The sequence below is a fragment of the Streptomyces sp. NPDC001941 genome, assembly GCF_040296945.1.
Taxonomy (GTDB): Bacteria; Actinomycetota; Actinomycetes; order Streptomycetales; family Streptomycetaceae; genus Streptomyces.
Genome location: NZ_JBEOYE010000053.1, coordinates 1 through 57,671, shown reverse-complemented (window position 1 = coordinate 57,671; position 57,671 = coordinate 1). Strand labels below are relative to the sequence as shown.

Sequence of the window (57,671 nt, the reverse complement as noted above, 5' to 3'; positions counted from 1 at the left end):
CGTGCCGAACCGCCGTCCCTCCCCGACCTGGGCGTCACATGGGCCAACTGGGACGTACAGCTGGCCCCGCTGGTCGAGGCCATGCCCCCGGCCCGTCGGGTCGCGTACCTCACGGAGGTCGTCGCCAGGGGCACCTCTCGCGACCCGTTCGCCGCCGTGTACGAGTCGCTGCCGCGCGAGAGCCGGTGGGACTGGGTGCGAAGGGCCGTGGCGGAGGAGTCAGACGACGCGCTGGACTGGTATCACGACCTCAGCGTGCTCGCCCACGGGTCCTTCGCCGAGGCGCGCGGGAGGCTGTACGAGGGGATCGCGCGATCCGACGCGGACGACCGGGGCTACGCCTGGCGCCAGCTGGTCGCGTGCGTGGCACGCGACGGCAGTCCGGAGGCGGGCGATGAACTCCTGGGTCTGGTAGGGCGGTTGCGCAACGACCGGGACACCGTTCGTGCCCAGGCCCTGGGCGCGATGGCGGACTCCCGTCCGGGGCTGTTCCGCGCCGGTGGGGGCGGAGCGGCAGACGCCCCCGTCGCCGAAGTCCTCGACGCTCTGGCCGCCGGTGTCCTGGACGCGCGGGACTGTTCGGCCGCCACCCGCCTCGCTCTGCGCAGGCTCGCCGAACGCGTCCTGATCGACCACGCCGGGGCCGAAGCGCCGGCCGGGACCAGGACCGACAGCACGGCCGCGCCGCTCGCCCAGTGGGCCCTGCGCACGCTCGGCCGGATCACCGGACGGGTCGGCGTCCCGGACTTCGGCCCCCTGCACCGCGTGCTGCCGCAGGGCCAGGAGTACCAGGTCCTGCGGGCCCTGAAGCCGTGGCTCGACGCGGCGGCCGCGCGCAGCGACTTCCGGCTGCTGCTGGGCCTCACCCGCGCGCTGGGCGCCCGGGCTGACCGGATGTCCGAGCTCCAGGACATGCTGGTCACCGCCCTGGATCGGGGCGACGACGCCGCCTTCGAAGAGGCTGCCGAGCTGTGGCTGGCGGCGCCCGCCACCCGGGACGCGCGCGTGGCCCGCATCCTGGAGCGCGAGCCGTCCGCCGCCGTCCTCGCGCCGGTACGGGACGTGCTCGCCCGTCGCCGTACCGACCTGCTGGACGTCCTGCTCGCCGCGTCGCCCCCGTACGGCCGCTTCCTCGTCGAAGGCGCCCGGCGCCCGCTGCCCGACTTCGCCCACAGCGCACGCTGGCTGCCCCGCCAGCAGCGGGCCGCCGCGCGGCTGGCCGCCGAGGCGGCCGCCGACACGGGGCTGCCGCTGGACGAGCGGGCCGCCGTGATCCGCGAGGCCGCGGCCGTGCCGGATTACGGTCACGCGCTGGCGCTCGCCTTCAAGGACGACGGGTCCACCGTCGTCGCGGAGGCCGCCCTCGCCGCGCTCTCCCGGACGGATCGCCCCCAGGAGGCCGTCCCGGTCCTCCTGGCCGAAGCGGGCGGCGACCGCGCACGCGTCGCGGTGTACGCGGCCTCGCGGGCGGCCTCGTCCACCGCACCGTCCCGACTCGGGACGGCGCTCGGCGCGTTGCTCACCGACACCACGCCGGTCAAGGTCACCTCCCGCAAGGAGGCGGTGCGCCTGGCCGCCCGGTACCTCCCGCGCGGCCGGGCCGCCGCCCTGCTGAACGGTGCCTTCCACGCGCCCGACGCCCACCCCGACGTACGACTCGCCGTGATCGAGGCGGCCCTGCCGCTGCTCGAAGAGCCCGCGATCCTGCGCCTGTTCGAGGAAGCCGCCCGCGGCACCGACCGTCCCACGCTGCGAGCGGTCCTGTGCACCGACCCGGCGCGGATGGCAGCGGCCCAGCGCACGCGCTTCGCGCGCGTGGTCGCCGACGGGTATCCGCGCTGGGCCTCCCGAGACGACGGTGTCTTCGTCTACGCGGCCTACCACGGTTTGCGGGCCTGGTTCCCGTACGGTCCCGAACTGGTCTCCCGCATGGCCGACGTCGTCTGCGTCCCGGAGGCCCACGACCACTGGAGCAACGCGGCCAGTGCCATCCGTGACCTGGGCGTCTCCGGACTGCCCCATCCCCTCGGGGGCACCCTGCCCGGCAGTGCCTACCACTCGACGCTGACCCGTCTGCTGGCCGCGAGCCACGACTACGACCCGCTGCACGAGACGGGAACCGACCAGGACCTGCCGGCGCTGCAACGCCTGCGCACCCTGGTCGAAGTGACCTGGTCCGGTCGCGGTAGCGGCGCGCTGGTCGAGACGGCGACCGAGGCCGTGGCCCGGCTCCTGGCCGACGAGCCGCTCCTGGCCACCGAACGGGCCGGGCTGCTCCACTCGCTCCTGGTCCGCAACACCGTCGGAACCCGGTTCGCCCACTGCCTGGGAGACTTCGCCGACGCGCTGGAGGCGGCGGGCGTGGTCGTCGCGGCCCGTCTGACCAGAGACATGCCACGCCAATGGGAGCCGTGGCACGTGCTGTTCGGGACGGGCGATGTGCGCGACGCGGTCGAGCGGCAGATCGACGACGGCACACTCGTGCGCGGCCTGCTCGCGACGGGAGTGGTCGCCGCCGCGGGAGGCTTCCTGGAGTGGCCCGAGGAGTGGCGCGCGCTGCTGCGCCGCCTGCGCGGGCACGGGTGCCCGGAGGTGCGGGCGGAAGCCAGGACGGTGCTGACCGCGACGGGGTGAGGGGACCGACGGAACCCGATGGCGGCGAACCGGGTGATAGCGCTTTCCGGTCTCGTGTCCGGCGTCGTCGAGTGCCCGCGTCCCCGCGACGTACGTACCCGTGGCCCCAACCACCCGTCACGCCAGTCCACTTGACGCCCTCCCGCATCGGCGGCCCGGCGCGTCGTCCGGCCGATGCCGTCGTGGGGTCGCCGCACGGGTCGGGGAAACGTACAGGAGCGCGAAAGGGACAACGACCTGAAGTCTGCTGGCAACGGCCCCGAGGAGACGACACAGTTACTGGCGTCTACTGACGTCCGAATGCGGCTGTTGCCCGAATCAGCACGACCACACCGCCGTGTGACACCACGGCCGACGCCGCGTGTCACCGGCATGCTCGGAATCCGCGCGGCTCCTGGTCCCCTCGTGGCGACGACCGCAGCTGATGCAGCCAGCGGAGGGCAGGAAAATGCAGCTCACGACACGTTGGATCCTGGCGTTCGACTCGTCCTGCGGGACGTGCACGGCGGTGTCGTCCGCCGTCGCCGAGGCCAGTGGCGGCACGTTGGAGGTGTTGCCACTGACCGACGCGGACGTACGGCGGTGGCGCGAGGAGGCCATGGGCGCCGACCCCGCGTGGGCGCCGACCCTGCTGCGGGTGACCGACGGCTCGGCACGTGCCTGGACGGGGCCCCGCATGGCGCCCCCGCTGGTGCGGCGGCTCGGGCCGCGCGCGACCGGTCGCGTACTCGTCGCCCTGGGCACGCTGCGCCACGCGGCCCGCACCGGGCAGCCGTTGACCGCCGCCGAGGGGGCCGCGGAGCGGGACCGCCCGGGCGTGAGCCGCAAGCGCTTCCTGCTGCTCGCGGGCGGTGTCAGCACCGCGGTCGGCATGACGCTCGCGGGGCAGTCGCCCGCCTTCGCCCGTTCGGCGCAGACCGAGGCCCGGTCCTGGGTCGCCGCGCACCGCGCCGGTCTGCCGCGTACCTACACGGACATCGCACCCCTGCCCTCGGCCCTCCGCCAGGCCGTGCTGGTCGAGCTGTCCCCGGCCGAGCGCAGCCGGGTGTGGGTCGACCACCTGGAGCACTTCCAGGCCGCGCAGCCGACGCTGACCGCGCGCCAACAGCGCGTCGTCCACGAGGCGTTGGCCCTGGCGCACTCCGAGGCCACCTTCGCCGGGGGCGAGCCGCGGCCGGGGTCGCAACTCCAGCGCCGCATCTCCGGCGTGGAAGCGGCGGCCAAGGAGGCGTTCGGCCTCGCGGACAGCGCCGCGCTCCTGGTGACCCTCGGCCCCGCCGACAGCGCGCCGTCGTCGCGCGGCAGGACGGCGGCCGGCCCGCAGGCGACGTGCAACTGCAGCACCACCTCGCAGTGGTGCACGGTGTGGGAGGGCCCGCGCTGCCAGTGCTGCTTCTGCACCACGACCTCGGGGTGCGGCTTCCTGGGCCTCTACCAGTGCAACGGGACCTGTACGAACTGACGGACGCGGTGGGCGACAGCGGGCCGCGTCAACTCCCCCTTGACCGAAGCCTACTTTGCAACGCAGAGTGTATTTACTTTGTGATGCAAAGTCCGGGACGGCCCAGCACCGCGCCCGGATCCCACGACCATCGGGAGCCAGGGGGAACCATGGGAGAACCGAAGCTCAGCGGTACGACTCCGACCACTCCGCGAGAAGCGGCGGGCCTGCTCGCCGCCACCGCGGACCTGCGCACCGGGGCCCGGCGGCACATGGACGGTGCGCGGGTGGCCCTGTTCGGTTGCGGGCTGCTCGCGCTCGCCGCCGTACCGATCGGCCGCTACGCCTACAACTTCGGTGCCCACGGCCGGTACCTGGGCTCGTACCCGGCCTTCGCCTACTCCGAGCTGATCGGGCTGTGCGTCGAGCACACGCCCGGACAGCCTTGCCTGGAGGGCGAGTTCGACGGTGCGGTCCTGCGGTGCCTGGCGTGGGGCAGCTGGTTCCTCGTGCTCCCGCTGGCATGGTTCCTGTTCGCCCGCTGGTACCGCAGGCGCGGTGAGGAGCGCGGCATCGTTCCCCGCCGACGTGCCTGGACCGTCGTCACCGCGGTCCTCTCGGGCATGTTCGGTTTCGTCGTGCTGTGGATCGCCTTCGGTGCCGACCTCGGATTCACCAGTTCGCCTTCCCTGGTCGACAGGATCCTGGACTACGCCAGCTCGCCCTGGTACCTCATGGGCGCCGGACTGCTCGTGCTCGGTGTCGTCGAGCGCAGCCGTACCGCCGTCCTGACCGGACTGGTCCACACCCTGCTGCTGACCGCTTACCTCGCCGCCGACTGGGGGACCGGCCTGGTTCCCTGGACCCGCCCGGAGCACCCCGAGTGGCTCGACGGGCCCCAGGCCAAGGCCCTGCTGCTCGCCCTGGTCCTGCTGGCCGGCGCCGCGGTGGCGTGGGCGGCCCCGGTGCGCGGCGGCGGCCGTGCCGCTCGGGGTGCGGATAGGCTCGACCCATGAGCGGTGCCGAGGAACGGACCAGTACGTCGGACGCCCCGGCCGAGCCCCATCCGGTCCAGGCCCTGGACGACACCGTCCACCAGCGCGTCCGCCTCGGGATCCTGACCATCGCCCGTGAGGCGGACCGCGTCGACTTCGGCTTCCTGAAGAAGGAGCTCGCCGTCACCGACGGCAACCTCTCCCGCCACTTGAAAGTCCTCGAGGAGTCCGGGCTGATCGCCATCGAGAAGGGCTACGCGGGGAAGCGGCCGCGTACCTGGGTCTCCCTCACCCGCGAGGGCGCGCACGCGCTGGAGGAAGAACTCCGGGCGTTGCGCGCCCTGGTGCGGCGCTTGGAGGCGCCGCGCCCTCCGCTCACTCCCTGAATCCGGAGGGGAAAGCCCGGAAGAAGCTCGAAAGTGTACTCACGGACACTGTGGGACCCGACGGAGAAGTGAAATCTTCATAAGGTCAACACCAACCACAGGGGAGAAATTCCGTGACTGCGTCAATTCTGGTGCGCGAGAGCGAATTCGGTACCGATTCCGTGGCGGCCGCTGCCGCCATGGGCCCCACCTCCGCGTCGATCGGTGCGTACGTGGCGGCCACCAACGCGCCGGCGCGCGCCGTGGAGGCCGTCCGGGCCAAGGTGGACGAGGGCCTCGTCCGCTACGACGCCTGGTTCCTGGTCTTCACCGCCGTCGTGCTCGGCCTCGGTGCCACGATCTTCGCCGGTCTCGTCATCTGGTGCGTGGTGGTGCAGGGGAAGAGCTTCTCCGGCAACTGGTCGTTCGAGAACTACGGCCTGAAGGTCCACGCCGAATGCGTCTGACCGTCTGACGGTCCGTCCGGCTGACCGGCTGTCCGTCCGACCGGACTTTCGACGGGTGCCCGGGAATTGCATCCCCGTATGCACGATTCCCGGGCCCCGCCCCGCACCTTGACGGAAACAGGCAAAGGAAACACACCGCTGTGCCCCTCCTGAAAGTCAGCGATGTCACCTATTCCTACGACGGCATCGTCAACGTCCTCCTGAACGTGTCCCTCAGCGTGGAAGAGGGCACGATCGTCGGGCTCGTGGGTGCCAACGGCTCCGGCAAGTCCACCCTCATCCGGAACGTCCTCGACCTCGTGCGCCTCCAGTCGGGGAGCATCACCGTCGACGGGCACCCGCACGACCGGCCCGAGGCCAAGCAGGCGTGCGTCTACCTGTCCAGCAACGACTACCTGCCCGAGTTCCTCACCGCCCGCGAGTACCTGACCATGGTGGGACGGCTGTACGGGGTCGAGGTCGACCACGACGAAGCCGTCGCCCTGTTCCGCAGGTTCTCCATGGAGGGCCGCTACGACCACCTCGTCGAGGACTACTCGCACGGCATGCGGAAGAAGACCCAGCTGGTGTCCGCGCTCGTGGTGCGCCGCCCGCTGACCGTCATCGACGAGACGCTCAACGGCATCGACCTGGAAGCCCTCCACCTCGCCGAGGAGGAGTTCCGGCGGGTGCGCGAGGAAGGGCGCTCCATCCTGCTGTGCACCCATGACTTCGGTGTCCTGGAGCGGCTCTCCGACAAGATCGTCTTCCTCGACCTGGGCCAGCTGGTGTCCGAGGAGCCGACCGCCGAACTGGTCGCCGAGCACGGCTCGGTGTCCGCCATGGTCTTCGAGCACCTCGAAGCGGCCCGGCGGTGAGGGCCGTGGGTGGAGCACCGCCGCGCGGAGCGCGCACCGTGGCGGGCGTGCGCCTCGGGCACTCCGCCGTCCTGGCCCGGATGCTGCTCGTCTTCTTCCGCCGCCGGGTGCTGCGCGCCGGGGTCCTCACGTCCACGCCGGTACGGGTGTTCGCCGCGGCCGGTGTCGTCCTGCTCCTGGCCGCCATGTGCACCGCCTCGTACCTCTTCCTGAAGCCGCTCGCCCAGGAGGCGGCGGTGTGGCGGCTGTTGTTCGACACGGCCACCGTGTCGCTCCTGCTGTGGGTGCAGATCGCCTTCCTGCTCGTGAAGGTGCTGTTCCTGAACGCGCAGGGGATGCTCCAGCTCAGCCACCAGCTCCCCGTCACCAACCGCGAGCGCGCCGCCGCCTTCCTGCTGTACGAGGCTGTGATGACGGCCGTCGTGGCCGCCGCCGGGCTCCTCTCGCTCGTCGTCAGCGCGCTCGTCCTGCTCGGACCGTCCTCGGCCGGCCCCGTCACGGCGTCCGTCGTCATCCCCGCCGTCCTGGCCTACCTGGCCCTCTCCGTGGTGTACCAACTGCTCACCCGGCTGTGGATCCTGGTCGGCCTCGGGCGGATGGCCGGTGTCCTCAACGCCCTCGCCCTCTTCGCGCTCCTCGCGTACTACTCCACGCTCATGACCCCGATGGTCCAGGACGTCGCGGGCGCCTACCTGGACGAGCGGCCCGCGCGCACCTGGGCCACCACGGTGTCCCGGGCGTGGGACGCGTACGGGCCCTGGGCGGTGCTGGCCGGGACGGTGGCGGTCGCGGCGGCCCTGACGGCGCTCGCGTTCGTACTCGCCCCCAACCAGCACGTGCGCCAGGCCCGTTACCTGCGGCTGCCCGGGAGCGTGCGGCTGCGCCGGGTCCTCGGGCCGTACGACTGGTGCCTGCTGCGCAGCGCGCAGACCGTCGCGGCGGCGGCGCTGACGGTCGCCGTCCTCGTCCACCTGCTGCTGGCCGAGCGGTCGGTGAACCCCCTGTGGGCCCTGACCGCCCTGTCGTTCGGCGGGCTCTACCAGTTCACCGCCACCGCGCCGCTGCGCGCGCTGCCCGGCGCGCGGGAGCCCGCGTGGCGGGTGTACGTACGGCTGGTCCGGGCGCAGTTGGTGCTGCTGGCGGTCTTCGCCGGGCCGGCGTTCGCGATCACCCTCGCGCTGGACGCCGGGCGGCTGGCCTCCAGCGGCGTGGTGGTGCTGTCCTGCGTCGGCGGCGCCGTGCTGACCACGTGCGTCAGCGTGGTCTTCCCCGCGGAGAAGGACAACCCGTTCTCCGTGTTCCTGGGCCTGTCCCTCGTCCTGACGGCCACGGCCGTCTCGACCATCGGACTCGGACTGCTCAGCCTGCCGCCCTGGGCGGTGATCTGCTGCCTCGTCGGGGCGGTGTCCGCGTTCGTCTGGTACGCGGTGCAAGGAATCCACATCAGTGAGTCGAGGAGAAGGAATGCTGAAGGCGAAGTCGGTCGTGACGTCCGTCGTCGGGGCCGTGCTGCTGACGATGGCGACGGCTGTGGTGGCGGTGCTCGCCCTGATGTTCTCGACGGGCACCGATGAGGTCGTCGCACGGCACGCGCTGTTCGGTGCGGTGGTCTTCGAGACGGTGAAGAAGGACGGCGGCGCCCTGGGGATCACCACCGGGGTCGCCGACCCGGTGCCCCTGGTCGTGCTGTTCCTGGTCCTCACCGTCGCCCTGCTCATGATCCAGGTCGTCCACCGGGGGTTGAAGCGGCGCCGTGAGCAGCTCCTCGACGCGGCCGGACGCTGAACCCGGCTCGGGAGGAGGCCGGTGCCTCCCCGGTGGCGCTGACTCCTGCCCGGGAGGCACGGCACCCCTCCCGGGTGCCGTGGTTCTTGGCCCCGCTGCCGTGGCCCGGGCGGTGGCCGTCCAGGTGTGGCCGCTCCTGCTGCTCGCCGGGGTGCTGCTGGGCTCCGCACTGGCCTGGTGGGCCCGGTCCGGCGACCCCGTACCGGCCGCGATGGCGTGGAAGCTGCTGGCCGAACCGGGGGTCCTGGGCCTGGTGGCGTCCTTCGCCCTGCACGAGTCGGCGCACGCGTGGGCGCTCGGGCGGATGCCCGGGATCACCGGCATCACGCTCGAACGGACCGCGTGGCGCACCTCGGTGGTCCCGCACGGGACGATGAGCGCCCGCCAGAGCGCCGCCGTGGCCCTGGCGGGACCCGTCGCCTGCGCGGCGGTGGGCGCGGCCCTCTGGCTCCCGGACCTCGACCGCCCCCTGTCCTGGTGGTACCTGGCCCACCTCGCCTTCCTGCTCCCGTGCTTCGGCGACGGCCGCGCGCTGTGGCGCGCGGTCGCGTCCCGGCGATGTGACCCACCCGGCAGTGAAGCGACCCCGGAGAGCGGGAGCGGGACCAGGCCCTCTGCGTCGTAACGCCCGTCACCCGATCGTGTGTTGGGCGGAAATGGCGCCCGGTCTCCGGGCTTCCGGCCCGGTGCGCGGCGGGGCGGTGGACGATGCTCCTCCGCCCTGACGAAACACCGGAGCATCCGGGAGGCCAGATGGACCGTCCTGCCGAACAGTTACCCCCATTACCCCCGTCAGCGCGCCCGTTCCCCTCCCCCCGGGAGGAGTTCGCCGCCGAGCTGACCAGGCTGCGCGAGAAGAACGACCTGACCGTACGGGCCGTTGCCGCCCGGGTCGCGGCGCCCGGGGCCCACACCACCATCGGCGGCTGGTTCGCCGGCCAGAGCCTGCCCTCCATCGGCTCGCTGCCCCTCTTCCGCAAACTCCTCGTCGAGCTGGGCGTACGCGACGCCGCCGACGTCGACCGCTGGCTGGAGCGCCTCACCGAGTTGCGCAGGGACCGTACCCGGCGCAGTGCCGGGGGCGTGATGCCGTACCGGGGCCTCGCCGGCTTCGAGGAACACCACGCCGATTGGTTCTTCGGCCGGGACAGCCTGCGCGACAACGTCGTGGAGCGTCTGACCGGTGGCCCGGCAACCGTGCCCCACCTGCTCGTGGGGCCCTCCGGCTCCGGCAAGTCCTCGCTCCTGCGTGCCGGGGTGCTGCCCGTCCTGCGCACCGGCCACGGCTTCCTGCCCGTCCTCCTCGTGCCGGGCCCCGACCCGCTCGAGGCCCTCGCCACGGCGCTGCGGGCGGCCACCGGTGATGACGACGGGGTGCCCGGACCCGCGGACCCGGAGGCTCTCGTGGCGTACGCGCACGGGCGGGCCGAGGACGGCGGGGCGCCGCTCCTCGTGGCCGTCGACCAGTTCGAGGAGGTGTTCACCGCCTGCCGCCGCGCCGACGACCGCCGGGCCTTCCTCGCCTGCCTGGCCGCCCTGACCTCTCCCGCGGTACGCGTACTGGGCGCGCTGCGGGCCGACTTCTACCCGCACGCGCTCCAGGAGCCCCTCCTCGGACCCGCCCTCCAGGACGGCCAGATCGTGGTGGGGGCGCTCACCGACGAGGAGATCCGCAGCGCCGTCCACGGCCCCGCCCGCAAGGCGGGCCTCGCCGTGGACCCCGGCTTCGCCGACCTGCTGCTGGCGGACCTGCGGCACTCGGGGGCCGGTGGGCTGCCCCTGCTGTCGCACGCCCTGCTGGCCACCTGGGAACGCGGGCGCGGTACCGCCCTCACCATCGCCGACTACCGCGAGGGCGGCGGCATCGCGGGCGCCGTGGCCGCCAGCGCGGAGGAGGCCCACTCAGGACTGACGCAGGTCCAGCGCCTGAGGGCACGGTCGCTGTTCCTGCGCATGGTGGCGGTGGGGGACGGCGAGCCCGACGCCCGGCGACTGCTCCCGCTGCCCGGCCCCGACGTGCCGCCGCCCCACGGCGACGGGGCCCCGCCCCAGGACGCGCAGGCGCAGGCGCACGCCGTGCTCCAGTGGTTCGTGGACCGACGCCTGGTCACCCTGGACGGCGACGGGGCGCGCATCGCCCACGAGGCCCTGCTCACCGCCTGGCCCCGCCTGCACGGGTGGATCGAGGCCGACCGCGCCGGGCTCCTGGTGCGGCAGGAGCTCACCCGGGACGCGGAACGCTGGCGGTCCAGGGGGCGGGAGCCGTCACTGCTCTACCGGGGCACCCCGCTCGCCCTCGCCGACCGCTGGGCGGGAACCAGCGGACGCGGCGACGAACTGACCCGAACCGAGCGGGAGTTCCTCGCGGAGGGCCGCGCCGCGGAGCGGTCGAGGGAAGCTCGTGAACGCCGCCGCACCCGGCGGCTGCGCCAGCTCCTCGCCCTGCTCACCGCACTCGTCGCAGTGGCGGGCACCCTCGCCGGGGTCGCCGTCGTCCAACGCCGCGACGCCGAACGCGACCGCAAGGTGGCCCTGTCCCGGTTGGTCGCCGCCCGCTCCGAACGGCTGCGCGGCAGTGACCTGGCCCTCGCCGCGCAGCTCAGCCTCGCCGCGTACCGGACCGCGCCGACGCCCGAGGCGCGGGCCGCCCTCCTCGACACGTCCTCCCGCCCCGAGGCCACCCGCCTGCTCGCCTTCCGGGGCGTCGTGCAGGCCGTCGCCCTCAGCCCCGACGGCCGCACCCTGGCCGCCGCGGGACTCGACCGCGCGGTCGCCCTCTGGGACCTGGCCGACCCCGGGCGGCCCCGGCGCCTGCCCGACGCGGAGCCCCGCTTCACCGACACCGTCTACGCCCTCGCCTTCAGCCCGGACGGCAGGAGCCTCGCGGCGGGCGCGGGTGACGGGACCGTACGGGTGTGGCAGCCCGCGCGGCCCGGTGCCTCGGCCACCCTGCGCGGCCCCGCGTCCGCCGTGTACGGGCTGGCCTTCGCGCCCGACGGGCGCCGCCTGGCCGCCGCCTCCGCCGACGGCGGCGTCCACCTGTGGGCCGACGCGACCGGAGGCGTACGCGACCCGGGCGCCGCCCCGGCGGCCCCCGCCGAACACCTCGCGGGCTTCGCCGTCCCGGTGCACGCCGTGGCCTTCCGGCCGGGCGGGGCCATGCTGGCCGCCGGTGGCGACGACGGGGCGGTCCGCCTCTGGGACACCTCCGCCGCCGCGCCGCCCGTGCCGCACGCCCGCCCCCTCACCGGGGCGGCGGGGCCCGTCCTCGCGCTGGCCTTCACGCCCGACGGCGAGCGTCTGGCCGCGGGCAGCCAGGACCGCTCCACCCGGATCTGGACGGTGCCGGGGCGGGGCGGGGAACCGGGCGCGCCCCAGGTCGTCGGGGGCGCGCCGGCCGCGGCCGACGGCCCCGCCAGCTACGTCAACACCGTGGCGTACGACCGTGGTGGCCGGTGGCTGGCCACGGGCAGTGCCGACAACCAGGTGCGCCTCCTCGACGCGGGGACGCGTACGGTCACCGCCGTGTTCCCGCACCCCGGACCCGTCACCGGACAGGCCTTCCTGCCCGACGGATCGGGACTCGTCACCGGCTGCGCCGACGGCACGGTACGGATCTGGCGGCTGCCGCCCAGGCCGCTGCGGGGCGTGCAGGGCACCGTCAACGCGCTCGCGTACAGCCCCGACGGCAGGCTGCTCGCCGTCGCCGGGCGCGAGGTGCGGCTGTGGGACGTGCGCGACCCGTGGCGGCCCCGCCCCGTCGGCGTCCCCCTCACCAACCCCACCGGCTACTCGGGCACCCTGTCCTTCACCCCCGACGGGCGGATCCTGGCCGTCGGGGGCCGCGAGGGCAAGGTGTGGCTGTGGGACCTGGCCCGGGCCGGGGCACCGGCACCGCTCGGCGAACCCCTCGCGGGCGGCGCCGGAAGCATCCAGTCCGCCGTGTTCTCGCCGGACGGATCCACGCTGGCCGTCGGCAGCGAGGGCCGCACGGTCCGGCTGTGGGACGTGCGCGAACCGGCTCGGCCCCGCCGGACGGCCGAGCTGACCGAGCCGACCAACTACGTCTACTCCGTGGCCTTCAGCCGCGACGGGCGCAGGCTCGCCGCCGGAACCGTCGACAAGCAGGTGCTGCTGTGGCGGATCCCGCGGGACGGGACGGCGCCCCGGCACGAGGCCACGCTGCGCGGGCCGGAGAGCTACGTCCTGTCCGTGACGTTCAGCCCCGACGGGCGCACCCTCGCCGCCGGGACCGGCGACCGTGACGTGTGGCGCTGGCGGGTGGACGGCCCCCGGCCCGCCTCCGTAGGCACCCCGCTCACCGGGCCCAGCAGCTACGTCTACGCACTCTCCTACGCCCCCGACGGCCGCACCCTCGCCGCCGCGAGCACCGACGGCACCGTGTGGCTCTGGGACCCCGGGGTGACCGACGGGCCGCGGGCGCCGTCGCGGCCCCAGCCGCGCGCGGTCCTCGGCGGCATCGGGGGCAAGGGGTACGCCGTCGCGTTCGCACCCGACGGACGCCGCCTCGCCGCCGGAGGGGCCGGACCCGCCGCCGTCGTGTGGGACACCGACGAGGAGGAGGCGGCCCGGCGGATCTGCGCGCGGGCCGGCACGCCCGTCACCCGGGCCGAGTGGACCAGCCTCCTCCCGGGCCTGTCGTACGCACCGCCCTGCTCCTGAACTGCCCTTCTGGTGTACGGAGTTGTACGGAGCCGCGTCCGGGCCCGTCCGGCCCGCGGCCGAGCCCTTCCGCCGGCCGTCGCCCGCCGGGCTTTCTGGTGGAGCGCCGCCGGACCCGGTGGCGCTCCACTCAGCGGGACCCGGAGGAGAGCACCATGCGACGGATGACGAACGGACTGCGTGCCAGGGCGGCGCTCACGGTGGCGGCGGGCGTGGCGGCGACGGCCCTGCTCGCCGGGGCCGGTACGGCGGAGGCGGCCGGCAGCTACATCTCGTCCAACAGCGGCGGGGCGAACGTGCGGTCCTGCTCCAACACCAGCTGCACCTCGTACGGCTACCTCGGCAACGGCTCGGGCGTCGGCATGCAGTGCTGGGTGGACAGCCAGTGGGTCTACCCGCCCAGCTCCAACTACGCCTCGGCACGCTGGTTCAGGGTCTCCAGCGCGGTCGGCACGGGCTGGGTGCACTCCTCGCTCGTCGCCAACCAGACGTCGGTGGGCCACTGCTGACACACCGTTCGCCCACGGGCCCGGATCCCGCGCCAGGGGGTCCGGGCCCTCGGCGCGCGGCCCGGCCCTGAAGCGCCGGGGCCCGGCCGGGCCTTGTCCGCCTCAGGATCCGCCGCCCTCCGGGACGATCGCGAAGGCCTCGACCTCCATGAGCAGTTCGGGCCGGAAGAGCGCGGAGACCTGGACGGCCGAGGAGGCCGGGAGGCGGTCCGGGGCGATCACCGCGTTCCGGGCCGTACGCACGGCTGACAGGTCGGCGATGTCCGTGAGGAAGTAGGTCAGCTTGACCACGTCGTCGAAGGTCGCCCCGGCCGCCGCCAGGCAGTGCCGCAGGTTCTCGAAGACCTGGCGCGCCTGGGCCTCGGCGTCCCCCTCGCCGACCACCTTGCCGTGCTCGTCGAGGGCGCACTGTCCGGACACGGCGACGAACCGCCCGGTGCCCCAGACGACGTGGGTGTAGCCGGTGCCCGGGGCGACGCCCTCGGGGGCGGCGACGCGGGTGAGATGGTCGTGGTGCGCGTGCTCGTCGTGTGAAGTGCTCATGCGGACGATCTTGCCTCACCCGGCGGACAGGACCATCCTCGTGATCTCCACCCGGGACTTGGCGCCCAGCTTGCGGTAGGCGCGGGTGAGCGCCGCCTCCACCGTCTTGACGCTCAGGACCAGGCCCGCCGCGATCTCGCGGTTCGTGGCGCCCTCGGCCACCCGCGCGACGACGCTGCGCTCGGTCGAGGTGAGGTGCTCGGCCCAGGACCCGTCGCCGGGGGTGCGGGGCGCGGGGTCGTGCCGCGCCAGGTCGCGTTCGGCGCAGGTGAGGGAGACCCAGGCGCGGGCGCCGGCCGTGCCGAAGAGCCGCAGCGCGCTCGCGAAGGCCGCGCGGGCCGCCGTCTCGTCCCCGGCGAGCCGCCGCACCCGGCCCAGCGACAGCTGGGCGCGGGCCTCCTCCAGGGGGTAGCCGGTCGCCCGCAGCCGGACTGCCGACCGCTCCAGTTCACGTACGGAACGGGCGAGTTCGCCCCGGGCCGCGCTGACCACCCCGGCCGCGCGGTCGATCGTGGCGAGGACGCCGGGGCGGCCGAGCCGTTCGCCCTGGCGGCGGGCCCGGACGATCACGTCCTCCGCCTCGTCCGTCTCCCCGCACCCGGCCAGGGCTTCCGCGAGATCGGCGTGCCACCGCCGGGCCGCCGGATCCCGCTGGCCCTGCGCCGTCTCCAACTCGGCCGTACGCCGCAGGAGTTCGGCCGCCCTTTCGTACTGGCCGCCGAAGAGCCCGACCCGCCCCTCGGCGTGCAGCGCCCGGGGCAGGAACAGCCGGTCGTCGTCGTCCTCGCTGTGGCGCCTGGCCGTCCGCGCCGCGGTCAGGGCCTGGCCGAGGCTGCCGTACGCGGTCTCCGCGAGCGAGACCGTGTACCAGGCGGGCCCCTGGCTCAGCCCCGACTCCTCGGTGATGCGCAGGCTCTGGCGGGCGACGGTCAGGGCGGGCAGGCAGCGGCCCCGGTGGATCTCGACCTGGGCGAGGCCGATGAGGCACTGGCTGAGGCTGTCGGCCGAGCCGCGCTGGCGCAACCGGTAGGCCAGGGTGCGCAGTTCGGCCCGGGCCTCGTCCAGCTCGTCGTGCACCAGGTGGAAGCGGTGCTTGAGGTAGAGCGGGCCGTTGTGGTGGACCGTGGCGTACGGGTCGTGCGGTGCGGCGAGCGCCTCGGCCAGCGTGGCCCGGGCCGCGGGCAGGCCCAGGAAGAGCTCCAGGGACGCCTGCTGGGTCAGCGCCATCAGCTCGGTGCGCCGGTCCCCGCCGCGCGCCGCGAGCCGGGCCGCGCGCACCGCGTGGTCGTGGGCGCGCGCCGCCGAACCGCCGACCACCCACTCGCGCCAGCTCATCCGGTAGTGCAGCGGCGCGAGGAGGGCGGGGTCACCGGCGGCGTCGCGCACCGCCTCGGGGAAGACGTCGGCGATCTCGGCGATCGCCTGGCCGCACGAGTCGATGATCACGTTCCACGCGCGCACCCGCTCGGACGGCCGCCGCGCGTCGCGCAGCACCTCGTGCGCGAGCTGCCGGGCGAAGTCGAGGTCACCGGCGTCGATGCCGTCCTCGGCGGCCGTCAGCCGGTGGGCGATGTCGGCGTGACCCTGCCCCGGGGGCGTGTACTCGGCGGCCAGCCGGCCGAGCCGGGCCGCGATGCCGGGGACGCCCCGGCGGCGCGCGGTGGAGGCCGCAGCCGCGAGCCGGGCCGCGACCACGGGGTCCGGGCCCGCCGTCAGGTGCGCGAGGTGGTGGGCGCGCTCGACCGGGTCGTCGGAGGCGTCGGCCAGCGCGCGGTGCGCGGCCACCAGGCGCGCGTACGGCGTCTCGGCCCGCAGCACCATGGGCGTCAGCGGGTCCAGGAACCGTACGGTGCCGTGGTCCGTGCCCGACAGGGCGTCGAGGATGCCGTGCCGCACGCAGGTGTCCAGGTCGGCCGCGGCGTCGCGACGGCCCGCCCGCCGCAGCAGCTCCACGGTCGGGCGCGCGGCGGCCCCGGCGACGACCAGGGTCCGGCGGGCGCCGGAGGGCAGGGCGGCGATGCGGTCGAGGATGGGCCGGCGCAGGGAGTCGGGGACGGGGAGCGGGTCGGTGGAGTCGGGCAGGGCGTGTTCCTGGCCCCTGACGCGCTCGTCGAGGGCGGCGCTGAGCTCGAGGGCGGTACGGGGATTGCCCCCGCTCGCCTGGTGCAGGCGTGCCACGAGCGGCGGGGGCCAGTCCGGGTGGTCGTGCCGCGCGAACAGCTCGGCGGTCTCGTGCGCCGTCATGGGCGGCACGCGCAGGCGCCGTACCGGCCCGGGACACAGCTCCAGCGCGACCGCGGGCGCCTCCGGACACTCGGCCGCCGGCCCGTGGCCGTCGCCCGTGGGCAGCGTGACGAGCGTCCGCAGGCCGGGGTCGGCGCGCCGGGCGACGTGGGCGAGGATCTCCGCGGTGGGCCGGTCGAGCCATTGCGCGTCGTCGACGAGCACCAGGACCGGGGTCTGGGCGCCGAGCAGGGAGAGGACCTTGCCGACGGCGATCCGCAGGACGAGCGCGTCGCGTCCGGCGGGCGGGGCGAGCGGGTCCGCCGCGCGCGCCCGGGGGCCGCGCAGCAGGGCGGCTTCGGCGACGGCGCGTTCATGGGGCGCCAGCGCGGCGAGGACGTCGTCCCCGACGCCGGAAAGCAGGTCGATGAGGCCGAGGTAGGGGCTCTCGCGCTCGGCCGGGGAGGGCGAGCAGCGCAGCACCCGGTGGCCGCGGTCGACGAGTTCCGCGACCACCTGGGCGACCACGGAGGTCCTGCCGATGCCGACGGGCCCGCGCAGGAGCACGCCGCCGCAGCGGTCGAGGCCGGACCGCACGGTGTCGCAGAAGGCGTCGCGCTCGACGGCGGCGGGCCGGGAGCGTCCTGGTCCGGTGGTGGACAGGGTGACCGGCTCGATCATCGCAAGCCCCTCCGGACACGTCCTTGTTCATGCTTCGGCGAAGAACATGAACCTGCCATCCATTGTGCCGCGCCGAACGTAGGGCCGACCCCGAGAAAAGGTCAAGACCAATTGAAGCTTCCGCCGGGCGGGCGCGCACACGCGGAACGGGCCGCTGGTCACGTGACCAACGACCCGTCCACGTACAGCAGTTGACGTCAGCCGCCGAGGTGGTTCAGTAGGGCGTCAGCAGGCGCCGGCGTCCTTCCAGACGGCCCAGGAGCCGGGGGCGCCGGGCTCGGCCCCGGTCGAGTACCACTGGGAGGACCACTTGTGGCCGTTGTACGAGACCTGGTCGCCCGGCGCGTAGCTGGTGGCCGCGTTCCAGGCCGGCAGGTTGCCGCAGCCCTGCGGCGGGGTGCCGTTGGTGACGGTCCAGGTGAAGGTGGCGGTGCCGGTCGCGTTGTCCGTGTTCTTCGCCGTGACGGTCACCGACGAGGTGCCCGCGGTGGTCGGCGTACCACTGATCACGCCGGTGGAGGCGTTGATCGTGAGGCCCGCGGGCAGGCCCGTCGCGCTGTAGGTGAGCGTCTTGCCCGCCGGGTCGCTGGCCTGGACGCGCAGGGACACCGCGGTGCCGACGGCGGTGCTCTGGTTGCCCGGGTTGGTCACCGAGGGCGTGCCGGGCTGGCCGTTGCAGCTGCCGGGCACCGGGTCGGCGCCGGTGACGCTGACCGCCGCCCAGGCCGCGTCGACGGTGTTGTACTCGGCGCAGTGCGTCCCGTAGAGGTCGGCGGCGGCCTTCAGCGAGTCGATGCGCGCCTGGTGGTAGTTCTCGGCGCTGTTGGCGTACGAGGCCAGCGCCTTGTACCAGATCTTGGCGGCCTTGTCGTTGCCGAGCCCGGTGACCGTGGAGTTGTTGCAGGTGGGGCTGTTGCCGTAGCCGTGGTCGCCGCTGCCGACGGCCGCGAGGAAGAACCAGTGGTTGAGCGGGCCCATCGAGTAGTGCGGGTCCAGGCTGCCGTTGTTGCTGTTCCAGCAGTTCGGCGACTGGCCGTCCAGGGACGGGTTGTACATGTAGCGCAGCGGCTTGTTGTCGCCGTTGATGTTGATGAGCTCGCCCATGGTGTAGTCGGGCGTGTCCACCGGGTTGTTGGCGTAGAACTCGACCATCGTGCCGAAGATGTCGCTGGTGCCCTCGTTCATGGCGCCGGTCTCGCCGGTCTCGTCCCAGCCGGTGAGGGCGCCGCTGACGCCGTGGCTCATCTCGTGCCCCGCGACGTCGAGTTCGACCAGCGGGCGCGCGTTGCCCTGGCCGTCGCCGTACGTCATCTGGGTGCCGTCCCAGAAGGCGTTCACGTACGCGTTGCCGTAGTGCGTGCGCGAGGGCACGCCCCGGCCGTCGCCGAAGATGCCGCTGCGGCCCTGGACGTTCTTGTAGTAGTCGTACGTCTTCGCCGCACCGTAGTGCGCGTCGGCGCCGGCGGACGCGGGGTCGCTGGTGGAACCGTTGCCGAAGGTCCCGCTGGAGCTGGTGAAGACCGTCCCCGTACCGCTGGTGGCGTGGTTGAGGTTGGTCGTGTAGCCGTTGCCGTGCGAGGGGTCCTGCATCGAGTAGCCGCTGCCGCTCTGGGTGACGTCGAGGGCGACCCGGCCGCTGTAGATCGACGCGCCGGTCCCGGCGACGGCGGCGGCCGCGGACCCCGCGCCCGGGGCCGCCGCGGCGCTCCCGCGGCCCGCCGCCCCCTGCGCGGCGAACGTGCTCACCTCGTCGCTGGTCCGTACGACCTCGCCGCTGCGGGCGTCCACCAGGACGTGCAGCCTGCTCGGGGTCCGGTCGGGCCGGACGCCGCTGACGACCGTCTCCCAGACCAGGGTCGCGTCGCTGCCCCGCAGCTGCACGGCGAGGCGCGGGGCCGAGACCGAGCCGACGCTGCCCCGGAAGGCGGCCTTCGACACCCGCGAGGCGCGCGAGGCGGCCAGCGCGGGCTCGGTGGAGACCGCGGCGGACGCCTGCGCGCCGGTCGCCAGCGAGCGGAAGCCCCCGTCCTGCCCCACGCGCACGACGACGTCGCCGCCGTAGGCCGGCAGCCCCTTGTACGTACGGTCGAAGCGGACCGAGGCGGAGCCGTCGCGGTCGACGACCAGGTTGCGGACCGAGAACGCGTCCCCGGCGGCCCGGTGGGTGGCCGCGGGGTGGGCCGCCAGCGCCTTGCTCGCGGCGTCCACGACGCGGCCGCGGACGGCTGGCACCGGATCGGCGGTGTAGGCGGCCGGGCCGAACGCCTCGCCACCGGCCCGCGTCGGCTGCGGGGACGGCGCCGGTGAGGCCGTCGCGGCGGGCAGGGCGACGGCGGACGCGGACAGGCACGCCAGCGTGACCGTCAGGAGTCTCGCGCCTCTTCGTATGGTCATGGAAGTGGGGGTTCCTTTCACTTCGTGCGGTGGTGCGTGCGGTCGGCCGGGTCGCGTACGGAGGTGTCCGCCGGGCGCACGGTCTGCGGGGGTGAGCCGGCGCAGCCGCTCGCCGGGGACGAGGAGGCGCGCCGACGCACGAGTGTCGGGAAGCGGACGGCGCGGCTGCCAGGCACTGCGGGAAGGTCGAGGGGTTTCCCTCGGGGCGGACCGGACCGGACCGGGGCGGGGCGCGTTGGGGCGAGTTCGGGCGGGGCGGGGAGTACGGCGGGACGTGGATGCGCCCCGGGGTGCCACGGTGGGAGTTCCGCGGCACGCCCACCCCCGCCACGACCTAGCATGGTCGCGCGGGCGGGACCGTCCTTCGTCGTGCCGCCGCGCGCCAACGACCCGACGGGGAGGCCCAGTTGAACACACCCGCACCGCACCCGGAGCTGCCGGGCCCGGACCGGACGCACCGGCCGGACCTCGAGCAGACCGCCGGAGGGCTCGCCCACCTCTGCGGCAACCTGCCGGAGGTCCGCGAGGCGCTCGAAGCCACGGGGGACACCGCCGCACTCCAGCGGCTGCTCGACGCGGTACGGGGCGCCGGCGGTGCGGGCGACGGCCTCGCCGGTCTGGTGGACGCGGTGCACGAGGCCGTCCAGGTGGCCGGTGACCCGTGGGGCCTGTACGGGTACGCGTCCGGGCTGCGCGGGATCCACCCGGCGGGGGTCGAGGGCCTGGAGTACGTCCACCGGTGCCCGCTCGAACTGTGCGCGGGACGGGCGGAGGAGGACGTGCGCGAGACACCCGCGCGCTGCTCGCTCAGCGGGCGGCCGCTCAGCCGCGAACCGCTCGACTGATGGGCGGCTTCCTCGACGCGCTCGGCGGAAGGCTCGCCGAGCGGTGGCTGTCCCTGCTCGTGCTGCCGGGGGCCGTGTACCTGGCGGTGGCCGCGACGGCCGCCACCCTCGGCCAGGGGCACGCGCTCGACGTACCGCGGCTCGTCCGGCACGTCACCCGCTACGCCGCCTCCCCGCAGGTGACGTCGGGCGGCGCCCAGGTCGTCCTGCTCGCGGCCGTGCTCCTGGGCGCCGCCGTGCTCGGCCTCGCCGCCCGGGCCGCCGGGGCCGTGCTGGAACGCCTCGCCCTGGGAGCCGGCTGGCGCCGCTGGCCCCGCCCCTGGAGCACGCTGGCGCGGCGCACGGTCGTGCGGCGACGCGACCGCTGGCACCGCGCGCACGCCCGCTGGCACCGCGAGTGGCGGGCGGCCCGGGCGCCCCGGCCCGCCGACCGCCCCGACCCGGCCGCCCGGCACCGCGCCGCCCACCACCGCGACCGGATCGCCGTGGAACGCCCCGACCGGCTCACCTGGAGCGGCGACCGCGTGCACGCCGCCGCCCTGCGCCTGGGCCGCGACAGCCACCTGGACCTGGCGGTGGTCTGGCCGCATCTGTGGCTCTCGCTGCCCGACACCGTGCGCGCCGAGGTCACCGCGGGCCGCGACGCGCTCGCCCGCGCGGCGGGCCTCGGCGCCTGGGCCCTGCTCTACGCTCCGCTGGCGCCGTGGTGGTGGCCGGCGGCGCCGCTCGCCGCCGTGCTCGCCCTGACGGCCCGCTCGCGCTTCCGCGCCGCGACCGACACGTACGCGTCCCTCCTGGAAGCCGCGACCCGCCTCCACGCCCCCGCCCTGGCCACGCAGTTGGGGATCGCGCACGAGGGGGTACTGGACCCGCGACTGGGGCGGAGGCTGACCGACCTGCTGGGGAACCGGCTGCCGCCGCCGTAGGGCTCCCGTACCGGTCCCGCTCGTCCAGCCCTCACGGCCCGGTGAACGGCCCCGTGAACGGCCAGGCTGCCACGTCCTGGTAGCGGATCGGCCCCGGGCCGCGCCCGAAGTTGCTCGCCACCAGGTGGAGCCGGTCGGTGCGCCACTCACGGCCGGTGAACCCGTCGAGCCCGGCGGCGGCCCGTACGACCGACGCCGTGTCGTCGCGGCGGGCCCGGGCGAGCGTGAGGTGGGGCCGCAGCAGCCGGTCCTGGAACGGTACGCCCTGCTCGCGCACCGCCGCCCGCACGTCCGCGCCCAGCTGGTGCAGGCCCGCCACGTCGCCGTCGATGCCGCTCCACAGCACCCGCTCGTCGAAGTGCCCGCCGCCGCGCAGCGCGAGCGAGAGCGGGGGCCGGGCCGCGGCCAGCGCGGCCAGCGGGGCGCACAGCAGTGGCACGGTCGTGGCGGGGAGCTCGCCGAGGAAGAGCAGGGTGACGTGCCAGTCCTCGATCCGGTTCCACCGCATGCGCGGATGGGCCTGGTAGGCGGGGCGCAGGGCGTCGGCCAGCTCGTCCTTGGCCTCGTCCGGCGGGGCGAGGGCGATGAAGACGCGGACGGTGTCGGCGGCGCCGGGGGCGGGACGCTGGTCCGGGCCCGTCTGCGGATCCGGGTCCGGGCCCGTCTCGGAGGTCGGGTGCGGGCCCGTCTCTGGGGCCGGGCGGAGGCCCGTCGCCGGGGCCGGGTGCGGGCTGGACGGTGCGGAGGCTTTGCTGGAGGACACGGAGTACTTCGTACCGCACGGGGGAGGGGAACGTGCCGCAGGGGGTCCGTTCCGGAGTCCCCGCGCCGCCCCGACCGACCGCGTGCCCCGGCCGGTGGCCGAACGGCGGCCACCGGCCGGGGCAGCGGCCTGTATCAGGAGAAGTGGCGCACGAAGACGTCCGTCTTGCCGTTGGTGTCGCCGGGCACGATGTCGTCGGCCGCCGACTGGAAGACCACGTCGAGCCCGCCGCCGCTGACCGCGTCGACGCCGGCCGTGGCGGGCCGGTCGGTGACCGTCCGGTCGGTGCCCGTGGTCAGGTCGCGCAGGACGAGCGTGGGTCCCGCGCTGGTGTCCTGCGGGGCGTAGAGCAGGTAGCGGCCGGTGGGGTCGAGGGCCAGGCCGCGGGCCCCGGTGACCAGCTGGGCGGTGCCCGCGGCCACGTCGTGGACGTAGGTGTCGGTGCCCGAGACGTACGCGACCTTGCTGCCGTCCTCGCTGAGCTGGACGATCGCCGCGTCCTTGCCGGGGCCCTCGATCGGCCCGGCGGTCGTGGCGCTGGTCCGGTCCCGTACGAACACGTCCTTGGCCTGTCCGTCCTGGTAGGCGACGTAGCGCCCGTCGCCGCTGATGGAGGGCCGCGACGGCTGGGTGTGGGCGAGGGTGGCGACCGTCTGCCTGGTGCCGGTGTACGAGTCCTGGACCTCGACGAGCTGCCCCCGGGAGGCGTCCCTGAAGAGCGTGACGTGGGACACGTACCGGCCGTCGGCGGTCAACGACAGCTGGCTGCAGCGGTTGTTGGTCAGTCCGCAGTAGGCGGAGATGGTGGCTCCGTTGCTCACCTGGTAGAAGCGGATGCGTACGTCCGACGTCCACTGGATCGGGTAGGCGACGTACCCCCCGGCGCCGCTGATCGTCGGTGTTTCGAGCGGTACGTAATTCCCCATCCGGCTGATCGACCCGGTCTGCTGGTCGCGGACGAACACCCGGTCGCCCCCGGTGGTGGTGTCGGCCGTGAGGTTCGACGCCGAGGAGGCGAGGACGACGCGGTGGCCGTCCGGCGTGATCGAGCCGCCCGTGGAGGCGCCGTTCGCCTGGGTGCCGTCACTCGCGACGCTGACCCGCTCGACGCCAGGCCCGCCGTCCCGCGCCGCTGCCGACGCGGTCTGCGGCAGCAGTGCCGTGGCCGCACATAAAACGGCCGCCGCGGTCACGGCGGTCCTGGCTCGTCCGGTGCTGTTCCGACATGCGTGTCTCCGCACATCTCCCCCATTCGACTTCAACGCGCGGTCTGCCCCTGGTTCCCCCCAGAGGGTCAACAGCATGCAATCGCGGCCGTGTTGGTGGGGTCAATGCGTCACCTGACGTATGGAGAGACGGCATTCGGTCCTGTATGAGCGGTCTTGTATGAACAGCCTCGTTCAGTACCGAATGCGTCGGGTCCGCATGCGCCGGACCCGACGCGACGACGTCCGGGGCGCGCCGGACCCGAATGTGCCGCTCAGCGCAGGAGCAGCAGGACCACCAGGGCCAGCAGGAGCGAGTCGATACGGTCGAGCAGGCCCCCCGAGCCGGCCAGCCAGCTCGCGGAGTCCTTCACCCGCGCGCCCCGCTTGACCATGGACTCGACGAGGTCCCCCGCCGGCGCGCCGACCGCCACTGCGACCGCCGTCGGCCAGCTCAGTGCGGACAGGGCGGCGAGTACGGCGACGGCGGCCGCCGCGCCGCAGAGGGTGCCGCTCCAGCGCTTGGCCGGGGAGAGCGGCGACAGCCGGGGACCGCCCAGGCGCTGTCCCGCGAAGTACGCGGCGACGTCGCCCACCGAGACCGCGACGAACAGCGCGAGAGCGGTCGTGCCCAGCGGTGCCAGGGCGGCGAGCACGCTCAGCCAGACCAGCCCGAGCAGGCCGGTCGTGAGCCGGCGCAGGCCGTGGACGGAGTCACCGGCGAGCAGCGGGACGGCGGCGAGGGCCAGCGCGCCGACCGCCGCCGCACGCACCTCGTGCCCCGGGGCCAGCCAGGAGGTCAGCACCACGCCGGAGACGGCGACGGCCAGCACCGCCCGGTCGGTCCTGGGCAGGTCCGTCAGCGCGCCGAACTCCATCGCCGCGACCACCCCCACCACCAGCGCGAGGGCCGTCACGCCGGGGGCGCCCCACCAGAACGCCCCGGTGACCAGCGGCACTCCGACCGCCCAGCAGCACCAGCGGACCAGCAGCTCGCGGCGCCGGGACAGCGCCGCGGCGATCCCGGCGAGCGCCAGCGCCCCGCCGAGGAACGGCACGAGGGAGGCGACGTCGGTCACCGGGCGCGGCCGGTGGTGACAGTGGCCCCGGCCCCGGCGGCGAGCCGCGCGGGCGATCCCGGTCGCAGGGCCTCCAGGGCGGCTCCGTACGCCGCCACGATGCGCGCGTTCTCCGCCGCGTCCCTGACCGCGACGCGCACGGTGCGCCCCTCGTACTGCGGCGAGAGGGGGGACAGGTCGCGGAGGTAGACGTCGTGCCGACGGCACTCCCGTACGAGAGCGGCGGCGCTCGGACCGTCGTGCGGCAGCGTGATGGTGAGGAAGTTCGCCACGCCCTCTTCGATCGCGCCCTCCCCGGGCCCGCCCTCCTCGACCACACCCTCCCCGACCACGCTCCCCCCGACCCTGATCCCGGCCGCGTCGGTCACCCGGGCCAGGTCGGCGGCCAGTTGGCGGCGCAGGGCGTGGGTGCGCTGCCAGCACGCGCGGTAGTACGCGGGGTCCCGCAGCGCGGCCACGGCGGCGAGCTGGGCGGGCAGGCTCACCGACCACGGCGGCGTCCACCGGCGCAGCACCGCCGCGGTGGCGGGTTCGGCCACCAGGAAGGCCGCGCGCACGCCGGACAACGCGTACATCTTGGACAGCGAGGTGCAGACCACGACGCGCGGGTCCACCGCGGCCAGCGGGGCGAGCGACTCCGCCAGGTCCACGTAGCCGAGGTAGGCCTCGTCGATCCACCAGCGGGTCCCGGCCGGGGCGCCCGCGATCAGCGCGCGCAGCTCGGCGGCCGGTGCGTGGCGGCCGGTGGGGTTGTTCGGGTTGACCACGACCACCAGGTCGTAACCGCCCGCCTCGACGACCGACGCCAGCCGGGCGAAGTCGATCCGCCACCCGTCCTTCCGGTGCAGCCGGAAGCGGTCCACCCGGCAGCCGATCACCCGCTCGGTGACGTGGGCGTACTCGCCGTACCCCGGGTCGAGCAGCAGCACCCGGCTCTCCGGGGTCAGCCACCGGCCGAACGCCCTGAAGATCAGGTCCGACGAACCGGCCCCGGGCACCAGCGCCTCGACCCGCAGGGCCCGGGCCGCCGCGATCTCCGCGAGCAGTCCCTCCGCCCCGGTGGGGGGCGAGGTCCTGGCGGACCAGCCGGGGTCCTCGGCGAGCGCCGCGGCCACGCCCGGAGCGGGCGGGAACCAGGCGTCCAGCACGTCGGCCGCGACGACCTCGTGGCGCCGGTGCAGGGTGCGGAAGTCCTTGCCGATGGCGGTGAAGGAGGCGCCGCCGTGCTCGCAGCCGTCCGGCCCGGGTGTCCGGTCCACGTCCAACCGCCAGTCGACCGCCCTGCCCAACCGCTCCAGGACGGTACGGAACCTGGTGGTGGCCTCCCGGGTCAGCGCGGCCACCTCGCCGGTCAGGACCTCGAACGTCGCCGCACCGCTGCGGACGGTGCGCCCCACCGGCCGCAGGCCCGCCGACACGTACATGTCGAGCAGTTCGGTGCGCCCCATGGCCACCACCGTGCGGCCTCCCCGCGAGGAGATCCAGCGCAGGGCCGCGTACATCAGCAGGGGTGCCACGGCGGTGCCGCGCCAGCGCGGCTCCACGGTGAGGATGCGCACCTCGAAGGCCCCGCCCTCGGACAGCACGGGCAGTTCGTCGCGGGTGAGGTACTTGTCCAGGCCGTAGCGGCCGAGCCACGGCGGGGTGAGGCTGACGAAGCCGATGCGGACCGGGCCGCGGGCCGCCACGAGGTAGACGTTGTCGCCGTCCAGCGCGTCGGACAGCCGCCGGTCGGGCCGCGGCGCGTGCTGGCCGAGTTCCTGGGCGTAGACGCGGTGCCTCAACTCGTGGATCCAGACCAGGTCCTCGGGCGTGGCGGTGCGCATCTGCAGGTCGCGTCTCATGCGTGTCTCTTTCGGCTCAGGGCGCTCCCGTGCCGTGCGGAGGCCGGCCGGGCCGGGTGCTGTGCACCGGCATCCGCCTTTTCCCCACCGGGGGTTCGCGTCATGGGCACATCCTCCGGGGCGCCTCGCGACCACACATGAGTACGTGTACCCGGGTACGTGAGTAGGCGCTCCCTGGCACACGAGGACAGGCACGCGGACGAAACGCCCCACAGCCGGCACGCGGCGGACGGGCCCGTCCGGGGTCTCGCTTCCCGGCGGGCCCGTCGTGCGCGTGGAGGGGCGGCGCGGGCCGGGTCGCGCCCGGACGCCCCGGCCGGTCACCGTCCCACGAATTCGGCGCGCACCAGCCAGCTGCGCGGGGAGCCCCGGCGCTCCCGGGGCTGCACCTCGTACGGCCAGCGCCCCTCACCGGCCCCCGGCTGGCCGGGCTCCTTGAGGTCGCGCACCTTCCAGCCGGTCGAGGCGAGGAACTCCTCGGGCTCGTCCGTGCCGAACTGCCACGGTGTGCCGTCCTCACGCAGCGCGGTGAGGAACTCCCTGGAGAACGGGCTGCGCAGCAGCGCCCGGCTGGCGAAGTCGACGGCGAGCCGGCTGCCGGGGGCCGAGACCGTGCCGAGCAGGGCGAGCAGGTCCGCGGCCTGGTCGCGGGTGAGGAAGAACATCAGGCCCTCGGCGATCCACAACGTGGGCCGCTCCGGGTCGAATCCGGCGCGCCGCAGCTCGGGGAGCCACTCCTGCGCCAGGTCCGCGCCGACCTCGCGGCGCTCGGTCGCGGGCCGGGCGTCCCGGGCGCCCAGCCGGCGCGCCTTCTCCTCCATCAGCGCGGTGTGGTCCACCTCGTACACGGTGGTGCCGTCCGGCCACGGGAGGCGGTACGCGCGGGTGTCCATGCCGGCCGCGACGAACACGACCTGCCGCGCTCCCGAGTCCCGCAGGAGCACCTCGACGCTGTCGTCGAAGTAGCGCGTGCGGATGGCGATGAAGTGCAGCAGGCCCCCGCCGCCGTACTTGTCGAGCAGTTCGAAGCCGCGGGGGGCGGCGAGGTCACGGGCGTACGGGTCATCGAACAGCGGCTCCTCGGCGCGCTCCGACTCCACCGCGCGTGCGGCGGCCGTCCACTGGGCGGTGTAGGAGACAGCTTCCATGGGTTCCAACTCCTGGGAGTCCGGGGCGTGTTCAGACGGTGGTGAAGAAGGCCTTCTCGATGGAGGAGAGGGTCTGGAAGTCCTGGAGGTCGATGGTGTCGAAGTCGATCTCCACGCGGGCCGCGCCCTCGATCGCGTAGACGAGCTCGACGAAGGACAGCGAGTCGACCAGGCGGTTCTCGATCAGGTTCTCGTCGAGGGGGAGGGTGGTGCGCGCGGGGTGACGGCGCAGGATCCACGCGCGCACCTCGTCGATACCGGTCGAAGCCATGTCCGCTCCTTTGCTGGGGGATTGCCGGGGATCAGGGGGAGGGGTACGGGGAAGGGGGTGCGGGGGCAGTGGCGAAGGGGCCGGGGCGCGCCGGGCTCAGGGGAGGGACACCGCCGACAGCGCCGGTGTTCCGGGCGCCGTCCCGGTCGCCCCCGCGCACAGCGCCACCGCGATCGCGCACGGGTCGTCATGGGTGATGCTGACGTCGATGTGCGCGACGCCCTGGGCGTCGGCGTGCCGCGCCGTCCGCCCGTGCAGCCGCACCCGGGGCCTGCCGCCGGCGTCCGTGAGGATCTCGATCTCGTGCCAGCGCAGGGTGTGGCCGCTGGTGCGCAGGGCCTTGAAGACGGCCTCCTTGGCGGCCAGCCGTCCGGCGACGCCCTCGCAGTCGGGGCGGCCGGTGGCGGTGCACTGCTCGTACTCCGCGTCGGTGAGCATCTTCCGCAGGACGGGGGCGCTTTGGGGCTCGACGAGCGCGCGGGCGCGGGCGAGCGGGACGAGGTCGACGCCGACGTGGGCGGGGCCCATGTCAGGCGCTTCGCCGCGCGGCGTCGCGCAGGTGCTCCAGCGCGGCGACGGCGTCGCCGCCGTGCAGGTCGCTGAGGACGGACACCCAGCGCTCCAGGCCGAAGGCCGCGCAGCCGGTGAAGGCGTGGTCGCCGCTGCCGGAGAGCCGGATGTCGCAGCGCTCGCCGAAGAAGTTCCGGTGCGTGTTGACGGAGGCGATGGCGAGCCCGTCCACCTGGAACTCGTACTTCACCGGGCTGAGTTTGGCCAGCAGGGCCCGGGAGCCGCCGGAGTCGAAGAAGGGGTCGCTGGCCGGGACCTTCTCCATGGTGAGCCCGAGGGCGGCGGCCAACTCCTGGGTGCGCTCGGCGAAGGAGCCCAGCACCCGCTGGGTGTGCTCGAAGCCGCCGAGCGCGACCGTCTCGCGCATGTGGAAGCTGAGCAGGCGGCGCAGCCCGTCGTAGTGCTCCTCGCGGCGGAAGCACCGGTTGACCAGCGTGACCAGGGTCTCGTCGGCCACCTCGGTGCCCTCGTAGTAGAGGTACGCGCCGTAGCAGGTGGCGTGCGGCAGCCCGAGGGTGGCGGGCAGCACCTCCTGCGGGGCGAAGCGGCCGTCCCGCGGCTCGGGGGCGTCTCCCGTCAGGTCGAGCGGCGAGGCGACCAGGGCCAGGTGCGGGAAGTTGGTGTAGACGTCGAACTTCTGCAGGTCGGACACCGGATAGAGCGGGGGCGGCAGGATCTCCTGGGCGCCGGCGCCGGTTCCCCACGACGCGAAGTGCGCGTCCAGCGCGCGCAGCAACGCCGTCTGCGCGGGGCCGAGGACCGGTGGGTGGGCCAGCGGCGGCGCAGTGGCCGTGGCCCGCTCGTCGTCCGTGACCCGTCCGGCGTCCGCGGGACGCTCCGTCCCCAGGGGCCGCGCCTCGGCGGCGGGGCGGGCCATCAGAGGATGCCCGTCTTCTGGAGGAAGCGGGACGTCTTGCGGAAGGTGTTGTGCTCCAGCTCCTCGCGCTGTGCCGACGCGAGCAGCTCCTGGCGGGCGCCGAGCGGGTCGGGGATGCCCGCGTCGCGGTAGACCTGCGGGTTGTACAGCGACTCGAAGCTGAAGGTCATGTAGCGGCGCAGGTAGCCGGATATCTCCCGCAGCTCCTCCTCGGTGGCGCTCTCGCGCACCTGCTCGAAGAGGGCGACGACCAGTTCGCGTCCGAAGGCGATGTGGCGGGACTCGTCCTGGTGGTGGATGCGGTTGATGGCCCGGATCGTCTCGTGGAGCCGGTCGTCCGCCGCCATGGTGGAGTTGAAGTGGTCGACGAGCTCCTCGAAGATCAGGATCCGCGTGAAGACCAGCAGGCTCTCGACGTCCGAGCGGGGTATCTCGGCGCTCGCGCCGCCGGGCTGCCGGTAGATCTTCTTCCCGTACCGCAGGCAGAACTCGGCGAAGAACCACATGTGTTCGTTCTCCTCACCGATGAAGTGGTGGAAGAACTCCGACGGCGTCTCGAATCCCGAGGTGTGGATCCTCTTGGTCACCTCGATGAGCAGTTCCCTGATGCCGTGCACGTTGAGGCTGTAGAAGTTGATGCTCTCGTGCCGGGAGAGGGCGTACAACTGCTCCTGGGTGCACCGCTCCGCCACGGCGGTACCGTGCGCGGTGGTGAGCTCCGGGCTCATCCACCACATCCGCTCGGGCAGCGACTCGGGCCATTCGAAGAGCTTGTACGGGTTGTAGTAGTCGTCGATCGACTTGGTGGTCAGTCGGTCCAGGATGCCGAGGAACCTCTCGTCCCGGTCGATCAGCTTGCTGACCATGCCTGATGTCTCCCTCCGTGTGGCAGCGGAAGGGACGCTACGCAGGGCCGCTCGCTTCGCGCACCGGACTCAAGCGGCATGGCCGCAGGCGGTCACCCGGTGGGGCGCCGGGCCGCCTCAGGCGTCGTCGGCGGCGGGGAGGCCCTCCATGGTGCGTATCTGGTCGATGATCCGGGTGGCCGCGAGCAGGCCCCTGGGCGACAGTCCCTGCGCCCGGGCCGCGAGCTTCGTCACGCCGCGGTCCCGCAGCGCCTCCCACTCACTTTGGCCGAGTCCGCTCTCTCTGAGCGCCACCACGCGCTCCAGGGCGGAGTCGGTGTCGCGCGCGGTGTCGGCGTCGAAGAAGTAGGCCGGGGGGACGCCGAAGAAGGCGGCGAGCGCCGTCACGTGCTGCACGGTCGGGTTACGGCGCTGTCCGTTGCGCAGGTACGCGATGTAGGCCTTGGAGATGTCGCCGCCCATGGCGCGCACCGCGCGGGCGACCTCCTCGTTGCTGTACGGGCCTCTCTCCGCGGGATGCACGGTGGCGAAGAGGTGGTTGAGTCGCGTTCCGAGCACACCGATCTCGAACGAGGGATTTTCGGCCACGGTTCGATGTACCTCCCACCTTGATTCTCCCCGTTTGCGGTGTTTGTTTGCGCATAGTAGTGAACCGGCACGGGCCAGTGGTTGTTGACATCGTTCCCCGTGCACTGCCTAAGCTGAAATCCGGCAACTGAGGTGGCCATGCACGAAGTGTCAACTGAATTTAATGGCTCCGCAGTTGTCATCGCTACCCCCGGTGCCACGAAGGTGCTCCGGACCCCGGCCCCGATGGCGCGGCCGACACGTACCGCCCCCCCACTGTTGGAAGGATGTTGATGGAGAGCCTCCTCGACACCGTCCGGATCTCCCTCGCCAGCCCGCCCGCGGCCCAGACCCCCCGCATCCGCGCCGCCAAGCTGTCGCCGTGTACCGCCTCCGCCGAGGAGCCTTCGGCCCGCCCCGCCGACCCCACCCAGTGCCTCTACGCCCACCTGCTCGCCGAAGGCCCGCTCCAGCGCGAGCAGATGGTCGCCGAGCTCCGCCTCCCGCCCGCCGCCGTCGACCAGGCGCTGCGCAGACTGCAGGCGCTGCAACTTGCCGAGTACTGCACCACGATGCAGGCGTACCGCGCCGTGCCCCCCGACGTGGCCCAGCTCTCGCTCAGCCAGCCGCTGCAGGAGGAGATCCTGCGCCGCAACCGCGAGATCGCGCAGGTCCACACCGAACTGAGCCCCTACGCGGAGGCGTTCGAGGAGCACCGCCGCCTGCTGCGCCGCGAGCAGAGCATCCTTCGCCACCGCAACCCCGCGACGGCGGCACGGCTGTTGACCGAAGCCATCCGTGTCACCAGCTCCCCGGTGCTCGTCATGCAGCCGCTGGGGGCGGAGGAGGCCGCCCCCGAGAGCGTCCTGCCCGCGGAGCTGCTCGCGGCGGGCGACCGGCTGCGGCTGCTGCTCCCGCACACCGCGCGCACCCGCACGGCGCTGCGCCCGCGCCTGCAGGGCGCCCAGGACGCCGGTGCCGACATCCGTACGGCCGGCTACCTGCTGGACTCGCTGATCCTGGTGGACGGTTACGCCGCCCTCGTACCGGATCCGACGGCGCCCGCAGGCACCACGGCCACCACCGTGGTCTACGAGCCCTCGCTGCTGGCCCTGCTGCGCAAGGTCTTCGACAACTCCTGGCAGTCCGCGACCGACTTCGACGGTGACAGCAGCGGATACGGCGAGGCACTCGACGAGATGCGCGCGGCCATCCTGGAACTGCTCGCCACCGGCCTCAAGGACGAGGTCGTGGCCCGGCGCATCGGCATGTCCGCCAGGACCTTCCGCCGCCACATGGCGTCCCTGATGGAGGAGTTGCACGCCATCAGCAGGTTCCAGGCGGGCGTCGCCGCCGCACAGGCGGGACTGGTGAGCGCGGAGGCCGCGGAGGCCAAGGCCGTCTGACGCCTCCGGCGACGGGCCGTCCCCACCGCGACCGCGCCCGTCGACCGCGCCCCGGCAGCACGCGGCCCGGTGTGCCCGGCGGACCGCCGGGCACACCGGGCAGTGCGGTGTCAGGCCGCCGGCCCGAGCTCGCCGAGCAGGCGTACGAGGTCGGCGGCGCGGTGCGAGAAGCCCGACTCGTTGTCGTACCAGCCCACCACCTTCACCAGCGACCCGTCGTAGGGGCCGCCCAGCACCATGGTCAGCGGGGCGTCGAAGGTGCAGGAGGCGGAGGTGCCGAGGATGTCGGTGGACACCAGCGGCGCCTCGCTGTAGTCGAGGACCCGCGCGAGCGGCCCGCGCGCCGCCTCGGCGAAGGCCGCGTTGACCTCCTCGACCGTGACGGAGCGCTCGACCTCCACCGTGAGGTCGACGACCGAGCCGTCGGGGACGGGCACCCGCATCGACAACCCGTCCAGGCGCCCGGCGAGTTCGGGCAGCACCTGTCCCACGGCGCGCGCGGCGCCGGTGCTGGTGGGCACGATGTTCACGGCCGCGGCGCGCGCCCTGCGGTAGTCGCGGTGCGGCGCGTCGTGCAGGCGCTGGTCGCTCGTGTAGGCGTGCGAGGTGTTCATCAGACCGCGCCGCACCCCGAAGTTCTCGTGCAGCACCTGGGCCAGCGGGGCGGCGCAGTTGGTGGTGCACGACGCGTTCGAGACGATGCGGTGGGCGGGCGTGAGGCCCGCGTCGTTCACCCCGTGGACCACGGTGAAGTCGGCGTTGCCGGACGGTGCCGAGATCAGCACCCGGCCCGCGCCGGCCTCCAGGTGGGCCGCCGCGGCCTTGGCGTCGGTGAACGCGCCGGTCGACTCCAGGACCACGTCCACGCCGAGGTCGCCCCAGGGCAGGTCCGCCGGGTCCTTCTGCCGCAGTACCGCGATCCGCTTCCCGCCCACCGCGAGCACGTCGTCCTCGACGGACACCGGGTCCGCGAGGCGGCCGTGCACGCTGTCGTAGCGCAGCAGGTGGGCCAGTAACGCGGTGTCCGTCAGGTCGTTGACGGCCACCAGTTCGATGTCCGGCCGGTTCAGGGCGATGCGGGCGACGGTGCGGCCGATGCGGCCGAAGCCGTTGATGGCGAGGCGCGTTGCCATGGCGGCAGCTCTCCTTCACGGTTGCGGTACGTGCTGTACGTCCCCGAGGACTCGTGCTGTACGTCCCGGAGGACCCGGGGGAAGCGTAGGCCCGCGCCCCGACGGCGGGACGGAGCCGGAGGCGGCCACTTCCGGCCTGGCCGCCGACGGGCGTTGAGCCCGGCCTCGAACCCCGCCTACTGTCGGCGCGCCGCCTCGATGAGGAGCGCGGCTGTACGTGGTCGCGAAAACCCATCGAAACCGAGGAGGCGGAATCCGCTGTGCCCGTACGTGAGAGGGAAGAGCTCGCGACCTGCTCCGTCGTCGAGCAGTTCCGCAGGCTCGCGCACCAGGACCCCCACGCCCCGGCGGCCTCCGACGCCGACGGGGCCGTCACCCGCGCGGAGCTGTGGTCCCGCGCCGAGGCCGTGGCGCGTCTGCTGCGCGCCCGGGGCCACGGCGACGGCCGCCCCGTCGCGGTCGCCATGGCGCCCGGCGTGCCCCGCCTCGCGGCCCTCCTGGGCGTGATGGCGGCCGGGGCGCCGTACGTACCCGTCGACCCGGGACTGCCGGACGCGCGGCTCCGCGTGGTCCTGGACGGGACCTCCTGCCTGCTCGTCGACGACGGCACGGCCGACCGGTTCGCCGCCCTGCCGCATCCGAAGCTGCGCGCCCCGGAACACGCCGGGGACGCAGCCGCGCCCGCCGCCCCGGCGCCTACGCCCGGCGGCCGGGACCTCGCCTACGTCCTGTACACCTCGGGATCCACCGGCACGCCCAAGGGCGTCGCCGTCGAACACGCCGCCGTCAGCAGCCTGTTCGCGGACCTCGACGAGGTGCTGCCCCAACTGGCCGACCGCTCGCGGCAGTGCTGGCTGGCCGCGGCGAACGTGTGCTTCGACATGTCGGTCGTGGACCTCTTCTGGCCGCTGACCCGGGGCATCCCGCTCGTCGTCGCCGACATCGACTCCCTGTCCGGCACCTCGGAGAGCGGCGCCGAGTTCCTCACCGGCGTCCTGGCCGGGGGCGGTGTCACCCACTTCCAGTCGACTCCCTCGCTGGTGCAGCTGATGCTCCGCGACCCCGAGCTGGCCACCGCGGTGCGCGGGCTGCACATGCTGCTGATGGGCGGCGAGATCGTCACACCGGCGCTCGTCGCGCAACTGGTTCCGGTCCCGTACGTGTTCAACGGCTACGGCCCCACCGAGACCACCGTCTACACCACGCTCCACGCCTGCTCGGCCGCCGACACCGAGCAGGTCCCGATCGGGCGCGCGCTGCGCGGCGTCCGGCTGCGCGTGGTGGACGAGGACGGACGCGAACGCCCGGCCGGGGAGCGCGGCGAACTGCTGATCGGCGGCGCGGGCCTCGCCCGCGGCTACCAGGGCGACCCCGTTCTCACCGACGGCCGCTTCCCGCTGCTCGACGAGGGCGACGGGAGGCGGTCGCGCTGGTACCGCACCGGCGACCTGGTCAGCAGGGACGCCGAGGGCACCGTCAGCTACCACGGACGCCTGGACAGCCAGGTCAAGGTCCGCGGGTTCCGCATCGAACTCGGCGAGGTCGAGGCCGCCCTGCGCGCCGTCGACGGCATCGAGGAGGCGGCCGTCTTCCCGCGGCGCGACGACACCGGACGGGTGACCGGCCTGGTCGCCGCCGCCGCCGACCCGCACGGGTCCGTCCGCGAACGGGACGCGCTGGAGCAGGCCGCGCGCACCCTGCCCGGCTACGCGGTGCCGGACCGGCTGCACCTGCTGCCTCGGCTGCCCCTGGGACTGACCGGGAAGCTCGACCGCAAGGCGCTCGAAGCCCGGTTGCTCGCCCCCGCGGCCACCGCCGCCACGCCCCCGGCCCGCACCGGCGCGCCCGGCCCGGAGCCGCTGCCGCCGGCGCTGCCGGAAGCGCTGCCTGAGGCGGTGGCCGCCGTGTGGAGCGAGGTGCTCGACGAACGCGTCGCGGCCGACACCCGGCAGAACTTCTTCGACCTGGGAGGCAACTCCCTGCTCCTCGGCCGGGTGTTCACCCGGTTGACCGAGCGCTTCCCCGAGGCGGGGCTCGGCCTGGTCGAGCTCTACCGGTACCCGACGGTGCCCGCGCTCGCCGGGCGGCTCGCCGGAGCCGTCCCCGCGCCCCGCGCCCCGCGCGCGCCGCAGCCGGTGCCCGGCGGCGCCCGGCCGAGCGCGGCGGAGCGCCGCCGGCTGGCCCGCCGCACGAGGTAGCACCGGCCACGACCGAGAAAGTTGGGATTCGGCAGATGAACCCGTACGACGAGAACCCCGACGGGCTCCGGCAGGTGAACCCGTACGACGACGAGACCCCCGGCGGCCCCCGGTGGACGGACCCGTACCCGGGCGGGGCCCCCGACGGCCCCGGGCAGCAGGACGGTGTGGCCATCATCGGCCTGGCCTGCCGCTTCCCCGGCGCGGACACCCCCGAACGCTTCTGGCGCAACCTCGTCGAGGGGGTCGAGTCGGTCGACGTGGAGGAGGCCGAGGACTCCGCCGAGGGCACCTGGGTGCGCTCGCACGCCACGCTCGACGGCATCGACCGCTTCGACGCCGGGTTCTTCGGATTCAGCCCCCGCGAGGCGGCCCTGCTCGACCCCCAGCACCGGCTGTTCCTCGAAGTGTGCTGGGAGGCGCTGGAGGACGGTTCCGCCGCCGGGTCCCGCGGCGTGCCCGGCATCGGCGTCTACGGCGGCTCCGGCACCAGCCTCTACCTGATGAACCACCTGCGCGGCCAGGCCAGCAGGCCCGCGGCGAACTTCCTCGACTCCACCGAGGACCTCCAGCTCGCGATGGCCGCCGAGCGCGACTACCTGGCCAGCCGGGTGGCGTACAAGCTCGACCTGGACGGGCCCACCGTCAGCGTGCAGGCCGCCTGCGCCACCTCCCTGTACGCCCTGCACCTGGCCTGCCAGGCGCTGCTCGCGGGCGAGTGCGACCTCGCCCTGGCCGGGGGCTCGCACGTCCCGGTGCCGCAGATCGACCGCTACCGCCCCGAGCCCGGACTGGTGGTCTCCCACGACGGCCACTGCCGCGCCTTCGACGCCCGCGCCACGGGCACCGTCTTCGGCAGCGGCGTCGGCGCGGTCCTGCTCAAGCCGTACGCCCAGGCCCTCGCCGACGGCGACCGCGTCTACGCGGTGGTGCGCGGGACCGCCGTGAACAACGACGGCGCGGGCAAGCCCGGCTTCAGCGCCCCCAGCGTCGCCGGACAGGCGGCCGTCATCCGGCAGGCCCTGGCCGCAGCCGACGTCGACCCGCGGACCGTGTCGTACGTCGAGGCGCACGGCACCGCCACGCCGATCGGCGACCCGATCGAGGTCGCGGCCCTGAGCGAGGCCTTCGAGGGGGCGCGCGCCGCATCGTGCGCCATCGGCTCGGTCAAGACCAACATCGGGCACCTGAGCTGGGCCGGCGGCATCGCCGGCGTCATCAAGACCGCCCTCGCCCTGCACCACCGCACCCTGCCCGCGTCGCTGCACTACGAACGGCCCAACCCGGCCATCGACTTCGCCGCGTCACCGTTCTACGTCCAGTCGGCCACCGAGCCCTGGCCCGCCGGAGAGGGGCCGCGCCGCGCCGGGGTGAGCGCGTTCGGCCTGGGCGGCACCAACGCCCACGCGGTCCTGGAGGAGGCGGCGCCCCCGCCGTCCGCCACCGGAGTCGCGGGGGACGCGCGCGAGCCCGTGCACGTGCTCCCGCTCTCGGCCCGCGACGACGCGGCGCTGCGCGAACTGGCCGCGCGCACCGGGCGGGCCCTGCGCGCCCCGGACGGTCCCGCGCCCGCCGACGCGGCCCTCACCCTGGGCGCCGGACGCCGCCACTTCCCGTACCGCGCCGCCGTGGTCGGCTCCGACAGCGCCACGCTCGCCACGCTCCTGGAAGCGGTGGCCGACGGGGACGAGGAGACGCCCGACCGGCTCGACGGCGAGATCGGCCTGGTGCGCGGCAAGGCCGCCGCCCCCGCCCGGGCCGTCGCCCTCTTCTCCGGCCAGGGCGGCGAGTACCTGGAGGGCTGCCGCGACCTGTACGAGGCCGAACCGGCCTTCCGCGCCTTCCTGGACGCGGCCGACCCGCACTTCGAACGGCACACCGGACAGCGGCTGACCGCACTGCTCTACCAGGACCCCGCGCGCCGCGGCACACCGCTGACCGACATCCGGCTGGCGCAGCCCGCCGTCTACGTCCTCCAGGTCGCGCTCGCCCGCCTGTGGAGCGGCTGGGGCCTGGAACCGCAGGTCGTGCTCGGCCACAGCCTGGGGGAGTACGCCGCCGCCCACACCGCCGGGGTGTTCTCCTTCGAGGACGGGCTCCGCCTGGTCTGCGAGCGCGGCAGGCTGCTCTCCTCGCTGCCGGACACCGTGGCCATGGCGGCCGTCTTCGCCGACGAAGCGCGTACGAACGAGCTGCTCGCGGGCCTGGACACCGAGGGCACCGTCAGTATCGCCGCGCTCAACGCGCCGCAGCGCACCGCCATTTCCGGCGACCGCGCGGCCGTGGACGCGGCCGTCGCCGAGGCCGAGCGGCAGGGGATCACCTGCCGACGGCTGCGCATCGCGGTGGCCGCGCACTCCGCGCTGCTCGACGGCATCCTGGACTCCTACGAGGCCGTGCTCGCCACCGTGGAGATGCGACCGCCGGTACGGGAGATCATCTCCACGCTCACCGGAAGGCCGGCCGGCCCCGAGATGGCCACGCCCGCCTACTGGCGGCGCCAACTGCGCGAACCGGTGCGCTTCGTGGACGCCGTACGGGCCGCGGCGCGCGGCGCGGGGGACGTGTTCGTCGAGATCGGCCTGTCGCACACGCTGGCCGGGCTCGCCCAGCTGTCCCTCGACCCCGGCCCCGGGAACGCGCCGCCCGCCTTCCTGGAGACCCTGCGCTGGGAGCGCGACGACCTCGCCTCGACGCGGCTGGCCCTGGCGGGCGCGTACGCCGCCGGCCTCGACGTCGACTGGCGCGCGGCCGAACCGCACGGACGCCTCACCTCCCTGCCGACCTACCCCTTCCAGCGCGAGCGCCACTGGATCCCGCGCGCCGCCGTGGACGCGCCCGCCGCCCGGGTCGACGGCCGGGCGCTGGGGGCCCTCGACCTGCCCGTCACCCGCCACCCGCACGCCGGACCCGTCGGCCACTGGGTGCTCGGCTGGGACGAGGCCCCCGAACCGGACCCCGCCACGGAGCCGACGGCGGGCACGCGCTGCCTGGTGCTCGCTCCCTCGCTCACCGACGTCGCCCCGGTGGTGCGCGAGCTGGAGCGGCGCGGCGCCGACGTACGGGTGCACCTGCTGGAGGAGGGCTCCGACGCCGTCACCGAGGCCGCCAAGACCATGGCCGTCTTCCGGCCCCACACCGTCCTCAACGCCGTGCCCGCCCTGCGCAAGCGGCACGCGGACCGCGCTGGCCTGCCCACGGCGACCGGATCGGTGGAGCAGGACGTGCGCGGGGCCGGGGGGCTGGCCGCGCTGCAGGCCTTCCAGGCCCTGTCGGAGGCGAACCTGACCCGGGTGCGCGTGTGCACGGTCACGGCGGGGGCGCACCGCGTGCTCGCCGAGGACGACGCGATCCCGGCCCAGGGCGCCGTGGTGGGCATCGCCCGCACCGCGCGCACGGAGTACTCCACCCTGCGCCACCTGCTCGTCGACCTGGACGCCGTCGGGACCCGGCAGGACTGGGCCGGTGCCGCGGGCCACCTGGCGGCGGCCCTGGAGCTGGTGCCGGACGGCGACGCCGAACTGGCGGTACGCGCCGGACGCGTGCTGCTGCCCCGGCTGCGCCCCGCGCTGCCGCCCGCGAGGGACGAGGAGCCCCGGCTCGACCCGGCCGGGTGGTACCTGGTCGTCGGCGGCCTCTCGGGCGTCGGCCTGGAATGTGCGCGGGCGCTCCTGGAGGGCGGCGCCACCCGCCTGCTGCTCTGCGGGCGCCGCCTGCCCGACAGCGCCAAGACCGCCGAACTCAAGCGCCTGGCCCGTGAGTTCGGGGCCGAGATCCGTACCGAACCGCTCGACGTGTCCTGCTACCAGCAAGTGGAGCAACTGCTGCGCAACTGCGTCAGGGACGGCCGCGAACTGCGCGGCGTCGTCAACGCGGCCGGTGTCCTGGACGACGCCATCATCGACCGCACCGACTGGGACCGCATCGCGCGCGTCCTGGGCCCCAAGGCGCAGGGCGCCTGGAACCTGCACCGGGCCGCCGCCCGGTACGCGCCGGACCTCGCGCTGTTCGCCATGGCCTCCTCGTACGGCGGTCTGTTCGGCAACCCCGGACAGGCCGGGCACGCCGCCGCCAACACCTTCCTCGACGCCCTGGCCGGACACCGCCGCGCCCTCGGGCTGCCCGGCCTCGCCCTGGACCTCGGCTCCTGGTCCGACGTCGGCGTCCTCGCGGGCGACCGGGAGTTCCTCGCCGACCTGGAGCGCAGGGGCGTGGGCACCATCTCCGCCGCCGAGGGCCGCCCGGTCGTGCGCGCCGCGCTCACCGGCTGGCCCTCCGGCCAGGTCGCGGTGCTGCCCACCCGCTGGGACGCCCTGGACCCCGAGGACCACCTGGCCTCCAACCCCGTGCTGCACGGGGTGGCGGGGGCGCGCACCGGACCGTCGGGACCGGCGGAACCCGACGCCCCGGCGGGCCGCCCGCTGACCGGCGAGGAGGTCCTCGCCCACTGCTGCCGCGTCGTGTCCGCCGTCCTGGGGTACCCGGAGCCCGAGCTCGCGGGCCTCGACCTGCCGGGCGCGGGCATGGACTCGCTGAACGCCCTCACCATCAGGAACAAGCTCCAGCGGCTGGTGTCCGTACCGCTGCCCGCGGCGATCTGCTTCGAGAACCCGACGCCGGAGGCGCTGGCGGCCGACATAGAACGGCGCGTGGCGAGCGAGGCGGCGCAGGAACAGGCGAGGGAAGCGGCCGGGGCGCGGGCACACGTACCGGTGCGGCGCACCGCGAAGGAGGACGACTGACATGGCCACCGCCGTCGACACGCCCCACGTCGTGGGCACCGCAGCGGAGGAATTCCTGCCACTGGCGGCCGAGTTCGAGCGGCTGCACGAGGAAGGCGCTGACTCAGGTGCCGAGTTGTGCGTCTACGTCGCGGGCCGCGAGCGCGCGTGGCTGCGCTCCAGGGACCGCGGGGAGGACCGGCTGCAGATCGTCCGCTCGGTCAGCAAGGCGCTGCTGGCCGTCGTGGCGCACGCCCTGCACGAGCGCGGCGTCATCGACATCGACGCCCCCATGGCGCGGATCTGGCCCGCCTTCGCCGCCGAGGGCAAGCAGGACGTCACACTGGCGACCTTCCTGGCCCACCAGGCCGGGCTGGTCGGGGTGGACCGGCGCCTGGACGTCGACGACGTCATCGACTGGTACCCGGCCGTCGAGGCGCTGGCCGCCCAGCGCCCGTACTGGGAACCGGGCACCGACCACGGCTACCACGACCTCACCTTCGGCTGGGGCGTGGGCGAGTCCCTGCGGCGGGCCACCGGCAAGAGCGTGGACGAGCTCTTCGAGGAGGAGTTCCGCCGGCCGCTCGGCGCCGAGGTGCGCATCGGCGTCGGTCCCGAACACTTCGGCCGCGTCGAGTCGTTCCGCACCTCGGGGCAGGCGGGCACCGCCACCGCCGCGGAGGTCCTGCACCTGCTCGACGACAGCTCCTCGCTGCTCAGCAGGTCCCAGCTGAACCCGAACCTGCTCGACGCCGAACGCACCATGCGCTACCTCGGCGCGGAGATACCCGGCTGCAACGCCGTCTCCGCCGCCCGGCCGCTGGCCCGCGTCCTCGCCGCCACCCTCGGCCCGGTCGACGGCGTGCGCCTGTGGAACGCCGACACCCTGCGGCGCGCCACCCGGCTGCGGCGGCGCGGCACGGACCGGGTCTTCGCCCGCGAGCGGGCCTACGCGGAGGGCTTCATGCTGCCCGACCGCCACCTGCCGCAGGCCGGTACCGAGGTGGCGTCCTTCGGGCACTACGGGCAGGACTGCGCGCTCGTCCTCGCCGTCCCGGGCCACGACCTCTCCTTCGCCTACACCTCGCCGCAGCTGAACAACCGCCTCGACCAGTACGCGAAGACCGACGACCGCGCGGCCCGGCTGGCACGCGCCGCCGTCGCCGCGGTCGCACCCGCCGGGGACGCCGAGGACGCCGCGTGAACCGGCACGAGCCACCACCGCACCACCACAGCACGGAAGAACGACGAAAGGTCGCATCACGGTGACACAGACGGAAGAGACCGACACGGCACCCGTCCCGCCCTGGCGCGCACGGACGGCGATCCTGGCGCTCGGCGCCTTCGTGGTCGGCACCGACGGCTTCATCATCGTCGGGCTGCTGCCCGAGATCAGCCACACACTGGACGTGAGCACCGGCGCCGCCGGGCAGCTGGTGAGCCTGTTCTCGCTCGCGTACGCCTTCTCGGGCCCGGTCCTCGCGGCGCTGACCGGCCGCTGGCCGCGGCGCCGGGTCCTGGTCGTCGGCGTGGCGCTCCTCGCCGCGGGCAACGCCGTGACCGCCTCGGCGCACACCTACGCGCTGGTCCTCGCCTCCCGCGTGCTCGCGGGCGCGGGCGCGGCGATGTTCATGGCCAGCGCGGTGGCCACGGCCGCCCACCTGGCGGGCGACAAGCACCGCGGCAGGGCCATCGCCATGGTCACCGCGGGGGCGACGCTCGCGCTGGTGCTCGGCGCCCCGCTGGGCACCTTCATCGGCGGCGCGTGGGGCTGGCAGGCCGCCATCTGGTTCGTCGCCGCCATCGCGGCCGTCGTCGCGGCGGTCGTCGCCGTACTGCTGCCCTCGGTGCGCCTGGACCAGAGCACCGACCTGCGCGAACGCCTGGCGCCGCTGACGGACCGCAGGGTCCTGCGGGTCCTGGTCGTCACCCTGTTCGCCTTCATCGGCATCTTCCTGCCCTTCACCTACATGAGCGCCGTCTTCGCCCCGGCCCTCGACGGCAGCCAGGACAAGCTCGCCCTGCTGCTCATGGTGTTCGGCGTCGCGGCCACCGCGGGCAACCTGGGCGCGGGCGCGCTGGCCGACCGCACCGACCCCCGGCGCGTCGTCATCGGCGCCACGGCGGGCATGGTCGCCGTCTTCCTGCTGATGCTGGCCGTCCGGGAGGACTTCGTCCTCGCGGCCGTCGCCACCGCGCTCAGCGGCGTCGTGTCGTACGCGGTGATGGGACCGCAGCAGCACCGCGTCATCACCTTCGCCCCTGCGGGCGGCGCCTCCCTGGTCACCTCGCTCAACACCTCGGCCGCCTACCTGGGCAACTTCGCCGCCAGCCTCATCGGCGCGGCCGTCCTCACCCGCTCCGCGGCCCTGCTCCTGCCCGTCGCGGCCGCCTTCGCCGCCGCCGCCTGCCTCCTCGTCTGGCTGCTCTCGCGCCCCGGCAGGGCCGCCGCACCCGGCGCGCCGCTCCCCGGCGACGCCGAGCGGCCCGCGGGCCGGGACGGCGGCCCCCAAGAGAACAGGACCACCGCCTCATGACCATGACCCGGCACACGATCGACGTCGACGGCATCCCGGTCGGCTACTACGTCCAGGGCGAGGGGGACGGTACGAGCCTGGTCCTCGTCCACGGCGGAACCGGGCACCCCGAGACCAGCTTCGCGGGCCTGCTCGACGAGTTCACCGCCCACCGCCGCACCGTCATCCCCGGCTACTCCGGCAGCACCCTGACCCCGCTGCCCGCCGAGGGCAAGGTGGACGTCGACATGCTGGCCGACCAGGTGCTGGCCGCGGCGGCGGACGCCGTGGACGGCCCGGTCGACCTCTTCGGCATCTCCACGGGGGCCGTCGTCGCCGCCGCGGCGGCGGCCCGGGCGCCGGAGCGGGTACGCCGCGCGGTCCTGCTGGGCGGCTTCACGCACTACCGCCGCCCGTGGCAGCGCCTGCTCGCCCGCACCTGGCGCAAGCTGGCGGACACCGACGCCAACGCCTTCGCCGAGTACACGCTGATGCACGTGCTCTCCGACGAGTTCATCGACGCGATGAGCCCGCCCGAGCGGCTGTCCCTGCGGGCCGGGCTCGCCCCGACCGAGGGCATGGTGGCCCTGGTCGACTTCGTCAGCGAGGTCGACATCAGCCACTACGTCGACCGGATCACCGCACGGACGCTGATCGTCGGCATGACCCGGGACCAGCTGGTCCCGGTGCGCTACGCGCGGGAGTTCCACGCCGCGATCCCCGGTAGCAGCTACGTCGAGATCGACTCCGGCCACGCGGCGGCGACGGAGAAGCCCGAGGAACTCCTGAAGGTGGTGCAGGAGTTCCTGGCGTAGGACCCGGGGCACGGCCGCGCGGGGCCCGGGTCGCGCCGGGTCCTACGCGGCCGTGCCGTCCGGCTGGGCCGTCATCCGTGCCACGTGCAGCGCCAGGTAGGAGACCTCGTCCTCGCTCAGCGGCGCGCCCAGCCGCAGCTGGACGATGGTCGCCAGCTGCTGGGCGGTCCTGGTCGCCTCCGGGTAGTGGCGGCGGATGCCCTTGCCGATCGTCGACTCGTGCCCGGTGAGCTGCTTGTGCTGCTGGATGCGTACGAACAGGTAGCGGACGTGCGTGATGAAGCGCGCCGCGTTCATCGACTCGCGGGAGACGTCCACGCCGTGCCGCTCGCCCACGATCGCGAGCATCTGCTGGATGACGCCGGTCATGGTGTACGTGAAGGAGAGGTCGCCCGAGGCGAAGCCCGCGTTCACCAGGTGCAGCGCCAGCGCGGTGGTCTCGCCCTCGTCCAGCTTCGGGTCGACCCGCTCGTTGATGGCCTTCAGCAGCCGCTCCGCCTGGGCGTACTCGTCGGCGTACAGCGTCCGCGTCTCGGCGCGCAGCGGGTACTCGACGACGACGCCGCGCTCGGCCCTGGCGAGCGCGCCCGCCACGTGGTCGGCGACGGCGACGGCGAGCGTCGGGCGGGTGGACTCGCGGCCCTCGATGCCGGCCTCGCCGAGCGCGATGACGACGGCCCGCAGCACCTCCTCGTCCACCAGGGCGAGCGACTCGGCCAGGTGGTCGGGGTCGCGGCCGTCGTCGGGCACGAAGACGCGGACGATCAGGGCGGGGTCGATGGGCTTGCCCTGACGGGAGCCGAAGCCGATGCCCCGCCCGGTGAGGATGACCTCCTGGCCCTTGTCGTCACGGGCCAGCACCACATTGTTGTTGAGGACGCGCAACGCCTTCACGGCCGGTCCTCCCTTCCGTACGCCGTCCAGTCCTGCCCATGATCCCGCATCGCCGGCCGTGGCCGGTCCACGCGGACGACGCGGCGCGGGTGCGCGCCCCGGAGTGGGACGCGCACCCGCGCCGCGGTGCTGTGACTCCCGTCACCGCCTGACGGTCACCACCGGCGCTCCGGCGGCGACGTCCTGCCCGGCGTGCGGCTCGACGGACGCGAGGTCCGCGGTGTTGGTGACCGTCATCAGGGTGAGGGTCGGGTGCTTCGCGGCCCGTACGGCGTCGAGGTCGACCTCGACCAGCAGGTCACCGGCCGCGACCTTCGCACCGGACTCGGCGCGCACGTCGAAGCCCTCGCCCTTCATCTTCACCGTGTCGATGCCGACGTGGACGAGCACCTCGACGCCCTCCGGGGTGCGGATCCCGAAGGCGTGGCCGGTCTGGGCGACCGTGACCAGTTCACCGGCGACCGGGGCGACGACCCGTCCGTCGACCGGCTCGATGGCGACGCCCTCGCCAAGGGCGCGGGAGGCGAAGACGGGGTCGGGGACCTCGTCGAGGCCGGTCACCCGGCCGCTCACCGGGGCGCCGAGCTGGACGACGGGTCCGTCGGTGGCGGTGGCCGAGGCGCCCGTGCCCGCCGCCCTCACGGTCCCGGCCGCGGCGGAGGCGGCACCGACGGTGGCGAGCTCGCGCTCCTCGGCCGGGGCGCCCTCACCGCGCGCGTCCGCCTCGGCGGCGTCGCGCTCGGCGTTGACCTGGGCGCGGTCCTCCTTGGTGCGGAAGTCCGAGAGGACCACGAGGGCCATCGAGGTGAAGAAGGCCGCGGCGATCGCGATGACGTAGGTCACCTTCGGGTCGAAGACCGGGATGGTGAGCAGCGAGGTGAAGGCGAAGGCGTTGGTGTCCACGCCGCCCATGACGCCGACGATCACACCGCCCACGAGGCAGCCGACGAGCATGCGGGGGTAGATCCGCTTGAAGCGCAGGTGGATGCCGTACAGCGAGGGCTCGGAGATGCCGCCGAACAGGCCCGCGGCCAGTGCGCCGGTCGCGGTCTGCCGCATCTCCTTCTCCCGGTGGCGGACCGAGAGCAGCAGCACGCCGGCGGTGGCGCCGAAGCAGGCGAAGTTCCACGCGCCCATGGGGCCCTGGATGAAGTCGTAGCCGAGGGTGCTGATGTTCTGCAGCATCAGGGCGTTGAGCGGCCAGTGCAGGCCCAGCGGCACCAGGAACGGGTAGATCAGCGGGATCATGATCGCGAAGACGATCGGCGCGTTGTTGTTGAGCCAGGAGAGGCCCTCACCGAGGCCGTTGCCGGCCCAGACGCCCAGCGGGCCGATCAGGAAGGCGGTGACCGGGATCATGATCAGCATGCTGAAGAACGGTACGAAGACCATGTGCACGTTCTCCGGGAAGACGCGCTGCAGGCCCTTGTAGACCAGCGCCAGCACGGCGACCATCAGCAGCGGTACGAAGACCTGGCCGCCGTAGTCGTTGAGCTGCATCGGCAGCCCGAAGACGTGCGCCACGCACTCCTGGGTGCCCAGGGTCTGGTTGGTGGTGCAGGTCACTCCGGGGATCCCGGAGTCCTTGTTGAGCATGCCGGTGAAGTTCGGGGTCATCACCGCGGCCATCACGGCCGCACCCACCCACGGGTCGATCCGCAGCTTCTTGGCGGCGTTGTACGCGACCATGATCGGCAGGAAGTACAGCACCGAGCGCCACATCGCGTCGACGAACACCCAGGTCGCCGACTTGTCCGCGGCCCGGAAGTCGACCACGCCGAGGGCGTCGAGCACCGAGGCGATCGCGATGATCAGCGAGGAGCCGAGCAGCACGCCCATGAGCGGGCGGAACGAGTCCGAGAGGTACTCGAAGAAGTTGTCGACCCAGGCGAAGCGGCCCCGGCTCCTGGCCCGCATCTCGGCCTTGACGTCGGCGTCCGACTTGGGCCGCGCCGTGCCGCCGCCGCTCATCGACGGCAGGTCCATGATCTTGGCGTACAGGTTCGCGACGGCGCCGCCGACCACGATCTGGAAGCGGTCGCCGGACTGCGCCACCGTGCCCATCACGCCGTCGAGGCGGTCGAGCGCGGCCTTGTCGACCTTGCCGCCGTCGTGGAGCTGGAAGCGCAGCCGCGTGGCGCAGTGCGTCAGGCTCTCGATGTTCCCGGCCCCGCCGACACCGCGGAGGATCTCCTCCGCGAGCGTCCTGGGCTCCGTTGCGGGTGTGTTCATGATGCGTCCTTGCATCCCTCGGCTCGCGCCGTCCAGCGTCGGTCATCGACCTCTCGCGCCAGGACCGGAGCCACCCCCACCGGGGCAACAAAAAAGGCCCGGGACGCGCCAACGGCGCTTCCCAGGCCTTGCCTCCCCTCAGGCGGTCCGCCTTCGTCCGTCGCACGGGGCGACGTCGACGACGTCCTCGGGGAGTAACAATCCTGTTGATCGAGATCGATCGAGCGCCATGTTAGCACCGGGTAAGCGTGCAACGGGCCAGGCGCTCCGGCGTGTGCGCGGGGCCGTCCGTCCCGGACCCGGCCGCCCGCGTGCGGGGTGTTCAACCGCTGCTCCGCCGCGCCGCGTTCCCCGGTAGCGTCACCGCGTCCGTCGCCCCGGCCGTCCTGCGAGGTCCCGTGTTCCCCATCGAGCACCCAGAGGTGTGGCTGCTGCGCGTTCCCGCGCGGGGGCCCGGTGACGGGCTGCTCGACGCCGCGGAACGGGCCCGTCTCGCCGTGTTCGCCCGGCCCCGCGACCGGGCGCGCTACGCCTTCGCCCACCACGCGCTGCGCACGGTCCTCGCCGCGCGCACCGGCGCCGACCCGGCACGGCTGCGCTTCGGGCGGGCGGACTGCCCCTGCTGCGGGCGCCCGCACGGGCGGCCCGTGCTCGAAGGGACGGAGGGCGCTCCGCAGTTCTCGCTCTCGCACCGGGGCGACCTGGTCGTGATCGGGGTCGCCGCCGGGCCGGTGGGCGTGGACGTGGAGCCGGAGCCCGCACAGGCCACGCTCACCGAGGTGGTGCCGCTGCTGCACCCGGCCGAACGGGCGGTGGTGGAGGCGGCCGCGCCGGACGGGCGGGCCGGTGCCTTCGCCCGGACCTGGGCCCGCAAGGAGGCCTACCTCAAGGGCCTGGGCACCGGCCTCGGGCGCTCGCTGGCCCTGGACGACCTGACCGTCGACCCGCCGGGCTGGACGGTCACGGAGCTGCCGGCGGGCCCCGGCGCGGCGGCGGCCGTGGCGGTACGGGGAGCGGGCGCCCCCGGAGGCGTACGGCTGTGGCACGCGCTGGATCAGCGGCCCGCGAGCCCCGTCTCGTAGGCGGTGATCACCAGCTGGACGCGGTCGCGGGCGTCCAGCTTCGACAGCAGGCGGGTGACGTAGGTCTTCGCGGTGGCCACGCTGATGTGCAGCTCGGCCGCCAGCTCCGTGTTCGACAGGCCCCGGCCCACCAGCGTGAGCACCTCGCGCTCGCGCTCGGTCAGCGCGGACAGCCGCCCGGCGGGCACCGCGGGCGCCTCGGGCCGGTTCGCGAACTCCTTGATCAGGCGCCGGGTGACGGCGGGCGCGAGCAGGCCGTCACCGGAGGCGACGACGCGCACGGCGGCCAGGATGTCGTCCAGGGCCATGTCTTTGACGAGGAAGCCGGACGCGCCCGCGCGCAGCGCCCCGTACACGTACTCGTCCTCGTCGAAGGTCGTCAGGACGATCACGTGCGGGCCGCCGTCCTCCGCGGTGAGCCGGCGGGTCGCCTCGATGCCGTCCATGCCGGGCATCCGCACGTCCATCACCACGACGTCGGGCCGCTGCTCCGCCGCCACCTCCAGGGCCTCGTCCCCGGTGCCCGCCTCGCCCACCACCTCCAGGTCGTCGGACTCGGCGATCACCATGCGCAGGGCGGTGCGGACGAGCGGCTGGTCGTCGACGAGCAGGACGCGGACGGACATGTATCTCCTACGGATTACGGCTTGTGGCCTGCGACTCTCGGCTCACGACTTATCGCTTACGGCTTATGGCTTACGACGGGGACGGTACGGGCAAGCGCGCGGCGACGCGGAAGCCGCCGTCGGGGCGCGGTCCCGCGCTGAACTCGCCGTGCAGCAGCGCGACGCGCTCGCGCATCCCCGCCAGACCGTATCCGGTGCCCGCCGACGAGCCGTCGCCGCGCCCCCGGTCCAGGACCTCCACCGACAGGTCGCGCTCGGTGAACTCCAGGGTCACGTCGCAGGAGTCGACCGCCGCGTGGCGCACCACGTTGGTGACGGACTCCTGGACGATGCGGAACGCCGACAGGTCGATCTCCGGGGGCAGCGGCCTGCGTTCGCCCTTCCACGCCACCCGCACCCGCACGCCCGCGGCGGTCGTCGCCCCCGCCAGGCGCTCCACGTGGTCCAGGCCCGCGACCGGGGCCAGTGGCGCGCCACCTGCGTCGTCACCCTCGTCGTCCGCGGCGCGCAGGGCCACCAGCATCCGGCGCAGGCCCGACAGGGTCTCGCGGCCCGCGCTCTCCACGGCGAGCATCGCGGTGCGCGCGTCCTCGGGCCGGGTGGCCACCACGCGCGCCGCGGCGCCTGCCTGGAGCGCGACGATGCCCATGCTGTGGGCCACCATGTCGTGCAACTCGCGGGCGATCCGCAGGCGTTCGGCGGTCACCGCGCGGGCCGTGATCTGCTCCGCGAGCTGTGCCCGCAGCCGCTCGGCGTAGTCGCGTGACTGGTGGACGGAGTTGCCGACGAGCCAGGCGACGACGACGGTGAGGGCCACGAAGGGCTCCGACGGCGTCCCGGCCTCGCCCGTGGTCACCAGCCGTACGACGAGGAAGACGGCCGGCAGGGCGAGCGCGGCGGCGGCGAACGGCAGCGAGGCGCGGCGCGGCCGGGACGCCGCGACGACGCCCAGCGCGATGTCCACGGCCGCGAACTGCGGTGCGGGTACCTCCCCTTGGCGCCACGCCAGCGCGAAGGCGGCCGTCCCCGCGAGGAGCAGCCCGAAGCCCGTGCGGGCGGCCCGCTCCAGGAGGGCGCAGCCGGTCAGTGCGAGGACGGCCGACAGGGCGAGGAACGACTGGCCCCACAGGGTGTCCAGGGCGCCCGGGGGCGGAGCCGCCCCGTCGCGGGCCGCCGACTGCGGCCAGACGAGGGGGAAGAGGGCCGCCGCGCACCAGGCGGCGCCGCTCCACAGACCCGGAGGAACCCGCTCCGCCAGGTGGTGACGCGTGGTGGCAGGCATGCACTGATCGTAACCGCCGTGCGCGGAGGGGGGATCGGACCCCGGTTGTACAACCGTGGTCGACAAGGGCGTTCACCGATTGTCCGCGGTGGACCGATGACGCCCCGGGGGGCTCCGGGCCACGATGTTGCACATGATCGAAGTCAGCGAACTCACCAAGAGGTACGGTCCGAAGGACGCGGTCAGCGACCTCACCTTCACGGTGCGCCCCGGTCACGTCACCGGCTTCCTGGGCCCCAACGGCGCGGGCAAGAGCACCACCCTGCGCATGATGCTGGGACTCCACCGGCCCACCAGCGGCAGCGTCACCATCGACGGCAGGCCCTTCGCCGACCGGCCGCGCGGACTGCGCCACGTCGGCGCGCTCCTCGACGCGCACGACGTGCACGGCGGGCGCACCGCCCGGGCCCACCTGGGGGCGCTGGCCGTCAGCAACCGTCTGCCGCGCCGCCGGGTCGACGACGTCCTGGAGGAGGTCGGCCTCGGCGACGCGGGCGACCGCCGCATCGGCGGCTACTCCCTCGGTATGAAGCAGCGGCTCGGCATCGCCACCGCGCTGCTCGGCGACCCGCCGGTGCTGCTGTTCGACGAGCCGCTCAACGGCCTGGACCCCGAGGGCGTGAAGTGGGTGCGGGGCCTGTTCCACCGGCTCGCCGCCGAGGGGCGCACCGTGTTCGTCTCCAGCCACCTGATGTCGGAGATGGAGAACACCGCCGACCACCTCGTCGTCATCGGCCGGGGCCGGCTGATCGCCGCCGAGAGCCTCAAGGACTTCGCGGCCCGGGGCACCCGGCAGAGCGTCACCGTGCGCACGCCCGACGTCGCCGCGCTGCGCACCGTGCTCGCCGACGAGGGCGCCTCCGTCGAGCCGCACACCGACAACTCCCTGACCGTCAGCGGCCTGAGCGCGTCCCGCATCGGCGACCTGGCCTTCCAGCACATGGTGCCCGTGCACGAACTGACCCCCCACACCGCGTCGCTGGAAGCGGCCTTCATGGAACTGACCGCCGACAGCGTCGAGTACGCCGCAGGAGAGACCCGATGACCGTGACCGCCACGCCCCCCGCGTCCACGCCCGTGCGGCCCGCCGCCCCGGCCGAGCCGCGCGCCCGCTTCGTCGACCTGGTGGCCGCGGAGTGGATCAAGCTCTGGTCGCTGCGCTCGACGCCCTGGGCGTTCCTGGGCAGCGCCCTCGCCATCATCGGCTTCAACGTCTTCACCGCGTACAACGACTACAGCAACTGGCCGAGCTGGAGCGCCCAGCAGAAGGCCGAGTTCATGCCCAACTGGGCGATGCTGGACTCCTTCACGGACGCCGCCGTGCTGTGCCTGATGCTCACCGCGAGCGCGATCGGCGCCCTCACGGTCGTCGGCGAGTACGGCACCGGTCTGATCCGTACGACCTTCACGGCCGTGCCCGCCCGCCGCTCCGTGATGAGCGCCAAGGTCCTCGTCGTCACCGTGGTGACGACCGGCCTCGGACTGGCCGCCGCGCTGGGCTCGTTCTGGCTCACCCAGGCGATCCTGTCCGGTCGCGACGCGGGCCTGTCGCTCACCGACACCGGCGTGATCCCCTCGCTGCTCGGCTCGGCGCTCGCCGCCCCGGTCGCCGCGCTGGTGGGCATGGCCGTCGGCGCGCTCGTCCGGGCCAGCGCCGCCACGATGGGCGTCAGCTTCGCGCTGCTGCTCCTGGTGCCGATGGGCGTCAGCGACGACCACTACGGCACGGCCGTGGTGGACCACCTGCTGCCCTACAGCGCATGGGCGCGGCTGATCCAGGTCGTCGAGAAGCCCGCGCACTTCCCCTGGTCGGAGTCCGGGGCGTGGGCCGTGTACGCGGTGTGGGCCCTGGTGTCCGTGGTCATCACGGTCTTCGCCGTGCAGCGCAGGGACCAGTGAGGCCCTTCCCACCCCCCACGAGAACTCCCCCCACGAGGACCCCCCACAAGGACTCCCCACAGAGGATTCCCCCCGCAGATTCCCCCGTACGCGGAAAGCCGTCGCCGGACCACCGGCGGCGGCTTCGTCGTTCCCGGGGGAATTCACCGGCGGTGGGTGCGCGGATTCCGTTCAACCGCAGTTGAACGCATGACGCGACACGGCGGTATTCCTAGGATGAGCGACGCTCACGATCGTCGCGTATTCCCCTTCCCCTTTTTGCTCTCTCCCCCTTTCCCCGGACCACTGCCGCGGAGGCGATGTGCACAGGAATGCCGAAAGACCCGCCGGAAGAGCCACCGACGTACCCGGAGACATGACACCAGGAGACACATCCGGAGACATACCAGGGGGCACGGAGGACGCCCCGGACGCCTTCCGCCGGCTCAGCGAGATGTTCGCGTCCGGCACCGTCGCCTTCCGGGTGATCGCGCACCGCCCCGAGGGCTCCACCGAGGCCGCCAGCGTGCTGCGCAGGCACCCGCTGGAGCAGGCCGCCAAGTCCCTCGTCGTACGGGTGGCAACCGGCAAGCGGTCGAGGCGGTACGTACTGGCCGTGGTGCCGGGCGACCGCCGGGTGGACCTGGCCGCCCTGGCCGAGCGCTACGGCGGGCGCGAGGCCTCGTTCGCCGACCGGGCGGTGGCCGAGCGGCTGGCCGGCAGCGTCAGCGGCTCCATCACGCCGTTCGCATTCTCGCCCGAGCTGGACCTCCTCGTCGACGAGGGGCTGCTCGTCCACGACGAGATCTACTTCAACGCGGGCCGCCTGGACCTGTCCGTCGCCCTCGCCGTCCCCGACTACCTGGAACTGGCCGGGCCCACGGTCGCGCCGATCGCCGCCTGAGCCGGGCGTACGAATCCGGCGTGCTCACCGGGCGTTCAACCGGGTCCCGGCAGCGGTTGAACGCCCGCCGTTCCACCGGGATTTCACTCTTCGTGCTGTTCAGCCCAGAGCTGTTGAGCGGGGCGCCCCGCCGGGCCATTCTGTTCCGGCAGGATCCGCGGTGGACGAAGAAAGCGGGTCCGCCGATCCATCGAAATTCGTTCTCCACCCACGGTCCGCTACTGCGCCTTGTGCACCCGAAATGCGTGCGCTCCGGGCGGTCCTGTTCTTCGGTTCTCTCGGAGGGAAAGCACACCCATGGCTGACGAGCAGCTGTACCTGAAGTCCCAAGCCATCATCGAGCCGCTCGTGGACAGGTTCTTCGCCTGGCCCTACACCATCGCGCCGGTCCAGGCGGCGATGAACCTGGCGTTCCTCCAGGTACCGCTCCTGGAGTCGTACCTGCAGTCGCCCCAGGTGCACGTGGCCGCCTCCAACAACCCGGAGCTGCGCGGCGGTTACTTCATCAACATCCCGGAGGAGCGCGCCGACGAGGTGCGCGACCTGCTCGCCGCGATCAAGCGCGACCGGGCCGACATGCTCAAGTTCGCCGAGGCGATAGCCGCAGGGCAGGAGATCCTGCGCGCCAACGCCACCGGCTTCGACCTGACCCCGCTCTACCCCAAGCTCCCCGCCGAGCTCGGCGGCCTGGTGGAGCTCGCGTACGACACCGACAACCAGGCGCAGATGCGCTTCATGGAGCCGGTCGTCTACAAGAGCAGCGTCTACCAGGAGCAGCGCCAGTCGGTGCAGCTCTCCCTGGAGACCGGCATCGAGCGCCCGTTCATCCTCAGCACCCCGCGGCTGCCCTCGCCGGACGTCCTGGAGCTGGACATCCCGTTCCGCCACGACGGCCTGGCCGAGCTGTTCAGGAGCCGGGTGCACCCCACCACGCTGGCGCACCTGCGCGACGCCCTCGGCCTGGACGACGCCCAGGCCAAGCAGCTGCGCACGCTGCTCACCGACCGGCCGAGCCTCAACGAGGACCGGCACATCGAGGGCGGCGGCCGCATCCGCTACTTCGGCCACGCCTGCCTGGTCCTCCAGACGCCCGAGGCCGCCATCGTCACCGACCCGTTCATCAGCGCGGACAGCGACAAGACCGACCGCTACACGCTGGACGACCTGCCCGACTACATCGACCTCGTCCTGATCACCCACGGCCACCAGGACCACATCGTCCTGGAGACCCTGCTCCAGCTGCGCGGCCGGCTCGGCGCGATCGTCGTCCCGCGCTCCTCGCGCGGCAACCTGGCCGACCCGTCGATGGCGCTCATGCTGCGCCACCAGGGCTTCAACGTCATCGAGGTCGACGACTTCGACGAGGTCGAGTTCCCCGGCGGCAAGGTCACCGCGACGCCGTTCCTCGGCGAGCACTGCGACCTGGACATCCGCGCCAAGTCCACCTACTGGGCCGAGCTGGCCGGCAAGAAGGTCTTCATCGGCGCCGACTCCTCCGGCATCGAGCCCAACCTCTACCGCTACATCAAGAACCACCTGGGCACCGCCGACATCGCCTTCCTCGGCATGGAGTGCGACGGCGCCCCGCTGACCTGGCTCTACCAGGCCCTGCTGACCGTCCCGGTCACCAAGAAGATGAGCAACTCCCGCAAGCTGTCCGGCTCCAACGCCGAGCAGGCCGCGGCCATCATGACCGAGCTCGGTGCCCGCGAGGCGTACGTCTACGCGATGGGCGAGGAGGACTGGCTGGGCCACGTCATGGCCACCACCTACACCGAGGACACCTACCAGATCAAGCAGATCGAGGAGTTCCTGACCTGGTGCAAGGACCGCGACATCAAGGCCGGTCACCTCTTCAAGCAGCAGGAGTGGCGCTGGTAGCCACCGGCTGACCGCGCAGTGACATCCCCCGGGCGGGGCACCGTGACGCCGCGACGCGGCGCGGGTGCCCCGCCCAAGCCAACAGGAGGTTTCTCTCGTGGTTGTGCAAGACATCGCGTACGTGGAGCTCTTCACCCGCGACAAGCTCGCCGCCGTCGACCACTTCACGTCCGCGCTGGGCTTCACCCGCATCGCCGATTCCGTCGAGGTCGACCGCAGCTCCATCCTGCTCGGACAGGGTGACGTCCAGCTGGTCGTCACCTCGGGACGCGGGATCTGGAAGTTCCTCGACGAACACGGCGACGGGATCGCCGACATCGCCTTCACCTGCGACGACGTGGCGGCCACCCGGGACGCCGCGCTGCTCGCGGGCGCCCGCGACGCCGAATCGCCGCGCGGCGGCACGGCCGTCACCGGCTTCGGCTCCGTCGTCCACACGCTCGTACCCGCGACGGCCGACCGGATGCCCGCCGGCCGCAACTGGATCCCCTCGACCGCGCCCGCCCGGCGGCCGGGCGGACACGTCCGGCTCCTGGACCACGTGGCCGTCTGCCTGGCGGGCGGCACGCTGGAGGAGTACGCGGACTTCTACCAGAAGGGCTTCGGCTTCTCCCGCTTCTACTCCGAGTACGTCGCCGTCGGCGGCCAGGCGATGGACTCCGTCGTCGTGCGCAGCGCCACCGGCGGAGCCACCTTCACCCTCGTCGCCCCCGACCCGGCCAAGGACCCCGGCCAGCTCGACTCCTTCCTGGAGCGCAACGGCGGCCCCGGCGTGCAGCACCTGGCCTTCCTGGTCGACGACATCACCACCGCCGTACGGGAGTTCAGGGACCGCGGCGTCGACTTCCTCACCACCCCCGACTCCTACTACGACCTGCTCGTGGAGCGGTTCGAGGGACTGCGCGGGATCGTCGACGAGCTGCGCGACACCCAGGTGCTCGCCGACCGCGACGAGTGGGGGCACCTGCTCCAGCTCTTCAGCCGCTCCCCGTACGAGCGCAACACGCTCTTCTTCGAGCTGATCCAGCGCCAGGGCTCGCGCGGCTTCGGCAGCTCCAACATCCGCGCGCTGTACGAGGCCGTGGAGCGCGAGCGGCTGACCGCGGGATGAGCGCCACCGACACCACGGACGCCCGTCCCGTCTCGCTCGCCGACTACGCCGCCGCGGCGCACGCGCGCCTGACGCCCGCCGTACGGGACTTCCTGGACGGCGGCGCGGGCGACGAGCGCACCCTGGCCGCCAACACGGCGGCCTTCGACCGGGTCCGGCTGCGGCCCCGGGTGCTCACCGGCCGCGGCGCGCCCGACACCAAGACCGAGGTCCTCGGGCGCGGCTGGTCCGCCCCGGTGGCCGTCGCCCCGATGGCGTACCACACGCTCGCCGACCCGGAGGGCGAGGTCGCCACGGCGCGCGCCGCCGGGGCCGCCGGGGTGCCGCTGGTCGTCAGCACCTTCGCGAGCCGCACCTTCGAGGACATCGCGGCCGCCGCCTCGGCGCCGCTGTGGCTCCAGGTGTACTGCTTCCGGGACCGGGCCGTGACCCGGGCCCTGGTGGAGCGGGCCGAACGGGCCGGCTTCGAGGCGCTGGTGCTCACCGTGGACGCGCCCCGGCTCGGCCGCAGGCTGCGCGACGAGCGCAACGGCTTCCGGCTGCCCGCCGGGGTGGCCCCGGCGAACCTGCCGGGCGGCGGCTACGACTCGCCGAGTGGACACGCGCTCGCCGAGTTCGACCCGGCGCTCGACTGGTCGGTCGTCGACTGGCTGCGCTCCATCAGCAGCCTGCCGGTGCTGGTCAAGGGCGTCCTCAGCGCGCAGGACGCGCGGCGGGCGGTGGCGGCGGGCGTGGACGGGATCGTGGTCTCCAACCACGGCGGCCGCCAGCTCGACGGCGCCCCGGCCACCCTGGACGTGCTGGCCGACGTGGCCGGCGCGGTGGCCGGGGCCTGCCCGGTGCTGGTCGACGGCGGGGTGCGGCGCGGCGCGGACGTCCTGGCGGCGCTCGCCCTGGGCGCCGACGCCGTGCTCGTGGGCCGCCCGGTCCTGCACGGCCTGGCCGTCGCGGGGGAGCGGGGCGCCGCCCACGTGCTGTCCCTGCTGACGGAGGAGCTGACCGACGCCCTCGCCCTCACCGGCACCGGCGCGGTCAGTGAGGCCGGGCCCGAACTCCTCGGAACCGGGGCGGAGTTCACGTACGACACCGCGAGCCCGGGGCCCTCGGTGCTGCACGCGCGCGATCTGCACGGCAGCGTCAGCGACCCGGTCCTCGACACCATGAACTTCCTCAACGAGATCACCGGCCGCTACCCCGACGCGGTCTCCTTCGCGCCGGGGCGCCCCTACGACGGCTTCTTCGAGACCGAGCAGATCTTCACCTACCTGCGCCGCTACCTCGACCACCTGCGCGACTCGGGCGCCACGCCCGGACAGGTGCGCTCCGCGCTGTTCCAGTACGGACCCACCAGCGGCCAGATCCGCGAACTGATCGCGGACTCGCTGCGCAAGGACGAGGGCATCGACGTGGCGCCCGAGTCCATCGTCGTCACGGTCGGGGCCCAGGAGGCGATGCTGCTCGCGGTGCGGGCGCTGATCCGGGGCCCCGAGGACGTGCTGCTCGTCTCCAGCCCCTGCTACGTCGGCGTGACCGGCGCGGCGCGGCTGCTCGACGTCCACCCGGTCGCGGTGGCCGAGGCCGAGGGCGGCTTCCGCTGCGCCGACCTGGCCGCGGCGATCCGGGCCGAGCGGGCCAGGGGGCGCCGTCCCCGGGCCTTCTACGTGATCCCCGACCACTCCAACCCCTCCGGCACCACGATGCCGCTCGACACCCGGCGCGAGCTGCTGGAACTGGCCGCGCGCGAGGACGTGCTGCTCCTGGAGGACAGCCCCTACCGGCTGGTCAGCCCGGGGCGCCAGCTGCCGACCCTGAAGTCCCTGGACCGCGAGCACCGGGTGGTGCACCTGGGCTCGCTGTCCAAGACGCTCTTCCCCGGCGCCCGGGTCGGCTTCGCCGTCGCGGACCAGCCGGTGGTGGACGCCCAGGGGCGCACCGGCCTGCTGGCCGGCGAACTCGCCAAGATCAAGTCCATGGTGACGGTCAACACCTCGCCCGTCAGCCAGGCGCTGGTGGCCGGGATGCTGCTCACCGCGGACGGCCGCGCCACCGACCTGAACGAGGCCACGGCCGCGTACTACGGCGACGCGATGCGGGTGACGCTCCGGGCCCTGGAGGAGGCATTCCCGCCGGCCGAGCGCGCCGCGCTCGGCGTGCGGTGGAACGAGCCGAGCGGCGGGTTCTTCCTGTCCGTCACCGTGCCGTTCCGCGCGGACAACGCCGCGCTGACCCGCTCGGCCGAGGAGTACGGCGTCATCTGGACCCCGATGGCGTACTTCTACCCCGAGGGCGGCGGGGAGCGCGCCCTGCGGTTGTCCGTCAGTTACCTGACGCACAGTCAGATCGCGGACGGGGTGGCGCGCCTGGCGCGCTTCGTACGGGAGGAGGCGGGCCGCACCCGGACATGAGCGTGCGGCGGTTGCCGCCCGGCTGGTGCCGGGCGGCGGTTGCCGCCCG

Annotated in this window: 44 protein-coding genes (1 of these 44 running past the window's edge); 26 read left to right on the top strand and 18 right to left on the bottom strand. The window is 74.0% G+C overall.

Annotated features, from left to right (window positions below; translation table 11 throughout):
* From ABT160_RS29780 to ABT160_RS29730, 11 genes are all read left to right on the top strand, one after another.
* On the top strand, positions 1-2,634 hold the 3' portion of the coding sequence (locus tag ABT160_RS29780) for a hypothetical protein (RefSeq protein ID WP_351650998.1). Its footprint begins 825 nt before the window's first position; the window shows 2,634 of its 3,459 coding nt (coding positions 826-3,459); the start codon falls outside the window, past its left edge; the stop codon is at positions 2,632-2,634.
* A gap of 448 nt (positions 2,635-3,082) precedes the next feature.
* On the top strand, positions 3,083-4,096 hold the full coding sequence (locus ABT160_RS29775) for a bacteriocin fulvocin C-related protein (RefSeq protein WP_351650997.1): 1,014 nt from the start codon (positions 3,083-3,085) through the stop codon (positions 4,094-4,096).
* A 149-nt stretch (positions 4,097-4,245) separates the two neighbouring features.
* A complete protein-coding gene (locus tag ABT160_RS29770; RefSeq protein WP_351650996.1) occupies positions 4,246-5,091 on the top strand; it encodes a hypothetical protein in 846 nt (281 codons plus the stop codon).
* Positions 5,088-5,456, top strand: a complete 369-nt coding sequence (locus tag ABT160_RS29765) for a winged helix-turn-helix domain-containing protein (RefSeq protein WP_351650995.1) — start codon at positions 5,088-5,090, stop codon at positions 5,454-5,456. The genes ABT160_RS29770 and ABT160_RS29765 overlap by 4 nt, the downstream gene beginning before the upstream one ends.
* A gap of 113 nt (positions 5,457-5,569) precedes the next feature.
* The gene (locus ABT160_RS29760; RefSeq protein ID WP_351650994.1) at positions 5,570-5,902 is read left to right on the top strand and encodes a hypothetical protein; all 333 of its coding nucleotides are present in this window, start codon (positions 5,570-5,572) and stop codon (positions 5,900-5,902) included.
* Positions 5,903-6,042: 140 nt separating this feature from the next.
* Positions 6,043-6,759 (top strand): ATP-binding cassette domain-containing protein, encoded by a 717-nt coding sequence (locus ABT160_RS29755; RefSeq protein WP_351650993.1) that lies wholly within the window; start codon positions 6,043-6,045, stop codon positions 6,757-6,759.
* Positions 6,760-6,806: 47 nt separating this feature from the next.
* Positions 6,807-8,333: a hypothetical protein gene (locus ABT160_RS29750; RefSeq protein WP_351650992.1), complete on the top strand. Its 1,527-nt coding sequence runs from the start codon at positions 6,807-6,809 to the stop codon at positions 8,331-8,333.
* Positions 8,278-8,544, top strand: a complete 267-nt coding sequence (locus ABT160_RS29745) for a hypothetical protein (protein WP_351650991.1) — start codon at positions 8,278-8,280, stop codon at positions 8,542-8,544. Before ABT160_RS29750 ends, ABT160_RS29745 begins: the two co-directional genes overlap by 56 nt.
* Positions 8,545-8,623: 79 nt before the next feature.
* The gene (locus ABT160_RS29740; protein WP_351650990.1) at positions 8,624-9,169 is read left to right on the top strand and encodes a hypothetical protein; all 546 of its coding nucleotides are present in this window, start codon (positions 8,624-8,626) and stop codon (positions 9,167-9,169) included.
* Between the two features lie 128 nt (positions 9,170-9,297).
* Positions 9,298-13,227 (top strand): nSTAND1 domain-containing NTPase, encoded by a 3,930-nt coding sequence (locus tag ABT160_RS29735; protein ID WP_351650989.1) that lies wholly within the window; start codon positions 9,298-9,300, stop codon positions 13,225-13,227.
* 155 nt (positions 13,228-13,382) lie between these two features.
* Positions 13,383-13,736, top strand: a complete 354-nt coding sequence (locus ABT160_RS29730; protein WP_351650988.1) for a hypothetical protein — start codon at positions 13,383-13,385, stop codon at positions 13,734-13,736.
* Between the two features lie 102 nt (positions 13,737-13,838).
* On the opposite strand, the gene ABT160_RS29725 is transcribed toward ABT160_RS29730, so the two are convergent.
* The 3 genes from ABT160_RS29725 to ABT160_RS29715 all read right to left on the bottom strand — a co-directional run bounded on the left by ABT160_RS29725 (position 13,839) and on the right by ABT160_RS29715 (position 19,577).
* Positions 13,839-14,279 (bottom strand): RidA family protein, encoded by a 441-nt coding sequence (locus ABT160_RS29725; protein ID WP_351650987.1) that lies wholly within the window; start codon positions 14,277-14,279, stop codon positions 13,839-13,841.
* Positions 14,280-14,294: 15 nt separating this feature from the next.
* On the bottom strand, positions 14,295-17,183 hold the full coding sequence (locus ABT160_RS29720) for an ATP-binding protein (protein ID WP_351650986.1): 2,889 nt from the start codon (positions 17,181-17,183) through the stop codon (positions 14,295-14,297).
* Positions 17,184-17,408: 225 nt separating this feature from the next.
* A complete protein-coding gene (locus tag ABT160_RS29715) occupies positions 17,409-19,577 on the bottom strand; it encodes a M4 family metallopeptidase (RefSeq protein WP_351650985.1) in 2,169 nt (722 codons plus the stop codon).
* Positions 19,578-19,984: 407 nt separating this feature from the next.
* On the opposite strand from ABT160_RS29715, the gene ABT160_RS29710 reads away from it, so the two are divergent.
* Positions 19,985-20,422 carry a hypothetical protein gene (locus ABT160_RS29710; protein WP_351650984.1) on the top strand — a complete coding sequence of 146 codons (438 nt, stop codon included), beginning with the start codon at positions 19,985-19,987 and terminating at the stop codon, positions 20,420-20,422.
* Complete coding sequence (locus ABT160_RS29705) at positions 20,422-21,348, top strand: hypothetical protein (RefSeq protein ID WP_351650983.1); 927 nt, start codon at positions 20,422-20,424, stop codon at positions 21,346-21,348. The genes ABT160_RS29710 and ABT160_RS29705 overlap by 1 nt, the downstream gene beginning before the upstream one ends.
* Positions 21,349-21,379: 31 nt before the next feature.
* Here ABT160_RS29705 and thpR read toward each other — a convergent pair whose 3' ends face one another.
* From thpR to ABT160_RS29655, 10 genes are all read right to left on the bottom strand, one after another.
* Positions 21,380-21,934, bottom strand: a complete 555-nt coding sequence (thpR, locus tag ABT160_RS29700; protein ID WP_351651008.1) for an RNA 2',3'-cyclic phosphodiesterase — start codon at positions 21,932-21,934, stop codon at positions 21,380-21,382.
* 311 nt (positions 21,935-22,245) lie between these two features.
* Positions 22,246-23,304 (bottom strand): TolB family protein, encoded by a 1,059-nt coding sequence (locus ABT160_RS29695; RefSeq protein ID WP_351650982.1) that lies wholly within the window; start codon positions 23,302-23,304, stop codon positions 22,246-22,248.
* A 287-nt stretch (positions 23,305-23,591) separates the two neighbouring features.
* Positions 23,592-24,395: a phosphatidate cytidylyltransferase gene (locus tag ABT160_RS29690; protein ID WP_351650981.1), complete on the bottom strand. Its 804-nt coding sequence runs from the start codon at positions 24,393-24,395 to the stop codon at positions 23,592-23,594.
* A complete protein-coding gene (locus tag ABT160_RS29685; protein ID WP_351650980.1) occupies positions 24,392-26,239 on the bottom strand; it encodes an aminotransferase class I/II-fold pyridoxal phosphate-dependent enzyme in 1,848 nt (615 codons plus the stop codon). The genes ABT160_RS29690 and ABT160_RS29685 overlap by 4 nt, the downstream gene beginning before the upstream one ends.
* Before the next feature lie 320 nt (positions 26,240-26,559).
* The gene (locus ABT160_RS29680) at positions 26,560-27,387 is read right to left on the bottom strand and encodes an SAM-dependent methyltransferase (protein WP_351650979.1); all 828 of its coding nucleotides are present in this window, start codon (positions 27,385-27,387) and stop codon (positions 26,560-26,562) included.
* Positions 27,388-27,418: 31 nt separating this feature from the next.
* Positions 27,419-27,658 (bottom strand): acyl carrier protein, encoded by a 240-nt coding sequence (locus ABT160_RS29675; protein WP_351650978.1) that lies wholly within the window; start codon positions 27,656-27,658, stop codon positions 27,419-27,421.
* 96 nt (positions 27,659-27,754) lie between these two features.
* A complete protein-coding gene (acpS, locus tag ABT160_RS29670; RefSeq protein WP_351650977.1) occupies positions 27,755-28,186 on the bottom strand; it encodes a holo-ACP synthase in 432 nt (143 codons plus the stop codon).
* 1 nt (position 28,187) lies between these two features.
* A complete protein-coding gene (locus tag ABT160_RS29665; protein ID WP_351650976.1) occupies positions 28,188-29,105 on the bottom strand; it encodes a class-II aminoacyl-tRNA synthetase family protein in 918 nt (305 codons plus the stop codon).
* Positions 29,105-29,971 (bottom strand): diiron oxygenase, encoded by an 867-nt coding sequence (locus ABT160_RS29660; protein WP_351650975.1) that lies wholly within the window; start codon positions 29,969-29,971, stop codon positions 29,105-29,107. The genes ABT160_RS29665 and ABT160_RS29660 overlap by 1 nt, the downstream gene beginning before the upstream one ends.
* A gap of 117 nt (positions 29,972-30,088) precedes the next feature.
* Positions 30,089-30,559: a helix-turn-helix domain-containing protein gene (locus tag ABT160_RS29655; protein WP_351650974.1), complete on the bottom strand. Its 471-nt coding sequence runs from the start codon at positions 30,557-30,559 to the stop codon at positions 30,089-30,091.
* 266 nt (positions 30,560-30,825) lie between these two features.
* Here ABT160_RS29655 and ABT160_RS29650 point away from each other — a divergent pair, with 266 nt between their 5' ends.
* Complete coding sequence (locus tag ABT160_RS29650) at positions 30,826-31,944, top strand: LuxR family transcriptional regulator (RefSeq protein ID WP_351650972.1); 1,119 nt, start codon at positions 30,826-30,828, stop codon at positions 31,942-31,944.
* Positions 31,945-32,054: 110 nt separating this feature from the next.
* Here the strand turns inward: ABT160_RS29650 and gap are convergent, their stop codons facing one another.
* Positions 32,055-33,077 (bottom strand): type I glyceraldehyde-3-phosphate dehydrogenase, encoded by a 1,023-nt coding sequence (gap, locus tag ABT160_RS29645; protein ID WP_351650970.1) that lies wholly within the window; start codon positions 33,075-33,077, stop codon positions 32,055-32,057.
* A 260-nt stretch (positions 33,078-33,337) separates the two neighbouring features.
* Between gap and ABT160_RS29640 the strand changes: the two genes are divergently transcribed.
* The 5 genes from ABT160_RS29640 (at position 33,338) to ABT160_RS29620 (ending at position 43,327) form a co-directional block, all read left to right on the top strand.
* Complete coding sequence (locus ABT160_RS29640; protein WP_351650968.1) at positions 33,338-35,275, top strand: non-ribosomal peptide synthetase; 1,938 nt, start codon at positions 33,338-33,340, stop codon at positions 35,273-35,275.
* A gap of 35 nt (positions 35,276-35,310) precedes the next feature.
* Positions 35,311-40,017, top strand: a complete 4,707-nt coding sequence (locus tag ABT160_RS29635; protein ID WP_351650966.1) for a type I polyketide synthase — start codon at positions 35,311-35,313, stop codon at positions 40,015-40,017.
* A 1-nt stretch (position 40,018) separates the two neighbouring features.
* The gene (locus ABT160_RS29630) at positions 40,019-41,200 is read left to right on the top strand and encodes a serine hydrolase domain-containing protein (RefSeq protein ID WP_351650964.1); all 1,182 of its coding nucleotides are present in this window, start codon (positions 40,019-40,021) and stop codon (positions 41,198-41,200) included.
* A gap of 61 nt (positions 41,201-41,261) precedes the next feature.
* Positions 41,262-42,533: an MFS transporter gene (locus ABT160_RS29625; protein WP_351650963.1), complete on the top strand. Its 1,272-nt coding sequence runs from the start codon at positions 41,262-41,264 to the stop codon at positions 42,531-42,533.
* Positions 42,530-43,327, top strand: a complete 798-nt coding sequence (locus ABT160_RS29620) for an alpha/beta fold hydrolase (RefSeq protein ID WP_351650962.1) — start codon at positions 42,530-42,532, stop codon at positions 43,325-43,327. The genes ABT160_RS29625 and ABT160_RS29620 overlap by 4 nt, the downstream gene beginning before the upstream one ends.
* Positions 43,328-43,369: 42 nt before the next feature.
* Here the strand turns inward: ABT160_RS29620 and ABT160_RS29615 are convergent, their stop codons facing one another.
* Both ABT160_RS29615 and ABT160_RS29610 read right to left on the bottom strand, forming a co-directional pair.
* Positions 43,370-44,221 carry a PRD domain-containing protein gene (locus ABT160_RS29615; RefSeq protein ID WP_351650961.1) on the bottom strand — a complete coding sequence of 284 codons (852 nt, stop codon included), beginning with the start codon at positions 44,219-44,221 and terminating at the stop codon, positions 43,370-43,372.
* 141 nt (positions 44,222-44,362) lie between these two features.
* A complete protein-coding gene (locus ABT160_RS29610) occupies positions 44,363-46,453 on the bottom strand; it encodes a glucose PTS transporter subunit IIA (RefSeq protein ID WP_351650960.1) in 2,091 nt (696 codons plus the stop codon).
* A gap of 398 nt (positions 46,454-46,851) precedes the next feature.
* Between ABT160_RS29610 and ABT160_RS29605 the strand changes: the two genes are divergently transcribed.
* The gene (locus ABT160_RS29605) at positions 46,852-47,535 is read left to right on the top strand and encodes a 4'-phosphopantetheinyl transferase family protein (protein ID WP_351650958.1); all 684 of its coding nucleotides are present in this window, start codon (positions 46,852-46,854) and stop codon (positions 47,533-47,535) included.
* On the opposite strand, the gene ABT160_RS29600 is transcribed toward ABT160_RS29605, so the two are convergent.
* Together ABT160_RS29600 and ABT160_RS29595 are read right to left on the bottom strand one after the other, a co-directional pair.
* Positions 47,508-48,161 (bottom strand): response regulator transcription factor, encoded by a 654-nt coding sequence (locus tag ABT160_RS29600; protein ID WP_351650956.1) that lies wholly within the window; start codon positions 48,159-48,161, stop codon positions 47,508-47,510. The genes ABT160_RS29605 and ABT160_RS29600 overlap by 28 nt on opposite strands.
* Before the next feature lie 70 nt (positions 48,162-48,231).
* Positions 48,232-49,443 (bottom strand): sensor histidine kinase, encoded by a 1,212-nt coding sequence (locus tag ABT160_RS29595; protein ID WP_351650954.1) that lies wholly within the window; start codon positions 49,441-49,443, stop codon positions 48,232-48,234.
* 133 nt (positions 49,444-49,576) lie between these two features.
* On the opposite strand from ABT160_RS29595, the gene ABT160_RS29590 reads away from it, so the two are divergent.
* The 6 genes from ABT160_RS29590 to ABT160_RS29565 all read left to right on the top strand — a co-directional run bounded on the left by ABT160_RS29590 (position 49,577) and on the right by ABT160_RS29565 (position 57,622).
* Entirely contained in the window at positions 49,577-50,488 is a 912-nt protein-coding gene (locus ABT160_RS29590) for an ABC transporter ATP-binding protein (RefSeq protein ID WP_351650953.1), read from the top strand.
* Positions 50,485-51,342 (top strand): ABC transporter permease, encoded by an 858-nt coding sequence (locus ABT160_RS29585; protein ID WP_351650952.1) that lies wholly within the window; start codon positions 50,485-50,487, stop codon positions 51,340-51,342. Before ABT160_RS29590 ends, ABT160_RS29585 begins: the two co-directional genes overlap by 4 nt.
* Before the next feature lie 355 nt (positions 51,343-51,697).
* Complete coding sequence (locus ABT160_RS29580; RefSeq protein ID WP_502984325.1) at positions 51,698-52,225, top strand: YbaK/EbsC family protein; 528 nt, start codon at positions 51,698-51,700, stop codon at positions 52,223-52,225.
* Positions 52,226-52,522: 297 nt separating this feature from the next.
* Positions 52,523-54,106: an MBL fold metallo-hydrolase gene (locus tag ABT160_RS29575; protein WP_351650950.1), complete on the top strand. Its 1,584-nt coding sequence runs from the start codon at positions 52,523-52,525 to the stop codon at positions 54,104-54,106.
* Between the two features lie 97 nt (positions 54,107-54,203).
* Complete coding sequence (hppD, locus tag ABT160_RS29570; RefSeq protein ID WP_351650949.1) at positions 54,204-55,217, top strand: 4-hydroxyphenylpyruvate dioxygenase; 1,014 nt, start codon at positions 54,204-54,206, stop codon at positions 55,215-55,217.
* Positions 55,214-57,622, top strand: a complete 2,409-nt coding sequence (locus tag ABT160_RS29565; protein WP_351650948.1) for an aminotransferase class I/II-fold pyridoxal phosphate-dependent enzyme — start codon at positions 55,214-55,216, stop codon at positions 57,620-57,622. Before hppD ends, ABT160_RS29565 begins: the two co-directional genes overlap by 4 nt.
* Positions 57,623-57,671: the final 49 nt, after the last annotated feature.

Excerpts from the sequence above, each read along its gene's own strand:
- ABT160_RS29775 (WP_351650997.1), top strand. The coding sequence starts at position 3,083 with ATGCAGCTCACGACACGTTGGATCCTGGCGTTCGACTCGTCCTGCGGG.
- ABT160_RS29770 (WP_351650996.1), top strand. The coding sequence starts at position 4,246 with ATGGGAGAACCGAAGCTCAGCGGTACGACTCCGACCACTCCGCGAGAA.
- ABT160_RS29765 (WP_351650995.1), top strand. The coding sequence starts at position 5,088 with ATGAGCGGTGCCGAGGAACGGACCAGTACGTCGGACGCCCCGGCCGAG.
- ABT160_RS29745 (WP_351650991.1), top strand. The coding sequence starts at position 8,278 with ATGGCGACGGCTGTGGTGGCGGTGCTCGCCCTGATGTTCTCGACGGGC.
- ABT160_RS29735 (WP_351650989.1), top strand. The coding sequence starts at position 9,298 with ATGGACCGTCCTGCCGAACAGTTACCCCCATTACCCCCGTCAGCGCGC.
- ABT160_RS29730 (WP_351650988.1), top strand. The coding sequence starts at position 13,383 with ATGCGACGGATGACGAACGGACTGCGTGCCAGGGCGGCGCTCACGGTG.
- ABT160_RS29725 (WP_351650987.1), bottom strand. The coding sequence starts at position 14,279 with ATGAGCACTTCACACGACGAGCACGCGCACCACGACCATCTCACCCGC.
- ABT160_RS29720 (WP_351650986.1), bottom strand. The coding sequence starts at position 17,183 with ATGATCGAGCCGGTCACCCTGTCCACCACCGGACCAGGACGCTCCCGG.
- ABT160_RS29715 (WP_351650985.1), bottom strand. The coding sequence starts at position 19,577 with ATGACCATACGAAGAGGCGCGAGACTCCTGACGGTCACGCTGGCGTGC.
- ABT160_RS29705 (WP_351650983.1), top strand. The coding sequence starts at position 20,422 with ATGGGCGGCTTCCTCGACGCGCTCGGCGGAAGGCTCGCCGAGCGGTGG.
- ABT160_RS29685 (WP_351650980.1), bottom strand. The coding sequence starts at position 26,239 with ATGAGACGCGACCTGCAGATGCGCACCGCCACGCCCGAGGACCTGGTC.
- ABT160_RS29680 (WP_351650979.1), bottom strand. The coding sequence starts at position 27,387 with ATGGAAGCTGTCTCCTACACCGCCCAGTGGACGGCCGCCGCACGCGCG.
- ABT160_RS29675 (WP_351650978.1), bottom strand. The coding sequence starts at position 27,658 with ATGGCTTCGACCGGTATCGACGAGGTGCGCGCGTGGATCCTGCGCCGT.
- acpS (WP_351650977.1), bottom strand. The coding sequence starts at position 28,186 with ATGGGCCCCGCCCACGTCGGCGTCGACCTCGTCCCGCTCGCCCGCGCC.
- ABT160_RS29665 (WP_351650976.1), bottom strand. The coding sequence starts at position 29,105 with ATGGCCCGCCCCGCCGCCGAGGCGCGGCCCCTGGGGACGGAGCGTCCC.
- ABT160_RS29660 (WP_351650975.1), bottom strand. The coding sequence starts at position 29,971 with ATGGTCAGCAAGCTGATCGACCGGGACGAGAGGTTCCTCGGCATCCTG.
- ABT160_RS29650 (WP_351650972.1), top strand. The coding sequence starts at position 30,826 with ATGTTGATGGAGAGCCTCCTCGACACCGTCCGGATCTCCCTCGCCAGC.
- gap (WP_351650970.1), bottom strand. The coding sequence starts at position 33,077 with ATGGCAACGCGCCTCGCCATCAACGGCTTCGGCCGCATCGGCCGCACC.
- ABT160_RS29635 (WP_351650966.1), top strand. The coding sequence starts at position 35,311 with ATGAACCCGTACGACGAGAACCCCGACGGGCTCCGGCAGGTGAACCCG.
- ABT160_RS29630 (WP_351650964.1), top strand. The coding sequence starts at position 40,019 with ATGGCCACCGCCGTCGACACGCCCCACGTCGTGGGCACCGCAGCGGAG.
- ABT160_RS29620 (WP_351650962.1), top strand. The coding sequence starts at position 42,530 with ATGACCATGACCCGGCACACGATCGACGTCGACGGCATCCCGGTCGGC.
- ABT160_RS29610 (WP_351650960.1), bottom strand. The coding sequence starts at position 46,453 with ATGAACACACCCGCAACGGAGCCCAGGACGCTCGCGGAGGAGATCCTC.
- ABT160_RS29600 (WP_351650956.1), bottom strand. The coding sequence starts at position 48,161 with ATGTCCGTCCGCGTCCTGCTCGTCGACGACCAGCCGCTCGTCCGCACC.
- ABT160_RS29595 (WP_351650954.1), bottom strand. The coding sequence starts at position 49,443 with ATGCCTGCCACCACGCGTCACCACCTGGCGGAGCGGGTTCCTCCGGGT.
- ABT160_RS29590 (WP_351650953.1), top strand. The coding sequence starts at position 49,577 with ATGATCGAAGTCAGCGAACTCACCAAGAGGTACGGTCCGAAGGACGCG.
- ABT160_RS29585 (WP_351650952.1), top strand. The coding sequence starts at position 50,485 with ATGACCGTGACCGCCACGCCCCCCGCGTCCACGCCCGTGCGGCCCGCC.
- ABT160_RS29580 (WP_502984325.1), top strand. The coding sequence starts at position 51,698 with ATGACACCAGGAGACACATCCGGAGACATACCAGGGGGCACGGAGGAC.
- ABT160_RS29575 (WP_351650950.1), top strand. The coding sequence starts at position 52,523 with ATGGCTGACGAGCAGCTGTACCTGAAGTCCCAAGCCATCATCGAGCCG.
- ABT160_RS29565 (WP_351650948.1), top strand. The coding sequence starts at position 55,214 with ATGAGCGCCACCGACACCACGGACGCCCGTCCCGTCTCGCTCGCCGAC.